The sequence below is a fragment of the Cytobacillus sp. genome (assembly GCF_032154635.1).
Classification (GTDB): Bacteria; Bacillota; Bacilli; order Bacillales; family Cytobacillaceae; genus Cytobacillus.
This window is the reverse complement of the sequence record NZ_JALDXW010000005.1, coordinates 115343-165267: the sequence shown is the minus strand read 5'-3', so window position 1 is coordinate 165267 and position 49925 is coordinate 115343. Positions and strand designations below refer to the sequence as shown.

Genomic DNA, 49925 nt, shown 5'->3' with positions numbered 1-49925 from the left:
ATTTTTGCTACAATAAAATTCGTTTTTCCCCATTAATTGCCTGAATCGGGTCAATATTTTGCGTAAATTCGAGTGTACCTACATATTCACCGTTTTCATCGCGGACAGCAAAATAGCGAATGTATACATATTTATCGCGGAATCTAATATAGAAATCCTCATCGTCCTTTCTGCCGGATTTAAAGTCTGCTAATAGATCCTCTACTACATGAACGCTTCGTGGCGGATGACAATTTTGGACAGTGCGCCCAATGACAGCTTTAGTACGGGCAAAGATTCTTTCTTTACCATGTGAGAAGTAGCGAACCACATCATCATGGTCAATAAATGTAATATCAACAGGAAGATGATTTAGAAGCAGCTCCAGCTGTTTTAAGGATAATTGGCCTGTTTCCATTTTTATAAATCCATCAAAGATTGCTTTTTCGCTCATTTCATTTCTTTCCGGCTTCCACTCTCCAGCAGGGCATGTTAAACAAAAGCCAATCTCATCACTTTCACGGGCAATTTTTACCCATTCATCCTCTGTTAAGTTCTGCAGGGCCATTGGGAACAGGATATTCTCTTCCCGATAAATCATATTTACGACTTCTTGAATAATAAAATTAATGACTCCTGCAACACCCTGCTTATCCCCATCATAATTTGTTAATTTTTGCTTTGCTTCTTTAATGGAATCTCGGATGAAATCATCAATTCTCCACATATTGTTCGTAGGACCATAAATGCCGTACTTTTCTAAATAGGGAAATATTAAATTTTCCTTTCGACTATAGTGCTTATCAATATCTAGTAAAAGATTGCAATCTTCTAGTAATTGGTAGACATTTTCTTCAGAATCATCTTGAATAAAGAGTTCAAAATGGGGTTGAATTTTCTCTTTTATCAGTTTATCAATTTCTTTATTCTCCAAAATAAATGTATGAATTGGATGACCTGGTTCATTCTCTGGGTGTTTGGATCGTGGAGTCTCTTCTATTGAATCCCTAAAAATTTCTGTATGTAAGGAATATAACCGCTGAATTTCCTCAGCAGGTAAATCATTGTCAAGCATTTCTTCATGTTTAAGCTGAGCGATTTCCTCGACAGCTACTTTGCCGATAAAGGCATCAAAGTGAGCTTTTACTTCCTTTATATTTTTTCCGTTGTAAAGATCTTTAAATAGTTGCCTTAAAATAGTTAGACGATCTGTATGATTAGTGGAATGTTGTTCACGGTTATTAATGAATTCACTCATTCAAATTCTCCTTCGTTTCATGGCATAATAAATAATAGTGATAATGTTTCTCGTGAATAAAATACCATTAAACTAAATGAAGGATTGTGATTCATATCATGGTGAATCTCTTTTTTTGACCTTTTATAAGCAGTGCATTTCCTTTTCTGCTTCATCCCACGGGACTGAATAGCCCTGTCCCTTCGAACAAAAGATGGAGGAAGAAGTGTATGCTGGATCTGCATTCTTATCGTAACTACTCTTTTTTATTACCTCTTTTTCATTATGACAATGTTCATAGCCTGCAAAAACAAGACTTATCGTCCCTTTTCCGTGTGTGAAAGCGGCTAGCTTCGAGCTGTAGGTCATGAAGGTTGCTACTGGTACAGTTCCTGTTAAGATTGCCTTCTTCCCTTCCGTTATCGGTGAATTAACTTTCCCAAATGCGGTTTGAATATCTGCTAACACACGGCCCATCTGATCGATGTCTACTTTGATTTTAAACTGATAAATCGGTTCCAGCAAAATGTTTGATGCCTTTTCAAGGCCTTGTCGTAATGCCCGATAAGTTGCCTCCCGAAAATCACCGCCTGATGTATGCTTATTATGGGCTTGACCGGTTAGTAATGTCACTTTCACATCAGTTAGCGGTGCGCCCGTTAAAAGACCATTGTGCTCCCTTTCAAAAAGATGGTGTTCAATTAAATGTTGATTCCCAACAGTCAAATCATCCGCATGACAAGCATTACAAAAGGTTAATTCACTATTTCGTTCACCAGGCTCCAATTTTAGGTGAACTTCAGCATAATGCCCCAAAGGTTCAAAATGTCCGTATCCGATAACAGCAGTTTCGATTGTTTCTTTGTAAAGAATCTCCGGCTCTTCAAATGAAACTTTTAACTTAAATCGTTCCAAAACTATCTGCTCCAATACTTCAAGCTGAATTCTCCCCATGACATGGATATGTATTTGCTGCAAACTTTCTTCCCAAATGACATGTAAAGAAGGGTCTTCTGCGTCCAATATTTTGAAAAAGCGCAATGCCTCTTTTATATTTACAGTTGATTCGAAAATAACTTTCGATTTTAAGGTTGGAGCCATTTCAAAATTAGCTGCCTCTGCCTTTTCACCAAAGCAAGTCCCTACAGTTGACATTGATAACCCAGTGACAGCGAAAAGTTCGCCTGCCTTCACATGATCAACTGTTTTATATTTATGTCCGCCATATACACGTATTTGTGTGATTTTTTCTGAAACCTCATTCTGACCATTCCAGTATGTTACCTCATCGCGTATTTTTATCCTGCCACTCAATGCCTTAATGAAAGAAATTCTTGTTCCATTCTCATCATGGCGAATTTTATAGACACGGCCTGAAAAAGCTTCCTCAGATTCATAGGCAGTCACTGTCAATTGATCAAATGCTTCGAGGAAAAAATCAATTCCAATATCCTGAAGTGCTGATCCGCTTGAACAGAGAAAAACTTGATTTTGATTAATCATTTCTTGAAGAGTTTTTAGCCATATATCCTTTTGATAGCCGGTTTTCATGTACTGCTCTAAAAGATCCTCATTACGCTCAGCCACAAATTCAATGAGCTCCTCATCCATCAAACCATCATTAAAGGTACTCGTCATATCAAATATATCCTTTGTTAAGTTAAGTCTAATCTCTTCAAGGACTGCTTCAACGTCTGCTCCTAAACGATCTGTCTTGTTAATAAAGAAAAATGTTGGCACTTCGTATTTTCTTAGAAGCTCCCAAATCGTCTCTGTGTGCCCTTCAATTCCTTCTACCGCACTGATAATAACGATAGCATAATCCATTACTTGAATGGCTCGCTCCATTTCAGGGGAAAAATCGACGTGACCAGGTGTATCAATTAGATAATAGTCGGAATCCCGATATCTGAACATGGCTTGGTCTGCAAAAACGGTGATACCCCGCTGTCTTTCGATTTCATGGCTATCAAGGAAGGCATCCTTATGATCGACTCTTCCTCTATGTTTAATACTATTTGTATGATAAAGAAGCTGTTCAGAAAAAGTTGTTTTTCCAGCATCCACGTGTGCTAATATTCCAATCGTTTTGTTCATTTTGTACCCTTTCTGCTTAGAAGTCTTTCAATTATATTTTAACATATACGATCTGTATTACTCTTTTCTCAAAAAAAGTAAACTGTTTATCGAAATATTGAACATGACTTTATGTGTGCCAATTTGCATACAATAATATTTTATAAAATTTAAAATTCTTATGAATAAGAAGGATTTCAAATGTAAAAGAAGAATAAGGAATTGTATTCAATTTAAGGAGGAATAGCCAATGTATCATACAATTGAAGAATTTATAAATGAATGGAGCCATGAGGCAAATTTAACGAAAAAGCTATTGGATCATCTAACAGATAAATCTTTATCATTGAAAGCGACCCCTGAATACCGCTCATTAGGCAGTCTTGCATGGCATCTTGTTACATCCATTCATGAGATGCTTTCCCGAACAGGACTAGATTTTATTGCTGCTGAGCATGATGCAGCAGTACCAGCAACTGCTAATGAAATTGCTGACAGCTACCTGACGGCAAGCGAAAATATGATTGCAGCGATGAAAAAACAATGGACAGATCAGTCTTTAAATGAATTGGATGATATGTATGGAGATAAATGGCCGAAAAGTCTTACCTTATCTGTTCTGAACTCACACCAAATTCATCACAGAGGCCAATTGACCGTTTTAATGCGACTAGCTGGGCTCAGAGTACCTGGAATGTATGGTCCTTCCCGGGAAGAATGGGCAGAGACAGGTATGGAACCTTCAAATTAATATCTAATCAATCAGATCTGTCTCTATAATAAGGGGCAGATTTTTTATTTATATTGCACCAAAAATGATACAATAACAATGAAAGGATGTGTAAGGATGGCGATTACATTACCGCATATTGAAGATGCAAACCGGACTGCATATCTTCCGCCAAAGGGAGAATATGAAAAATTTATAGATGAGTCACACTATGCTGAAAAGGTTCGTGAATGGGGATTATCAACTACAAAGGAAGTGAAGAAGGAATTTTGGTATAAGGAAAGAGATCATCAGCGCATTGTTACCATTAAAGGATATGAGACGTACGGGCAAAGTGGAGAATTTAATACGATCATCGTTGAATTCCAGGATGGGAATCTGAGCTGTATACATCCAGCTTATCTAAAGGAAATGCAGGCATCAAGCTTTGGGAAGGTAACATTCTCTGACGTTAATGAACCATCCCCAGCACCTGTGAAAAAAAACGAGCAGCCTAGTACTGCGAAACATAAGAAAGATAAAAAAGAGACGGAACCGAAAAAAGAAAAACAAACTAAAATTGAATTGCCAGAGGAAAAGGTGCATTTTACAGCGACGGTTAAACAGTTTTCATTAAGCTGGAATCATTTCAATGAAGAAAATGATGAAGTCGTCGTTCTTGAAAATGTTGTGATTGAACAGGGAAATCCAATTGAAATTGGACTTGCCTGGTGTGCTCACTCAAAAACCTTAAAAAAATTTGAACTGGCACCAGGTGAAAAACTTGAGTTTGATGGGAAAATCGTGAAGAAGAAATTACCTAATGGCAAAGATGTTGAAGAAAAATTTATTGTAGGAGATCCTGTTTTATACAAAGTAAATAACCCTTCCAAGTTAAAAAAAAGCTAAGAGAACGCTAGTTACGTTCTTTTAGCTTTTTTGCTTATAATTACCACCTCTCTCCCCTTCCCTTTTTTGTTACACTTTTAGGGTAAAATGACTACGTAGAAGGAGTAATTGATGAAAAAATTATATCTGCTGCTTGCGTTCATCTTATTTTTTTTAGGTGGATTTGTCACTGGGACTCTTTTTTCTACAAAAAATAATATGTTAAACTCAATAACTATCGGTCAAAACCCTCAGTCATCAAAGGAATTAGAACAAAAGACACCGCCAATGCCAGAGCCATCAACCACAAAAATGTTAATAGGCTATATTCAGGATTTTCGAGATCCATCTGTGGCGAATTACCATCAATTAACCCATGTGATCTTTTCATTTGCCCATCCGACGAAAGATGGAAATGTATTACTAAATGGTGACACTGCTTTGGACCATTTACGAACAATGGTCTCAAAAGCCCATCAAAATAGCACAAAAGCAATACTTGCAATTGGTGGATGGTTTCATATTAATGGCGGAGAGTCATATGCTTATTTTAAAGCTGCAATTGCTAGCCCCGCCGCCAGAACTAAGCTCGTTAATGAACTTATGAAATTAACTGAAACAGAGAATTTAGATGGAATTGATATTGATTTTGAGCATCCCCGTTCACAGGAAGATGCAGTAAACCTCCATGCATTTATCCAAGAATTAAGCGCAAAGCTTCACCCGCAAGGAAAAGAACTCTCCGTTGCAGTTCATTCGAAGATTCACAGTGTAACGGGGACTGAACTTGGATTTATTATGTATGAACCTACAATGTTTCAGTATGTTGATCACGTAAACATTATGGCGTATGACGGCCAATGGGATGGCGGATATCATGCGGCAAATTTATCCCCTTATCCGTTTACCGAGAAGATCGTAAATTATTGGACTACTCTTTTTGATACACACAATCTATCGAAAGAAAAGCTTGTTCTGGGTGTTCCTTTCTATGCACAGCCTGAGGATCCAAAGAGTAAACAAGTTTCCTATGATGCTCTTATAAAAAACAATCCAGACAACGCAGGGAAAGATTCTGTAAATTTGAATGGGACAACCTATTATTATAATGGAGAAGAAACGATTCAAAGGAAAACAAAGCTTGCACTTGATAATGGCTTTGGCGGCATAATGATGTGGGAAGTAGGGTTAGATGCTAAGGGTGAGCATAGTTTAACAGCAGCGATCTCAGCGGAAATGAAAAAAATTAAGTGACGAACACGAATAATAACTTCTTGTGTTTCCATTAGGGTGGTACTAAAAAAGCTGTGTAATTACTTGGAGAGAAGTTCTGATAGGAAAGTCTAAGAGTTTGCTAAACTAGTCAAAAGTCAAAAAAAGGAACGAAATTAATTACAGTTTCGTCCCTTTTCTCTTTTGCAATTAGCTGCCATATGTTCCCAAACCCATTCTACAACTCAAATTCCCATTCGTCCTTTAAAAGCATGTACAGGATAAGTAAAGTATCTTCAACTTCACGCCCGCTTTTCCCCTCTAATTGAAGACCAGCTTTTTTGAAGAGGATTTCAGCTACTTGGATAGTAAGTTCATTTCTTTCTTCTAAAGGCAATTGTGTGAACCGGCTGCAATACGTTTTAATCAAGTTCCATTCTTTTGCGCCTAATGACTTTAAGGTCCAATCTTCTATATGCAGCCGTTCTTTTATAAGTCCTCTATTTTCAATTTCCCGCTCAATCCCAGTAAGTTTCCTTTTCTTTTTAGCTTTGCGCTCATGAACAACGATCGTCCCTGCGACAAGATCGCCAATCCGCTTATGTTTTGAATGGAAAAAGATCATCATCAGCCCAAGAAAATAATTGGCTGGCAAAGAGTCAATGATTCGGAGCAGATTTCGGATAAAGCTAGAAAGGAGTGTTACACTGTGACCGTTATCCTGTATAACACGAATACCAATCATTTTTTTTCCAATTGTTTTGCCACCCGAAAAAAACTCAAAGGCAAAAAAATAACCCCAATTAATAAGAAACATGAGAATAATTGTAATGGCTAATGGAAGTGAATTCATTTCCCAAAGCATAATATCTGCTGTTCCGTACATAAACAAGAAAAAAGCAACGATGATTAAAATATCTACAATTATTAAGAGCAATTGGTCGATGATAAATGCAGCCGTTCGACTGCCCAAACCTGCAAGCTGGAATTGAAGGGAAACGAATTCAGGCGTTTTAATCCCTACATTCTCTTGATTCATTTGGTTTACCCCTCTTCTGTCGTTGAATTTCGCTAAAGCGGTTTCTATTTTTCTACAAAATTACTATAATAAGGAGAACAGAAACAAATTCTCCTTATTTTAAAGTCAAACCTAAGAAGGTGTTAACATGAATGTGAAACAATTTGTTAAGCAGCATCGGGAAGAATGGAAGCAGCTTGAACAACTCGTAACTACTCTCCATAAAAAGAGAAATCGGATTGCCGGTGCAGACATCGATCTGTTCCATCGCCTTTATCAAAAGGCAGCACAGAATCTATCATACAGCCAGACATACTTTCCAACCGAAGAAGTGACACCATACTTAAATGGTTTAGTTTCGAAAGCACATAATCTATTATATAAAGACCAAGTATCAAGCTTAAAGCAGATTCGTTATTTTTTTAGTACCAAATTTGTTGGTTTATTAGTAGAGCAATGGAAGTTTGTCATTGCTGCTATGATTTTATTTACACTTGGTGCTGCTGGAAGCTTTATATCCGTTGTTAATGATCCACTGCACATGTATGCCATCCTGCCGTCAGAGATTGCTCAAGGTGTAGATCCTAATGCATTAGGATCAAGTGATGGTGAAGTAGATTCATCATTCATGTCTGCAAGCATTATGACAAACAATATTCAAGTGGCGATATTAGCATTTGCAGGTGGTATAACTTTTGGGCTCTTGACAGTATATTTATTAATTTATAACGGCATTATAGTAGGTGCACTTGCTGCTCTATTTTGGCATCATGGGAAATCATATGATTTCTGGGCATACATCGTACCTCATGGAATGATTGAGCTAACAGCCATTTTTATTGCAGGCGGTGCTGGTCTATTAATGGGCTATAAGCTCTTTGTCCCTGGCAAGTTTTCAAGAGGGTATCAATTAAAGCAGCAAGCGAAACGATCTGTCCAGCTTTTGCTCGGTACCCTTCCGCTCTTTGTCATTGCTGGAATTATAGAAGGTTTTATTACCCCAGCAGCAATTTCACTGGAAGCTAAATATATCGTTGCTTTTATAACTGTTATCGGTCTATTCCTCTATGTGATGGTTGGCAAGCTATTACTCATGAAAATAAGACCTACAACAAATTTCGATTCATAACCTCAATATAGGAAGATACTGCTGCTATTGCTAATTTTTCTTCCCGGGCCTCTATCATTTGGAGGCCTTGTTTTTCCCACTTGACCTTTTCTTTTTTCTTAATAAGCATTTGCTGCTGGGCAATGCTTTTGATCATGGCCATTTGTGTATTTTCTGGCTGCAGCTGTATTCTCTTCTGGAGTGTCGTATCTTCAATCCCTATCATGAGGAATAAATGTCTTTGTCTAATCCTTTTTAAATAGGTTAACGCACTTTCTTCATGCAGGAATGTACGGACATCACTAAATAATAGGATGAAACTGCGCTTCTTTTGCATCGTTTCTAAATAATGCAATACAGCCGCGTAATTCGATTCTGCTGCATCCACTTCTATGTTATATACTGCTTGGAGAATGGTTTGCAAGTGCGCCATTCCTTTTGCAGCTGGAACGAACACCTTAACTTCCTTTGAAAAAGCTAGTACAGACACATAATCCCCTTTTTGAAGAGCTGCAGCTGCAACGGTGATGGCAGCCTCTAATGATTTTTCTAAACGGTTCCCTTTTTTCAGTTCAGCTCCCATCATTCTGCCGCAATCAATTAAAATGGTCACATACTTTCCATGCTCTGGTTCATATTCATTAGTCATCACTTCTCGGAGTTTTGCCGTTTGCCTCCAGTTTATATTACGGGGATCATCGCCTACGACATACGATCGAATTTTAGCAAACTCACCGACACCGCTTTGCTGCTTTCGTATTTTCACTCCTTCATAAAGTAAAAATTTTTGCGCATTTTCCAAGTACTGCTTCGTTTCTGTTAAATCTGGAATGACTTTCAAAGTGTCAGACTTTTCGATCGTTAGCTGTTTTTCCCATAAACCTATAAGACTTGTATAGCGAAAATAGATTTTATCAATCTCGTATTCTCCCCTTATTGGTGCAACCACTTCATACGAAACCAGAGCGTTCGTTCGCGCGACAACATTGCCTTTTAACGGGAATTGCTGAATAAATGATTGGGGTATGCCATCTATTAACTGAAACGCTAAAGAATATGGCGAGTGATTTTTTATTTCAATTTGGACTAGATAAGAAATGCCTCTTTCCATTTCGACAGGAGCAATCCTTTTAAAAGATAGCTCCCTTTTTTTCGGTGAAAACATCAAATCGAATAGACTTGCAATCAATACGAGTATATTTACCGTAAGTAAGAACATCCAAGATATGTCCCAGATGGATACGACGATTAATGCAATAGACAGGAGGGTAAAAAGCCATAATAAACGTTTTGATGGTAAAACCCCTCTACCTTGGAACAGGAATCGAGCCCACAAGCTCTTCAATGATTTGGTCAACAGTCAATCCCTCCAATTCCACATGTGGGGAAAGTTGAATCCGATGTCTTAATGCCGGTTTGGCAACCATTTTAACATCGTCTGGTGTCACATATTCACGACCAGAAAGGAATGCCCATGCTTGAGCAGCTTTACCTATGGAAATGCCTGCTCTCGTACTCGCGCCGAAACGAATCGATTCAGTCTCCCTTGTCTTTCTGACCAACTGCATAATATAATTGATCACTTGATCTTCCATTGTTACTTTTTCAATTTTTTTCTTGATTGCTGCAAAAGTTTCCATATCAAGAAGAGATTCAAGAGCTTGTTGAGCCAATTTATTTTCAATTACTTGTTTTAAAACATTTTTTTCCTCTTCAAAAGATGGAAAATCAATGTGAAGCTTGAACAGAAAACGATCCTGCTGAGCTTCAGGCAATGGGTAGGTTCCTTCAAACTCGATCGGGTTCTGTGTGGCAACAACGAAAAAAACCTCAGGTAATGGATAGGTTTCTCCTTGTATCGTTACTTGCTTTTCCTCCATCGCTTCAAGTAGTGCTGCTTGCGTCTTAGCTGGAGTACGGTTGATTTCATCAGCTAAAAGAATATTCGTAAAGACTGGCCCCTTTATTGTTTGAAACGTGTTATCCTTCATATTATAAATCGTGCTTCCTGTAATATCACTTGGAAGCAGGTCAGGCGTGAATTGTATTCTGCTAAAGTCCCCTCCAAGGAGGCTAGCGAGTGTTCTGACCATTTGTGTTTTCCCTGTACCTGGCACGCCTTCTAAAAGGACATGCCCCCCTGCTAAAATAGCAGATAGCAGGAGTCTAAGATTTGTATGTTGACCTAAAATTCGTTCCTCATATTTTTCTAATAAAGCTGTTATTTCTGTCTTCAAGATTCCTCCACCTCTTTCCTTAAACGATCAAGCTTTTTCGACCATAGCAAGTATTCTTGCTTGTTTACATTTTCTTTTTGCAAGATGGTTATAAGCTCATTTAAAAATGTATTAATCTCGTGAGCGGATATATTTGTCCACTTTCGTTCTAATGGAGCAGAAAGATCCTTCCATTCTTTACTGACCGGAATTCCCCATCGCTCCTGGAGCAAAAGCTTTACATAATCAGCCTGAAATAATAACGATTCACGGTAACGTCTTCCTCTTATGTACCATGCTGACAGGGCTCGAATGCCTTCATCACTAAATCGAACGCTTTCTTCCCGTGGGATAAAGATCGGTCCAAATCGCTTTCCGCGTGCGATTAACCATAGAATGGCAATTAGCACACCTTGCAGCAGCAAAAGTAAAAACCATTTTGGATACAACGTCAAAATGGTGGAGCTGTTTTGCACTCCATGTACAAATTCATCATATAAGATACTAGTATGTTCTTCTTCATTTATTAAAGATAAAATGAGAGGCAGATGATCAGCGCTTAAAATGCTGCCATTTGTTAACCATTCAGGTGAATTAGATACAATTAATTGCCCTTTTCCAATAGACCTTTGGAAAGCGAGTGTGCCCGCTTCATCTTCTAGTAGAATTTTATCTTGTACGTTTGTTTGAAGACGGATAGACGAACGCAGATCAGCACGATAACTAGTGCCACGAGTGTCACTTACACGTAAATCCTTGCCTATATAAGTTTCAGCTCCTATATGTTCGATTTCGAGATCAAACATCCCTTTCGGATTATTATGAAATAATAGAATGGTATTCCCATTTTTCATAAACTCGAAATAGGCTTCCATTTCTTCCTTTTCAGGGATAAAAAAAGGTTCTACCATTAGGAGCAAATACTTATCTTCTTTTTTGGGCAGGTTCTCAGGTGAAAGCGGCCATCTTTTCACTTCTTTCTTATCCTTTACATATGTATAAAATGCTTTAACTCCAGTTGGTGAAGGAGAATCAGACACATAATTTGGATAGTGTTTTGGCTGCTTGGAAAAAGCAAAGTAACTTATGAATATAAACAGAATGAGAAGAATAATCAGCCAAATCCATGCTCGTCTTTTTTCTACTGTCTTATGCAAATTAGCATCTACCTCCTTTTTTCTCCTATTTCACGAGTCCCTTCTGAGTTTGCGAGCCATTTCATTACAGAAGTTTGAAACTGTGAATATTCCTCTTTATGAATAATGTGCTTCCCATATGTCACTTCATCGAATAATCGTGCAAGGTGATAAAATTGATCAGCCCACCCCTGATTTACTTTACGGAGTTCATCATAGTACTCCCAATTGGTCTTCCATATACGTGCCACAAGCCATTCGTTTTCATGAAAGTAAAGGAGCAAAGCTAAAAATAAATGGCGGGATGCACGTGTATATTCACCACTAGCTTCAAGCTTTTGCGATTCTGACAGATGTCTTTGAAAAGACCAATTTATTTCGTTTACTGACTGCAGTGGCTTATTTTCCCGCAGCATCCGGTTTCTTCTATTATTCCGAAAGATAAAAAAAGCAATAAAACCGAGTAACAGGATTATGATCACTATGATTCCAATAAGAATGGGACCTGCAGCAGAACTGGTAGGAGCAAAGGAAGGAAATAAATCTGCTAACAAATCAGCGAACCATTCCTTCACTTTTTCCCACCATCTGGCAAGCAAACCTTTTGAATGATCGTAATAAGCCTGATATTCGCGTTCCTTAAGAATTTCTTCAAGCTCATCTCTTGCCTGGCTATCCTTTAACATGAATCGTCACCTTTTAATAAGACTTGTAATCTTCAATCATATCTTTAATATCTTCCGCATCATGCCTTGTTTTCAAATCAAGATACATGACGGCATATCCAACAGTGAATAGCATTGTTGTCAAAATGGTTGCTAGATTAACAATAATTGATAAAAGGACACTATTTCCTAAGAAGATCCCAAAGGTGAACTCAATCGCGCTGCTAATCATTGTTATTATGATATAAAAAATAATATATAGCCCCATGAGCAGCCATGTACGCTTTTTAGTAAGCATCCAGCTTCGGGTGAAGCCTGGAGATTCCCGGTCAAGAACAACTGAACCAAAATAAAAGCTCCAGCGCGTCAAAAGGTATCCAATGCCTACGGCAAAACCTAAAAATAATAAAATAGCAAAAATGATTCCGATGGCCGGGTGTATGATTGCTCCGAAGACCCCTGTCATACTAATCATGAAAATGGGTACAAGGATTAAGCCGAACGTAATCAGGCCAAATAAAATCGTACTTCCTAAAATTGGCCAAAAACGGGAAAAGGCTTCTTTAATGACAGAACCAACTGTATATTGCTCATTTCTCCGAATATGATTGATCGCGAAAAGAACTGCTGCTTCTGCAACCGGGAACAATATGATACCAAATAAACCGGTCAATATTAATCCAATATCAGCACCAATCGAACCGTCAAGCGGAATGGCTGTTTCGTCAAAACTCGAAAGAATTTGCTCAAACCACATTTCTCCACTCCCTAGTTCTCTAAAAAAGCTAACCCCTGATACAAGCTGAATGATTGCTTGCAGCAAATAAATGGGTCCCATTAATATAAGCAAGATCATAAAAAAGTCTTTAAAACGATTTTTACTTAAACTGAATGTATGATCTAAGATTTCGCCAAAAGTTTTTGGCTTTTTAAATTTTGTATCCAATAGCTGAAATCCTCCTAATAAGTTTTGTAATCATATCGCCTATTTTAACATTTTTTTGGCATTTGTTGTGTAAAAACTTGTAATATGGCAGGATTCGCAGGCAATGGGAGATAATATATTGTTCTATTTATGTGTAAGATATTTGTTTTGATAATGAGCTAGTGCAAGTAAAGGGAAAATATAACGGTAGCTATGATAATGGATATAAAAATCTCCTGCCATCCCCTGCCCCTTAGGGTAATCTGTTGTCCAGTCCTGATAATCGAGATGGTCCAATAAGTAATTTATTCCAGCAATAATTGCCCCCGTAGGTTTATTAGAGACTGCGATTAGAGCATCAACAGCCCATGCTGTGTGAGTGAGTGTGCTTGCTTCTAATGGAACATAAGCTTGATTACTATCGCTTTTGCACGATTCTCCCCAGCCTCCATCTTGATTTTGAATTGATACTAGCCAATCGCTTGCTGCTTGAATAGAAGGGTGTGTTTCTCTTACAGCTGCTGAACGAAGTCCAGTTATCGCTGCCCATGTTCCATATATATAACAGATGCCCCACCGTCCATACCAGGAGCCATCCTTTTCTTGCCTATGGAGGAGCCAATTAATTCCGTTTTTAATTGCTTTATAATTTTTTGATAGATTTGTAAATGAGCATAGATATTCCAGCGTTCTCCCAGTTACATCTGCTGAGGAAGGATCTGTCAGCAGAAAGTCTGCTTTTTCAATTGGCAGTATTTTTATTAGCTTGCTATTCGTATTCCTTTCAAATGCAGGCCAGCCTCCATCATCATTCTGCATGGATAACGCCCACTGAACACCTCTATCCCATGATTGACGGTAATTTGGAGCATTTTGCACATTTCTTGCAATCGCTCGTAAGGATGCTGTTGTATCATCCACATCAGGCTGAAGCGTATTATTGTCTGCAAAACCCCAGCCCCCTGGCAAACTGGAAGGTGTATGAATGATCCAATCTCCGTATTTGTAATGCTGCTGACTAAGCAAATAGTTGTTTGCTCTTTCTACCATTTGTTCCTTTGGCGAGAGTCCAGCCTCCTGTAAGGCATAGCTTATTAATGAAGTATTCCATACCGCAGCTGTCGTATACTGCAAATGAATCCTGCCGTTAATTTCACATTTCATCGATTTTAGACCCTTTACTGCCTTCATGATGATTGGATCCTTTTTGGAATAGCCTAATGATAGTAACGCAAAAATCATTAAAAAAGTAGAACTAAAGTAGCCAAGAAATGTTCCATTCCCTTCAATTCGTGCAAGCATATATTGTTTTGCTTGCTCTGTTGCTAGTTTATGAATATAGCTTGGCAGTCCGATTAGGCTTTTGATCCCTTTCTCTAGTGCTGCATATAATGAGCGCCATTCTTCAGTGCTATTAAAATGTACAGCATCGTTATCATAGGAATCCTGCTTGCGAGTGAATAAATCAGACAAATCAGGGCTGTCTTTCGTGCGGAGATGATATTTTCGATCAGCTAGAATCATGATTGGAGCCATGTTTGCCCTTCCATATACTGAAAAACTATAAAAATTTATTGGGAACGATAGCGGCAGTAATATCCATTCAATAGGCAACGGGAATCGAGATGGCCATTTCAGCTGGCCAGTCATTGCAAGCATGAGTTGTGTAAACAAATGAACATTATCTAATCCGCCGTTTTTTAATATAAATTGCCTTGCCTTTTGTAACTGCAAATCCTTTTTCCTGTAATATCCTGAAAAAAGGAGTGCATAGTACGCCTCTGCGGTAGCTGTAATATTCCCAGCTCCTTCATCATAAAAAAGCTTCCACGCTCCGTTTTTCTCCTGTTTACTTACGATTCGATCTGTCAGCTGTTTAATTAAGATTTCATCATGAATTTCTAATGTTCTTAATAAAATGATCATATAACAATCAGTCGATATCCCTGTTTCGAAAGGATACTCCCAAGAGCCATTCGGCGATTGATCCTCTTGCAGCTTTTCTATTAGCTGGTCTATTCCGGCAGTGATGCGGCTTTTCATCATTTTTATATCTCTCCCTGCTTATTGATATATACAAATACATATTCAGCATTCGTAAGAACCATTCATATGGGGGTGATCGACATCTTTTGCAAGTTTAAGAAACATGAAAAACCTCAGCTGTCAGAACGGCTATTCAAAATAAAAAAGGAGCTGAAGAAAAGATCAAAAAGGACGAGACTAAAAGAGAATCTATCGCAATCGGATAAAGCTTTTATTCAAAAGATCAAAAGGGAGACCAACCGTTTAAACGAAAATAATGTAACACGAACAAAAGCATATCTCGACTTTTATAATCGGCATCCAGAAATCCATTGGGCTTTTCTAGGCCATATGGTGTCACGGAACGGTGGGTGGAATATGACGGATTTGAAAGGCGGGATTCATTCCAAGCTATTAACGAACAAAGAAGCAACGTCTTTTTTTTCATTTTTAGAGCGCGGCAATTGGCTGGTTTTTCAAGATGCTTTTCCTCAATTTCTCCTTTATGAAGCAAGCTTAAATAGCAGGAAGAATCTTTCTTACTTGCTGCCCTATTTAAATGTTTCGATTTTTATGGAGGTCATTTGGGATCATTTCTGGAAGGACCGGGATGTTTATCTTTTGACAATGGCTTTAATTGTGAATGAACAAAGCTATTTAGAAGCAAGAGTTTTGCAAAACTCTTCATTTAAAAAAAAGGTGTTTAAAACACTAGAATTCAAGCTGCAAGAGTTCCTATCTATGAATCATATTCTTTTTCCCTATGTATGGAATGGAGAGCTAAAGCTTGCTGGACAAACATTACGTCATTTTGAAAGTTTGCATGAGCGAATTATGCTGGGGAAGCGATTATACAATGTACTCTTCAGCAATAATGAACGATTTATAATGACTATGCAATGGGCTAATGAGCATCCACATTCTGGTTCACGAAAGGATTACTGGCCACATTTCTTCCATGACGTGGATGAAGGTGTACCAGGCAGGATTTTGAAACCTCGGATAAAAGCATGTCAAATCACCTCAGGGTCATCTCGAATTTATAGTCCGCGCTTAGAGTTTGCATGGAAAAATAAAACCCACTCTTCTGCAGAAATCGGTGATTGGTATAAAAATGAGGATGTCATTCATTATTTAAATCAAGAGGAACAATTAATAGATGGAGAGATCGAAAATGACTATTGCAAAACACTTGAATGGCTCGAACTTGCGGTTATCACGAAAAAAACAATATCTTTCCGCGATTAAAAACTTGATGAATTTCCTTCCAGCTATTCTGCTTTCTTCAATATATGGAACATACACTGACCTATATTTTATTGGCAGGGGATTATATTCTTTTCCAGGAAGGCCATGGCCCGAAATTTTCTCTGTAAATCTTGCGTTTACTCTTATTGGCCTTCCATTACTTACTGTTTTATTTTTAATTGTATGCGGGAGGTTAAATAGGTGGAAAACTGCGATATTTATTTTGACATTAAGCCTGATCATAGCTGTATTCGAAAAACAGGCCGAAGCATTAGGTTTATTTATGCATCATCATTCTTGGAAGCATCTATATTCGTTTATTGGCTACGGTATCTATTTCACGATGATCCTCGCTTTTAATCAATTCATTATGTATATTAGAAAGTAAGCAGTCAATTTAACCGCTTACTTTTTTTCTTTATATTCCTTCCATGCCGTTATTCCGCCTTCAAGCAATGTAACATTGTAGTCTTTTTTAGTTAGAATTTCTGCACATTTCCTTGCTGAGTTTCCAGTCGTGCAAGTGAGAATGATTTCTTTATCCTTTGGCAGGCCAGGAATTTTTTCCAAATTATTTTCATCAATAATATATTTTTTATTGATATTTACACTATGTATATGTTTTCCATCAATATGGGAATGATTGTATTTTTCTTCTGCTCTTACATCTAGAATAAATAGTTCTTCATTCTTTTTCTGTCTACTACTTAATTCTGCTGCAGTAATTATTTTCATTTGTAAATCTGCTCCTCTACACGAGTATTTCTTTTGCAATTAATGTATTTAACTAAGTAATGAGTCATTTACCTGGAAACGAGGGAATGTCAGCGTAATGGAAGTGCCATTATCAATTTCACTTGTTACCGTTACATTGCCCCTCATGCTTTCTACAATCCGATAAACGACCATCATCCCTAAGCCTGTCCCTTTTTGTCCCTTTAGTGAGAAATAAGGCTCTCCAAGCCTTGCGATATGTTCAGGCTTCATCCCATGGCCAGTATCTGTTATTTTAATTTGAATCATATTATGATGTTCAAACGTTTGGATTGTTAATATTCCACCATCTGGCATAGCTTCGATACCATTTTTAAAAATATTCAGCAATACTTGATGAAACTTGTGGGGGTCTCCTTTTATAGTACCTGTATGTTGAAAAAAAGTATCGATTTCTATATTATGCTTTAATGTAAGCGGCCGCAATATATCCTGACATTTTTTTATTTCATTGTTAAGGTTCATCAGGCACTCCTCATTTAAATGCGGCTTCGCAAAGGTTAAATAATCATTAATGATGTCTGAAGCTCGATTGGCCTCATCAATGGCATACATAGCATATGTTTTACTTTTTTCATTTGTGCGCTCATTTTCCCCTATTAATTGTAGAAACCCGATGACCGCAGTTAGCGGATTTCGCACCTCATGACTAATGCTTGCTGCTAAATGACTGACTACTTCCATCTTTTCAAATTTCATCGCTTCAAGCTGTAATACGAATGCTGTTCGGAGGATCTCTGAAAGATAAGTAACAAAAAAAGTAGAAATAACTAAAATGATTCCGTAAATGACAAATGAAATAAAATCATGAAACTCATAAAACAAGCCCGGGATTAAATAAGCAATCACTGCATAAACAATAGAAAAAATAGAAACGATGCTTAGCTTTGTCCAGAGTGGTTTCTTCGAATAAATCGGTGATATGAAGCAGATACCAATTGTTGAAATAATAATTAGAACGAGGGATAACCAAAAACCATCTCCCCCGAGAATAAATCGAATGGATAGGAGAAAAAATCCTAAACCAATCGTTACTCGCATCCCCCCATATAAACCACCTAGAAGAAACGGGACAAACCGTAAGTCATAAATAAATCCATGTCCCACTGGAACAGATAATAACAGGGAGATGACAATTTGTATACATGCGATAAAAACAAAATAATAATCCCCTACGGAAGATTGTATAAATTTATTATTATGCAAAAACAGCATGTTTGTCAGTAAAACGAAAATAAGAATAAATAGAAGATTGATTAGCAAGCCGTTCATCATTTCCATTGGGCACACTCCCTATTTCATCCAACTTCCTTCTTATTTTACGTTCAAAATCTATATTTTGGCAACATTACGATTTATCTGAATTCTCATCAATTTAGCTGTTTCCACGATTATTCTGTTACAATCACTCCTGGTTTCCTTGTTGGGTTAATTTCTGTTTGACGAATCCACTTAGTTGCCACCCATTTCTCCCCTTTTAAAACGGGGATACTGCTATGTAAAGACATACGATCGACTTGACTATGGCTATTTCCATAATGGAAATAAACAGCTGTTCCCTTTTTTGGAACAATTGATAAACCGATTTTTGGAAAAATCGTTTCACCCCCTGCCTCTACATTATTTAAATAGATTAGAAATGTTGCGATCCGTTGGCCACCTTTATCTTTATCAATTTGATTAGCTGGAAAGTAATCAAAGTGAGCCTTATATTCCTCACCAATGTTATAGTTCAAAACTTGAAGGCCTTCTCCGTGTTCAAGCGGATGACTTGTTATTTCTGCTATTCTTCTTTCGATTGTAGAAATTAAACTTGTTTCGTTTAAATAATAGTAGGCACCTTTGCTTGTTCTTCCAGGTACAGCCTTTTTTTCTCCTGTTATTGGATCGATGATTTCGGATGGCTGAAGCCGATTCGTTGATAAATCAATTAGCTGGTCGCATTCTTCTGTGCTGAGTACATTATCTAGAAATGTAATAAATGGCTTATCCATTTTTAAAAGCACCTTTATTTCACGGTCAGTTGTTGTTATAATATTTCCTTTTTTAGCTACATCAATTGATTCATACATATATGGGGTTTGATTGCTATCAACAGTTTTAAGAGATTGGTTATTTAGAATGCGCAACATTGTTGAATAGGCAAAAGCCTGATCAAATCCTTTTTTGACCATGGCAGCAACAATTGATTCAGGATTTACACCGCTTTTTAATGTTTGTTGAATCCAATCCTTCAGTTCATTAGACATGCGGGTAATCTTTTCCATAATAGATTCTCCTTATTGTTGAAATTATTTTTATATTTAAATCATTATCTATTATTATAGAACTTTTCCATTCATTCTGAAACTACTTACATGTATAGGTAAAAGGAGACAGCTACAAAAAAACATTCATAAGCATCTGCTCGCAACCAAGTATGTAAATGTTAGTCTGCTTATTTTCCCTGCGCTGGTTATTACTTCGTACATAAAGGCTTGCTCAATTAATCAGACCGACCATTTATTTTTTTACACTGAAAAAGATCAACTAGTAAACTAGTTGACCTGTCGAATCTACTATTCTATTGTGTTTATATTTTGGATTTTAGGAAATGCTGTCTGACGGAGCACTGCTATGAAAGACTAACTATGTATGTTTCAATTATTTAATCCCATCCTTATAAGCGAGTATTAGCTATGAATCTGATTATCCCATATCTTCCGGTAGGAGCTTGCTGCATTGTATGGGCTAGATGCCTTCATAATGCCAGAAACGATCGCTACTCCGGCGATATTCATTTTACGAATTGCAGGCAAATGATCATGTTTTATTCCGCCAATAGCGACAGCAGGGATGGAGACAGCATTTGTAATCGCTGACAGCATGCCTTTCGGTAAAACCTCGGCATCATTTTTGGAATGAGTTGGATATACTGCACCTACTCCAATGTAATCCGCCCCATTCTTTTCAGCTTCTTTTGCTTCCTCAATTGTTGAAACAGAGATTCCAACGATCATGGAAGAAGGAATTATATTTCTAACTGCTTCTAATGGAAGATCGCTTTGCCCAACATGAACCCCATCTGCACTCACTGCTAAAGCGACATCCACACGATCATTGATGAATAGTGGAACATTATAGGAAGATAGCAAAGCCTTTATTCTTTTAGCTTTTTCAAAAAAGCTTTTTCCCGAAGCTTTTTTCTCTCGAAGCTGGACAATGGTCACTCCCCCTTTTACAGCTTCTTCAACAGTAAGCAAAAGTTGTTCCAATGGAATAGATTCTTCAGTAACTAAATATAACGTGTAATCCGGCTTCATGATAAACGCACTCCTTCAGCCCAGAGCTGTTCATCCATAAGAAAGATTTCATCCATTAGTCTCATTCTGTATGTTCCGATCCCCTCTTTATTTTGGAGTGTTTTTTTGGCTCTTTCCCCTGCCAAGCTCATGACTGACATCCCTGCAATCGCTGCCGAAAACGAATCTTCAGTAACCCCAGCAAAGCATGCAATTAAGGATGCGGTCATACAGCCTGTACCTGTAATTTTAGTCAGCCAGATATCCCCATTATCAATTTGAACTAAATCGTTTCCGTTTGAAATGGTATCCCGTTCCCCGCTAATTACTGTAATTGCCTGCAGCTCTGTTGCAGCCTTATGCGCTAAATCTATTTCGGAAATAGACAAGATGCCTGAGTCAACTCCCCTAGTGCTTGCTTCCCCGCCAACTAAGGCAAATACCTCCGATGCATTTCCTCTAACAATTGACACGTTCACACGCTCTAAAAAGTCCCTTGCGCGATCCGTTCGAAAGGGGGTTGCCCCTACACCAACAGGATCGAATATTACAGGTATCTCTTTGTTATTTGCAGCTTGCCCTGCTCGAACCATTGCGGCATAAGTTGCATCATCAATGGTGCCAAAGTTTATGACGAGGGCATCAGCTAGCTTCACCATATCCTCGACCTCTTCAACACTTGTAGCCATGACAGGCGAGCCGCCGATCGCAAGCGTGGCATTGGCACAATCATTAATTGTAACGTTGTTTGTAATATGGTGTACTAATGGATTCTGTTCTTTTACTTTTTCAAATAATTTTTTTATTTCTTGTTTTTTCATCAGTTATATCCTCCTAAAACCTTACTTTGTCACTAGATGCGCTTTCTTATAAAGCTCATAAAAATGATTTGTCGGACCGTGGCCATTGCCTAGATTCAGACTATGTTCAATGGCTAATGTGATGTATCTTTTTGCTTCTTGTACGGAGTCTATTATCGAAGCACCGTTTGCTAAATTTGCAGCAATGGCAGATGACAATGTGCATCCCGTTCCATGTGTGTTTTTTGTATGAATACGTGTGCCATTTATCCAAATAAAATTTTCCCCATCAAAAAATAAATCATTTGGTTCCCCTTTCAAATGTCCGCCCTTAAGCAAGACTGCTTTAGCCCCAAGCGCTTTGATGGCAAGGCAGGCTTCCTTCATATCTTCTGCTGAGTGTATAGGATCCTTGATTAACACCTCAGCTTCAGGTATGTTTGGCGTAATGATCGTTGCCATAGGAATGATTATTTCTTTCAATGCCGAAATGGCATCGAGCTGGAGTAAATGATGTCCGCCTTTAGAGACCATGACAGGATCAAGTACAATAAATTCAGGATGATAGCTTCGTAATGATTGTGCAACTGTCTTAATCGTTTCGGCAGATGATAACATGCCAATTTTTACAGCATCCACATGAATATCATCAAAAACTGCCTCTATTTGATCTTTTATAATTGATAGATTTATATCCTGAACAGAGCGGACTTCCTTGGTGTTTTGCGCTGTAACGGCAGTAAGAACAGACATTCCATAAACCCCATGTGCAGAGAAGGTCTTCAAATCTGCTTGAATACCTGCGCCTCCTCCAGAATCAGAGCCCGCGATTGTAAGTGCTGTTTTCATTGAGCATTCCTCCTATTGCTTTATTTCGAATTAATATTTTCAGCAAGCCATATCCCATGAGAGCACCCGTAAAGGAACTAATCATAAATGCAGGAATAAAGCCAAACAATGTTGCCTCTTGTCCTAATAGCAGGATTGAAATTGGATAGGTGGCCATTGCTCCGAGTATCCCTGTTCCAATGACTTCTCCCAATGCAGCAAAGGTAAGCCTCTTTGTTTTCGAATAAAGAATGGCTGCTAGAAATGCCCCGATCATACTTCCGGGATAAGCGAAGATACTCCCTGTTCCAAGCATATTTCGTAGTGTAGATGATAGAACTGCTTGAATAAGTGCATACCAAGGTCCAAGCAGCACCGCTGATAGGACGTTTGCAAAATGCTGAATGGGGAAAATCTTTGCAAAACCAACAGGGATATAAATGAGACTGCTTGACACAGTTGTCATGGCAGCGATAACCGCAGTTAACGTAAGCTTCTTAGTTTTATCCATGAACACCCAACCTTTACAGTAGAATTTATTTGGAAACGATATTAACGAATGCGTCCTTTGCATCCACTTTCTCTTTTATTACCTTGGATTCATAAAGCCATTTAGCTACTTCGTTCCAAGAGTCCTCTTCCTGATACCCAAACGGCACATCTGCTTTCTCCATCAATGGTAAAAGAACGCGCAAACTTTCAGTCTCTACTTCTTTGTCTAAAGGAAAGCTATCATTCTCATGTTCTAGCAGTACGTTCAGACCTGCCTCCGGATCCTTTTTAACGTCTTCCTGAGCTTTTGTAACGGCTTGCCAGAATTTTTCGAAAGCTGCTTTTTTCTTCTTCCATGTTTTTTCTCCAGTAACAACAACAAGTTCATAGTTATCAGGAACACCATAGTCAGTTAGTTTAAGAATATCCATGTCATAGCCTTCTTTTTTTAACAGGACAAGTTCGTGGTTTATATAAGCACCGGTTAGCGCATCTACATTATCGGTGGCAAGGGAGGACATTAAATCCCAGCCAACATCGGTCATTTTCACTTTATTCATGTCTCCACCATCATTTTTTACCATCGTTGACACAACAGCCTCATTTACGGATGCTGACGGGTAACCAATGTTTTTCCCTTCTAAATCCTTAGGTGATTGAATTCCACTTTCCTTCTTAAACATGATCGCATCAAGCGAATGTCTGACAAAAGCAGCAACTGATACTACCGGAATCCCTTCTGCTCTTGAAACGAGTAGCTGTGTTTGGTAGCTGATTGCTAAATCGACCTTGCCTGTAGCCGCTAGCTTTAGAGGATCATTCGTATCTGCAGGCATTTCAATGTTGACATTTAGTCCCATATCTGCAAAATAGCCCTTTTCTTTTGCGACAAAAATGGCTGTATGTACCGCATTTGGATACCAATCCAGCATAATGCTTATATCTTCTAGTTTTTCTTTCCCATTGCTTGTTGTTCTATTCGTTGAACATGCTGTAAGCAGCATAGCCATTATTAAAATAAGAAACCAAGTTTTTTTCATCCAATATTCAACTCCAGTTGTTATTATTCTGTATTTTTCCAGTGTAACGCTTTCCTCTCAATTGCTGACATGATGGCAAATAGAAGAATACCGACTATCGTCAATATGGTGATTGCCGCAAAAACCCCTTCGGCATTTAAGTTACCTGACATTCGACGGCTGTAATAACCTAACCCTTCACTCGCTCCAAGCCATTCGCCAATCGTTGCTCCAACCAGCGCATAGACTGTTGCAAGCTTCAACCCAGAGAAAAAAGATGGTAAAGCCATTGGAATGTTAAGCTTTATAAATGTGTGCCAGCGAGTGGCTCCCATTGAACGAAGCAGCTCAATATATTCTTTATCACCAGATTTAAGTCCATCATATGTACCAACGACAATGGGGAAAAATGAGATTAATATTGTTACGGCAACTTTACTCCATATCGTATAGCCGAACCAAAGAACAAAAATGGGTGACAGGGCGATAATTGGCATCATTTGTGAAATTAGTACAGCTGGATATATCATTTTTTCAACAGTTTTAGAAAAAAACATCCAAGCAGCAAGTAATACACCACCGATAATGGATATGAGAAATCCAATGAAAAATTCAAGCATGGTTGCACTCAAATGCTCCAATACTAATGGTCTCCAATTTTCGAGGATCATCATTATGACGCTGGTTGGAGCAGGTATTATAAATGAAGGAATCATCTCGCTTCTGACTAGCCATTCAACAATTATTAATAGGAAACTTGCAAAAATGATAAATAGACTATAAGTCTGAATAAAACTTTTTATTTGTTTCATTTGCTATCTTTTTCTCCAGTTCGTGGCGCAATCCAGCCAATTCTGTTGAATGAAGCATGTCAGAAAAGCGAGGACGCGGCAGATTTACATTTATTTCTTCTATCTTTTTGTTTGGGTGCAGAAGAATAATTCGATCACTTAGAAAACAAGCTTCCTCCAGGTCATGGGTAATAAACAAAATTGTTTTGTTTAGCTCCTGCCAAATAGATAATAGCCATGATTGCATTTCTTTTTTTGTAAGTGCGTCTAGTGCGCCGAACGGTTCATCTAGCAATAGCAAATCCTTGCCTGTCAGCAGAGCCCGAAGAAATGCAGCACGCTGCCGCATTCCTCCAGACAATTGTTTTGGAAGCGCATTTTCATATTTAATTAACCCGACGCGATCAAGCCAATTTCTCGCATCTTCTCTAGTAATCTTCAGTTCTTTTTGAAACTCTGCCGCAATCATGATATTGTCAATGATTGATCGCCATGGGAGCAGCAGATCCCGCTGTGGCATATAGCCAACATCCCCTAGTGTAAGGCTTTTCCCATTTAAAGATATTTCACCTTCATCTTGTTTAAGCAGACCAGTTACTAATTTTAGTATGGTGCTTTTCCCTGTTCCGCTTTTGCCAATAAGGGAAACAAATTCCCCTTGATTAACTTGCATATTTAATGATGCAATCACTTTGTTGTGTTGTTTTCCTTTATTTTTGAATGTATAGGAAACGTTTTTTAGTACGAGTGTCATTTCTTTCCCCACTTACTCTCTTCATATTGGCCAATCTTGTTTGTAATAGTTCATTTCCCAAAATAAATATTCGTATTTAGAAGTCATTTGGAAATGCTCCTCAAGGATTGCAAGCTCTCTTTCTGGTTTTCCTTCCGCTAATTCATCCATCAGCTGAATAAGCCACCTTGCGCCTTCGGCAAATGTTTCTGAATCGTATGTTTCAATCCATTTTCCATACCGATTTGACTCGATTTGATCACCATATTGTTTTCTAAGCAATTTTCCAATCTCCCAGTAATCCCATGCACATGGAAGGAGGCAGGCAACAACTTCAGCTAAACTTCCATTTTGAGCAACGTTTAACATATAGCGTGTATAGGCAAGATTAACTGGTGTAGGCTTTGTCGCCTCCAGCTCCTCACGAGAAATGCCGAATTCAGCAGCCAACTGGCGATGAAGATCCATTTCAAAATTTAATGTTTCATGAAGAATTTGAGCAAACTTCCCCATCGTATGTGGATCTTGTGCTTTTAATACACCTACGGAAAATAGCTTAGCGTAATCAATTAAATACACATAGTCCTGTTTCATATAATAAATAAACTTCTCTTTGTCCAGCAAACCCTTCCCAAGCTCTTGTACAAAGGGATGATTGTGATTCTTCTCCCAAATCGGCTGAACATTTTCAAATAGTCTATCAGTAAATTTTTTTGTTTTTATAGTCTCCATCTTATTTCCTCCTTGGATTATCATTTGAGACAAAAATAAAACCGCTTCCCCATTGTAGAAAGCGGTTAAATGATTACAACACAAATGGTTGTAATCATCTTACCTACTTCCCTACGCTAGTATGATCTAGATCAGGTTCAAAGGGTTACTTCTCAGCCAAAAGGCGCCCCCAGCAGAAAAAATATTTAACTGTCAATTGAAAATAAAAAAACCCCACTCTTTCAGACATAGAGTGGGGGTTGATGCTTACATACATGTTCAACCATTTACCACTTCCCTACGCCAGTGTGAACTAGATCAGGTTCAAAGGGTTTAGAACGGCCGTTCAATCTCAGTCTTTCACAAGACACCCCTAGTGTTTCTTATTTGAATTCAATTCATAGCATACCATGTATTTCAAATATTGCAAGCAAAACGATTAAATTTTCAAAGCTTCTTTTAATACTTCTACACGCCAGCCAAATGGGTCTTCACGTGTTCCATATTGAATACCTGTTAGCGTATCATATAGTTTCTTCGCAAGATCTCCTGTTTCACCTTTATTTATTTCTAGTTGTTCATTTTGCCAGAAGAATTCCCCAATTGGTGAGATGACAGCTGCTGTTCCTGTTCCAAATGCCTCTTCTAATATCCCATCTTTATGTGCTTGATAGATTTCCTCCATTGAAATTTTCCGTTCAGAAAAGGGAATATTCCAATATTTGATGAGCTGGATAATTGAATCACGAGTGACCCCGTCTAAAATGCTTCCATTCAAAATAGGTGTAACTACTTCTCCATTTATTTTAAAGAAAACGTTCATGCTGCCGACTTCTTCAATATATTTCTTTTCTTTCCCATCAAGCCATAGGACTTGGGAGTACCCAGCATTGTCCGCTACTTCCTGTGCCTTTAAACTGCCAGCATAGTTGCCAGCTGTTTTGGCATTTCCAGTGCCTCCTTGGACTGCACGAACAAATTCTTGCTCAACAGAAATTTTTACAGGATTAATGCCTTCTTTATAATAAGCCCCAACTGGGGATAAAATGATCATAAATCGATAGCTGTTAGATGGTGCTACACCTAAGAATGGCTCTGTTGAGATAATAAATGGGCGTATATAAAGTGAGGTACCCTCATATGAAGGGATCCAGTCTTTTTCAATCGTAAGCAATTGTTTTAATGCATATAATGCAAACTCCTCATCAATTGGGGGCATGCAAAGTCTAGCATTGGAACGGTTCAATCTTTCCATATTTTTCTGCGGTCTAAATAACAAAACTTCCCCTTCTTTTGAGCGATATGCCTTCAACCCTTCAAACACAGTTTGCCCATAATGAAAAATCATTGCCGATGGTTCTAAAGTGACAGGTTGATAAGGAATAATTCGCGGATCGTACCAGCCCTTTTCTGTAGAATAATCCATCACAAACATATGATCTGTAAAATGTCTGCCAAATTGAAGCTGGTCAAATGCTGGTTTTTGTTTTCTTGCTGTGGTTAAGTTGATTTCCATTTGATAGTCTCTCATCCTACTTCTTCTCCCTGTCTTTTTTTATGTAATACATATTCTTTTTGCTTAAAAGCGCCATTATCTATAGCTCTTTTAAGCGGTACTCAGTAAAAGTGAGTGATTTATTTTTACAATTATCCTCCAATTCATATGCTTTGTCGAGTGATTTTTTTAAAAAAATTAGAAAAAATAAATAATTATGTACTGCTGCCAATTTTGCTATAAAATGTTTTCAAAAATAGGACAGGAACATGTCTAATCCATTATTTTCTATAAAAAAAGAATGGTTTACTTAAACCATCCTTTTTCCTTTGATTGTGTGATTGCTTCTATTCGATTTTTGACTTCAAGCTTATCAAGTATTTGCGAAATATAATTTCTGACTGTTCCTGTTTTAATTTTAAGCTCATCGGCAATTTCTTTTGTATTTTTTCCATCTGCAACAAGCTCAAGGACTGCTTTCTCACGTTCGGTAAGCGGATTTTCTTCACTGTACACATCATCCATTAGCTCGGGAGCATAGAGCCGTCTTCCAGCCATGACCATTCGAATAGAGCTAGCCAATTCCTCGCTTGGGCTATCTTTTAGTAAATATCCCATCACACCTGCTTGTAGAGCCCTTTGAAAATAGCCAGACCGTGCAAAGGTTGTCAAAATAATCACTTTACACCCGAATCCCTTTAACTCTTCTGCTGCCTCAAGTCCGCTTTTCTCAGGCATTTCAATATCCATTATACAAATATCAGGTCGATGCTGCTTAACAAGAGTGACAGCTTCCTTTCCATTATTTGCTTTTCCGACAACTTCCATATCTTCTTCCAGGTTGAGCAAGGACCCTAATGCACCTAGCATCATTCGCTGATCTTCAGCAATTACTATTCTAATCATACTCGCTCCTCCTCTTTACATTTGTTTTACAACACTTGGAACTTTCATTGTAATCGTTGTTCCATCATTTGTTTTTACATCTAAGCTGCCGTTAACAAATTCTAGTCTTTCTTTAATCCCTAGCAGTCCACTGCCTTTAGAAAAGTAATATTGATCGGGAATGCCAATCCCATTATCCTTAATGATAATACATATTTCTTTTTCTGTTTGCTCAAATTCAATTTGGCAAATCGAAGCCTTGCTATGTTTTACAACATTTGTTACTGCTTCTTTCATACACATACTAAGAAGATTTTCAAGGAAGATTGATATATTTAGACGATTTAAATCATGATCAACGACAAGTGAGATTTCTGCTGCCTGAAGGATTTGTTTTACACGGATAAGTTCTTCTTCTAAGCGGATCCCTCGCATTTGCGACACCATTGTTCGAACTTCGTTTAAAGCAGTTCTAGCTGTTTGCTGCACATCCTTCATTTCACTTCGCGATGCTTCAGGATCTTTATATACAAGTCTCCTAGCGAGGTCACTTTTTAGGCCAATTAATGAAAGCTTTTGTCCTAGTGTATCGTGAAGATCTCTAGCAATTCGCTGACGTTCCTCCTGTTTTACAAGCTCTGCAATTCGCTGATTCGCAACCTCAAGCTGTTCCTCCAGTTTTTCTTGCTTCTTTTTATTATAAAGATTAAATGGGAGGAGAATAACACTTATCCCAATAATAATTACAAACGGCAACTGTTTTAAAAACAATGGTTTTCCTAGAACTAAATTATAATTAATAGAGGCGATTGTAAATACAAGATGGATAATATAGAGCGTTAAGAAAGCAATTCTGTTTTTGATACTCCCATTATAATAAGCAATATAAAAGGCAAAATATACAAATTGAAAAATAATCGTCATTGCGGTGGAGATGGCGATGAGGATACCTGTCCATAAGTAAACAGGCCATTTTTTCGATAGAAATGCCATTCGATAAGAAATAAAAAAGATAATTGTCAGTAAAATACCAACAATGACTTCAATGGTGGACGAGGATTGAAAAATAAAATAAAACGGCAAAATGGCAAATACGCTCCAAACATATGCAGAAATACCTGAACTTTTTAAAGTTGTAAAATATTTTTTTATCATACAATCCCCTCTTTAAATTCAAAAAAATAGGTGGAATCCACTTTAGAGTAGCCCCACCTATATTGTACTACTTAAATCTAGCAGCTATCTCGCTTTTTTTCGAATTTTTGAGATAAGCAGTGATTTCTTTATACGTAACAAATTTTTTACCTTTTTCATCCCATAGATGGAACTTAAGTGATTGCAAGCTTGTACTTAGCGTGATGGTTGGAACATTTTGTAATGGTTTTGTATTATTATGTGCTGCTTCAAGTTTGTAATTTGGCACTCTAGGGCTTAAATGATGAACATGGTGATAGCCAATATTTCCTGTAATCCATTGCAATGGTTTTGGGAGTTTATAGAATGAGCTTCCTTCCACAGCTGCTTTTACATATTCCCATTCTGCGTCTTCCTCGAAATAGGAATCTTCAAAAGTATGCTGTACATAAAAAAGCCATATTCCTGCTGCACCTGAAATTAAGAAGATCGGTAATTGAACGAGAAGAAAGGCTTCCCAACCTATTCCCCAGCATAGCATGCCGTATAAGGCGACAATTGATATATTTGTCAAATACGTATTCATCCGCTCTTTTGTTCGTGCGCCTTTTCTGTTAAATCGATTTTTAATTAGGAAAACATAAATAGGTCCAAGACCAAACATAATGATTGGATTGCGATACAAACGGTAGGCAATTTTTTGCCATGAAGATGCTGCCATGTATTCATCCACTGTAAGCATCCAAATATCGCCAACTCCACGCTTATCTAAATTGCTGCTTGTTGCATGGTGGACCGAATGATCATGCTGCCATTGACTGTACGGGAAAATGGTGATAATCCCAGTAATTGTCCCGATAATTTTGTTGGCCATTCGGTTTTTAAAGAAAGAATGGTGACAGCAATCATGGAAAATTATAAATATCCTTACTAAAAATCCCGCAGCTACAACAGCAATAATAAGTGTCAAAATATAGGAAACGGTTAAGCTTTTATATGCCATAAACCAGAGAGCAATAAAAGGTAGAATGGTGTTTATCAGCTGCCAAACACTTTCCCTAGTATTCGATTTTTCATATGGAGCCATTTGCTTTTTTAAATGCATTTGTTTTTGTTTGGTCATATTCATTGTATCCTTCCGTCATTTTAATGATAATACTATAGATGACCGGACTGAATTTGAAGACACACGTGTCATGCCTAATCCATGATAAATGTCATGTTATGAGAAGGAATATTACGAAAAAGTGAGGAGTAATCAAATGAAAAACCTAGTGGATAATATGATTCATAAAGCCAAGGTGACATACAATCAAGCGAATGCCAAAATGAAAGAAAGATTCTATGATATGACGGGTACAACATCTGCTTCAGTAAAGGAAATTGCTGATTTTATTAAGAATCACCCCGATAGCAAACTAAACAAAAAGAATTATTTAGGTTTACAGTTTTCTTTTTACAAAATGGAATTGCGCGGGATCCATTATTATCTAGAATTGAAAGATTCATCGATATTACAGGTGGATGTACATGATCAAAATGAGCAGATTGTTGCTTATCGTTCTTATCGGGATAAGTATTCCTTGCATACGCCTATAAAATTTCCAGCGTTAGAAAAATAAAAAAGCAGGGGATGCCCTGCTTTAAGAAAAAAGACTTTTAATTCCTTCGATTAAATTTTTAAAGAAATCCCCAATCGCCTGCAGGAAGCCTTTATCGCCAACCGCTTCCTCAATCCGGCTTTGAATGTCTTTAGATAGGCTTTCTAGCTGCGATTTTACATTGTCGAAGTTGATATTCAGACTGCGCATTTTTTCAAATAGATCGATGAGAAGCTGACGATCCTCAGGACTTAATTTGATTTCAAGTGTCTTTAATTGCTCATTAATAATCTTTTCAATATCCTCTTTTGTAGCAGGATTTTGGGCAGCGATTTCTTTCTTAATTTCCGTTAAGAGCTCGGAAATTTTGTCTTTATCGAGCCCTTCCTGCTGTGCCAATTTCGATGCAAGGCTAAGCTCTTCATTGGCTACTTCTGTATGTTCTGTATTTAGTTCAGTTCCTTCTCCCTCGTCATATGCTTTATAGATTCCGACAAGAGCGGAATGACCGCTTACCTTAACTGGTGACGCTACATCAACGACTGCATCCTGAATTCCCGCTGTTAAAAGCGCATTTGCATACATTTCATCGGAAACCGCTGTGATATTTTCTGGTGTCACTTGATTAATATAGAGGCCAGATCCTGAATCCTTCAGTGTAATTTTTGCTGACGAATACATATTAGAATGCTTGTTTCCCTTAATATATCGTTCTAAATCTTCCCCGCTTACCGTTAATTCTTTCACCATTTTTGGATCTTTAACCCCTAATAATGTGCGGACTTCTTCCTTCTGTGAAGGGGTTAAGGCAGAACCATATACAACAACTGGCAAGCCAAACTTTTCATTAATACTATCTTCATTATTTTCACCATTCGAGGCAATTGCACTTGTTGAAATTGTTATACATAGAAGGAAAAATAAAGCAAAGACAATCCATTTTCTAGTATGTTTGAACATGTTATACAACTCCCTTTATTTATTTTCTTCAACCGTTTCCGCCAATTTGAAAAGGAATCGGTATACAAGAACAAGGACTTCACCGAAAGTTAAGTCTTCGTTGAATCCATTTATATTATTTAATGCGAAGTTCAAATCCCATAATCCATCAGTCTGGTTAAATAGTAAACTTACTTTTATTTCTCCTCTTAATTCTTGCTCTAAGTATGCTTTGATTATTTTTTCATATTTTTTTTGAAGCTTTAAACCAAGCATGACTTCATATGTACGAAAGATATCATCTACTTCTAAACAAATCGATTCCGTATGAATCATTGGAAAACAGTCTGATTGAATATAGATAAATTCATTCAAATGTTTTGTTAAATAATGAATAGGCCGCTTTAAGAAGTTTGCTGATTCTTCTCCGAGAAACTCCTCTGTTTCTTTATCGCTCCGTTCTATGTATGCATCATCAAAACGGGAGACAGGATCCATTTCTTTTATTGTCTTTGTTTCATCGATCATTTGATGTTTCCTTGCATATTCGATTTCTTCTTTAAAGGCTGATGTTTTTTCATCAGAAAAATAATTTTTAATTTTTGTATGAAGCATGTTTCCACCTCTTTATCGTGCTCTTTTATTTTTGCTTCGACTTGGTCTTCCATTTCCTTTTGATGTTTTATTCCGACCGTTGAAGCTAGTAGCCGTTTTCTGTTTACTATTTGTTCTTCGTTCCTCTTTTTGTTTGGCATTTTTTTTCAGTGGTTTGAGAACTTTGTTAGACGGATTTGCTTTTGTTCGACTGTTCGTCTTTGCCTGATGTTTACCGTCGTTTTTGTTTTCTTTCCCTATTTTCTCTATTTTGCCAGTTTGCTTTTGAATCGAAATACGAAGCTCTTTTTCAATTAGATCAAGTGCTGGTCGATCGGCAGATGAATAAAATGTGATAGCAAGTCCCTTCATCCCAGCTCTTCCTGTTCTCCCAATCCTATGTACATAGCTCTCTGCATCCTGTGGGATATCATAATTAAACACATGTGTGACCCCATCAATATCAAGCCCTCTTGCAGCAACATCTGTTGCAATAAGCAATTGGAATTCTGCCTCACGAAATCGTTTCATTACTTGTTCTCTCTTTGCCTGTGAGAGATCGCCATGTAATTCATCACAAGCAAACCCTTTCGATTTTAGCACCTCATAGAGCTTGGATACTCTCCGTTTAGTTCGGCAAAAAATAACAGCAAGATATGGACGGTGAGTTTCAATGAAATGAATAAGAGTATTTTGCTTAGCCCGGTCAATTGTATGAACGGCAACCTGTTTCACATTGACTGCTGGACCCTGTGTTTTTTCAATTTGAAGATATTCGGGCTCCTTCATATGCCTCCTTGCTAATCTTTTGATTTCATCTGGAATGGTAGCTGAAAATAACAGCGTTTGTCTAGAATTCGGCATTTGATTGATAATTTCTTCCACTTCATCTAAAAAACCAATATGAAGCATTTGATCAGCTTCATCTAATATTAGAAAGGAAGCTTGATTCAGTTGGATCGTTTCTCTTCTAATATGGTCCAATAGGCGGCCAGGAGTACCAACCACAATCTGAATATTTTTCTTTAATTTTTTTAACTGCTTGTCTACATCTTGCCCGCCATATACCGCTAAGACATTTATTCCATTCATATGTGTAACAAGCTTTTCAATTTCGTCAGTGATTTGTATGGCGAGTTCTCTGGTAGGCGTAACGATTAAAGCTTGTATGAACTCCGTATCTCGATTTACTTTTTCTAAAATAGGTAAAACAAAGGCAAGTGTTTTACCAGTTCCTGTTTGGGATTGGGCTATGAGATCACTCCCATTTAAAATAGACGGTATCGCCTTTTCTTGTATGGGAGTTGGTTTAACAATTTTTCCTTTCTGTAATGCCTTTGAAACACTCGCTGATATTCCTAATGTTAAAAAATCAGGCAAAAAGACCCCTACTTTCCATAATTCCTATTTTATTATTTTGCTTGTTTTCCTTTAAAATAGCAAATTTTATTTCATAAATAGAAGCTAGAAAACAAAGGCGACCCCATGGTTTGGGATCGCCTGAACGTTTAGTGAGCGGGATTGGGATTTTGCATCTGTCCATTCATTGGAGCAGGTGCAAAGGAATTGACTAATTGCTCCATATCCTGCTCTGCAAGCTGAGGTACTTGATAATAATGATGTTTATTTTGATATACAGCTAATTCATAAGCCATTTCAATGCAATTTGGAATCGAATCGGCAATCACTCTTCGGACAACAGGATTCGTTATCTCTAATGCCGCCATTGCCTTTGAACCTGCACCTGCTTTAAGCGAACCGAGCATATAGCTGGAAATGCATTCATCCGTAAGCTCTGCAGCAGATTGTAAAGGTTTTTTCGGCTGGGACGGCTTTAATCCGTATATGAAATCATTTCCTTGCGTCATATTGTAAGGCTGCATTCGATTAGCGGGGTCTTGTCCGGTTGTAAAACAGTCCACTGTTGTATTGTACTCAGTTTTCATATATTGCGTTTGTCTATCGAGTATATTTAGCAGCTCTGGATCCTTTACATGTGGGCGCAGCAATGTATACAAATCTAACGTTCCGATAGTACCGGATAATACTTCATGAACATCAAATACTTCATGCCCGCCATGATTTAATTGCTGATTAACCATACCTGTATGCATATTTTGATGCATTTGGCCTTGGCTTTGCTGGTTTTGGAATTGCATAGGTCTCCTCCTCATAATAAAAAATCATTGTTATTTTGCGATTGAATGAAATTATTATTCATTAAATGGATCGATATTTTAAAGAGTAAGCAGAGATGACAGGAGAATACTATATGGAAGATAGTTATATTATTTGACTGGAGTGTTTGTAAATGAAAGCTGTAACCTACCATGGTCCGAAAAATATTTTAATTGACAACGTAGAGGAACCGGCAATTGAAAAGAATGATGATATTATCGTTAAAATTACTTCAACTGCTATTTGCGGATCAGATTTACATTTATATCAAGGAAATATGCCATTGCCTCCAGGTTATGTCATCGGTCATGAACCAATGGGGATCGTGGATGAAGTTGGATCAGAAGTAACAAAGGTGAAAAAAGGGGATCGAGTGGTTATCCCCTTTAACGTGGCTTGTGGTCATTGTGTTTACTGTAAACAGGATTTAACTAGCCAGTGTGACAATTCAAATCCATATTATGATTCAGGGGGATATTTTGGCTATTCAGAAAAATACGGAAACTATCCTGGAGGGCAAGCGGAGTACTTAAGAGTCCCTTTTGGAAATTACACTCCATTTGTAATTCCAGAATCGTGCGAATTAGAAGATGAATCATTGCTTTTTTTATCTGACGTACTTCCGACAGCATATTGGAGTGTCATCCACGGCGGGGTCAAGAAAGGAGATACTGTTATTATCCTTGGCTGTGGTCCTGTTGGGTTGATGGCACAAAAATTCGCCTGGATGCAAGGGGCCGAACGTGTAATTGCAGTGGATTATTTAGATTATCGTATGCATCATGCCAAAAGAACGAATCATGTAGAGGTCTTTGAATTTACAAAATATCCTGATATGGGTGAGCATTTAAAAGAAATTACCCATGGCGGTGCAGATGTTGTCATTGATTGTGTTGGAATGGATGGAAAAAAATCCCCCCTCGAATTTCTTGAACAAAAATTTAAGCTTCAAGGAGGGACCCTTGGGCCCATTCAACTTGCGACAAAGGCAGTAAAAAAAGCAGGCACAGTTCAAATGACGGGTGTTTACGGGGGGAACTATAACTTATTTCCTTTAGGGGCATTCTTCGCAAGAAATATCACCTTGAAAATGGGACAAGCACCAGTAATCCCATTTATGCCTATTCTTTATGAGATGATTAAAAATAAAGTATTTGATCCAACAGATATAATCACACACAAACTCCCTCTCGATAAAGCAAGTCATGGGTATCACATCTTTAATAGCCATGAGGATGACTGTATAAAAGTAGTATTAAAGCCGTAAATGAAATGGCGGACTTGGATATCCAACAGGGCTAGATTAAGGACCTTTTAATTTAATGTTATCACAACAGTAGTCAATGGCATTCGATTGGCTACTGTTGGTGATTTCCTAAAGGATCATTATGTTAATCCCAGGATCTTCTCCTTGATTGGTTCAAATGGCATTCATCACATATTTGGAATACATGCTCCCAAGGGAGTTTCTTCCCGCATCGACGGCATTTCTTCGCGATCTTTTTCACATCTGTCTTTAATCTTTCGTGTACATGATCGCTAATTTCTTCCCTTAGCCGTTCCCAGTACAATGCTTCGATTCGTTGATCTAAACGATATAAAAACAAGAGATGCAGTCCAATCGCTTTATAGGAAAGCTCTAATTCCTCCAGATTTCGTCTTTTAATCCTTGGCTCAGGAAGTTCAGAATTATTTAGGATTGCATACATCGTTTGCTCCCATTGCCAAATCAAATCAGGCTCTTTTTTAGAAAAAGGAAGATGCAAAAATCCATAAAGATCCGTTATGGACAATCTAGCTTCGATTTCCGTTCCTCGAATTCGATGATAAAGCTCCCTTTCTTCAGATAAAGAAGCTTTCTTCGTTCCATTCGGACTATCAAACTGTTCCCAAAGCTCAAAAAAAGTTCCTAGATCATGGTAATATTTCTGAAATCGTTCAAAAATAGCATTTGTCGGAGCGACTGAAAAGGTTTGAACCGGTTTATCCTCGGAATCAAGCAATCGTTTCATTGTCCGAATATCTGAAACAAAAGCTACTTTTCCAACATTGTATATGCCCTTTCGCCCAGCTCTTCCGGCAATTTGCTTTACCTCTTGTGATGTGAGCAGCCGTCTTCTTATCCCATCAAACTTTTCATTTTCAAGGAACACAATCCGGCGAATGGGTAGGTTTAATCCCATCCCGATAGCATCAGTAGAAACAATTACGGATGTTTCCCCTTGTATAAATCGCTGTACTTGTTTTTTCCTTGTTTCAGGAGGCATGCTTCCATAAATCATGCTTACAGAATGCTTAGCATTTTCGAGTCGGGAGGCTGTTTCAAGCACGCGTTTTCTGGAAAAACAAATAAGTGCGTCCCCTTTTTTTACATGATTAATTTTGAATTCCCTTTTTTCTACTTCAAGCGGAATATCACGGTGGTATTCGTATATTTGTATGTCCGCATCTCCAAGCAGCTGAAGTATCATCTCTTTCGCGCTCCAGCTCCCAATAATATGTACTTCCTTTGCATTTGCTTTCGTTATGGCCTTATACCAGGAGAATCCACGATCTTTGTCATTAAGCATTTGGGCTTCATCAATGACAATACAATCAAAACTTTCTTTTTCATGGAACATTTCAACCGTACACGAAATATGATTTGCTTCAGGAACCAGCTTTTCCTCCTCTCCTGTTTTTAATGAACAAAGGGTTCCTTCTCCATTCAGCTTTTCGTATACCTCTAGTGCCAATAGTCGAAGAGGTGCTAAATACATGCCGCTATCGGCAGCTTTCATTTTTTCTAATGCATGGTGCGTCTTCCCTGTATTTGTTTCCCCAATATGCAAGGTGTATCGAATATTTCGTTCGATAGCTGGGCGGTATTCTTGACCAAATATATCATCTAGTATCCGTTTTTCTTCTTCCTTTTTACGCTCAATTTCTTCTTGCTCTTCTCTCCGCTTCCGTCCCCTATCGTGTAGGGCAACTTTATATAACTTTTGATGTTCAATTAAATCAAAAGGAATAGTTGAAAGTATGAGCAAGTCAGATATATATTCATCCTGCATGATTTCAATCAATTCATTTGCTAATGGGCCATACGCATATTCGAGTACACTTTCGATCAAGGATGATGTAATTGTTTCAGAAAAAGTATTTCTGTATTCATTAGCTATCGAATCAGGTAGCTGTTCTACCACCAATTTCGGGAGAAGTTCTGCTAAATACTCCGAATACAGTCTTTCGTACCGATCATAGTACGTTTCGTATTCAAAATAAGTTCGTCCATGATGTACTATTTTATGAATATCGCCAGTAAGCTCGTGAAAAAAATTTGATACAGTAGAAAATGCTGTTTCTTCAAATTCTCCAATATCAACTAATTTTTCTTCTAAAGCTAAAGTATCAACAGGAGCGTATCTTCGTCTATTTTTAAAATCTGAAGCCAACTGTTCAGCTGTTAAAACCCTGATATACAAATATATAGTCTCTTCATTTGCATCAATTATCTTTTCTATTGATTGTTCCATGCTATCCTGAAGTCTCATCATTTCTATGCGTAGCCTGTCCTCCTCCTCTTTTTGGAGAAAATCAGCACGAGCCTTTTTATATTGCTTAGACCATTGATCCGTTTGATTATTGAACTTTTCATGTACCCATTTGTATGTATCAAAAGGTTTATATGTCCGTATTTCTGTCCGAAAAAGATGATTGATAATCTTTCGGCTTACATTGTCTGTTTCAAATTCCTTTTCCTTCAAAAATGTTATTTTTTCTTGCTTCGGTACATTGTTTGTTGCTTTATTCAGCCAAATATTCGTCCAAATTTGATCCAGATACTGGACTCTCTCAGCCAGATAGTCTTCAAATGTCGGCATAACCTCTTTTTTACCTAAATAATTATTCATATCCTCTGTTATTTTGTTTTTTGTCTGTTCAATGGCATTGCGATAAGTCATCTCCAGATGCGTCATTCTTTGAATCTCCTTCGATCGCTAGTTATTCCTCCTTATTGTATCACTAGCCTATCAGAAACATGAACGTTATATATTTTTTGAAAAAAATAAAAAAATGTTGTTGACAAAGGGCTTATTCCTTTCATATAATTTATCTAGAATTAAATTATCTCGAATTCAAATTAAATGAATTCGAATTATATGGAGGTTAAAATAACAATGACAAACACAAAATGGGCTATTGATCCAGTACACAGCAGCGTAGATTTTTCAATCAAGCATATGATGATCGCAAACGTGAAAGGAACATTCAATAAGTTTGATGCAGTGATTGAAGCGAATCCTGCAGATTTAACTACAGCAAACATTGAATTTACGGTTGATCTTGCAAGCATTGATACACGTAATGAGGATCGTGACAATCACCTTCGTTCAGGAGATTTCTTTGATGTGGAGAATCACCCATCCATGACTTTCAAGGCAACGAAAATTGTCAGCAATGGTGATAATGAGTATGACTTAACTGGAGATTTGACACTTCATGGTGTAACAAAATCAGAAACGTTTACAGTTACTTATGAAGGATCAGGAAAAGATCCATGGGGAAATGAAAAAGCAGGCTTTACGGTTGAAGGTTCTGTTAAGCGCAGTGACTATGGCTTAACATGGAACTCTGCTCTTGAAACAGGCGGCGTTTTAGTTGGAGATAAAGTAAAAATTAGTTTAGATGTTCAAGCTGCAAAGGCATAATAATTGAATTAAAAAGAGCGGCTCATACTGTATGTGCCGCTTTTTTTGTAGATCTTTGAATCTTAATAATTATAGTTCAGCCAAAATATTAGCTATTTTATCCTCAATCAGTTTCCCTTTTGCATCGTTCAATAAATTGTTTAGCACGATTGAAAATATGAGCCTTTCCCCGCTGTTTGTATCCACATAACCGGATAGTGAACTAACCGAAGCAATTGATCCGGTTTTTGCTCTTACCTGCCATTGTGCGGGGGAGTTTAACATTCTGTCTCTTAGTGTTCCCCCGATCATCCTTTCGGGAGCTCCGCTAACCGGGAGTGAGTAAAAAAACTGATTAAACCATCTTTCTTTTTGGACAGCGAAAAGAAGGCTTGTTATTTCATGTGGAGGAATTAGATTTATGTGTGAAATGCCAGAACCATCTCTTATTTCGATTGTTTCAGTATGAACCCCTAATTTAGCTATCTCCGATTCAACCACTTCCAGCCCTTTTTCCCAGCTTCCCTCTCCTTTAATTACTCTCCCCATTTCTTTAATCAGTGTTTCTCCGTGGCCATTATTGCTTAGTTTCATAAAAGGAAGCAACAACTCAGATAAAGGTTGAGATTGATAGCTTTTCAACATTTGTGCATTTATTGGTGCTGAATCAGTCCTTATTCTGCCATCTACATGAATCCCGTATTCTTCTAATGATTGCTTGAATAAGTCTATTGCATAGTAAGTTGGCTCCCAAACAGCCACCCATTCTCTCGCGCTTTTCGTATCCTTCGGAATCATCCCTTTTACAATAATTGTATTTGTCCCATGCGTACGCTCGATCGTAATATTCTTCTCTTCATCTGATTCTCCTGTAATAGCATGATTTATGATTTCAACATAATCAGTTTTAGGCTGCAGAATAATGGAAGGTTTCTTTCCAATATCATTTCCGGGCTTTACTTCAACAATCACTGTTCCAGCATCATAATCCTCATCAGGTGAAGCAGTTAATGCTGAAATTTGCGCTCCATAATAATACGTTTCGTCACTCCAATTCATATCTCTTGAATAGCGTACATCATCATACCAAGTATCATCTCCAATGAGATCGCCTTGAATTTTTTTGATCCCTAAAGCTTTAATATCCCTCGCTATTTCATCAAAATTCGACTTTAATAATGTAGGGTCGCCTTTGCCCCTTAGATACAGATTCCCATTAAGTATGTTTTTTTTCACCTGACCATCAGTTAGTATTTCAGTTGAAAAAGTATAATTCGGCCCTAATACAGAAAGAGCCGCAGCTGCTGTAAATAGCTTCAGATTGGATGCTGGCTTTAATCGGACATCTCCCATTCGCGAATAGAGAATTTCACCAGTTGCCGCATTCCGGACGCTAATACCAGCTAATGCACCTTTAAAATCAGGTTCACTATTTATGAGTTGATTAAGTTGCTGTTCCAGCCCAATGCTGGCATCAGTTGCTCTTGCTGGAGATCGCTCTGAATTGATAATTGAACAAATTGAAATGATGAACATGATACTAATAGAAAGAATAAACGTTTTTCTCAATTGAATCAGCCCTTTAAAAATAAACTTAGTAGCTAATCAGTATAGCCATTAAGATTGAAAACATTACATTGGAAATACGCGTAACTTCTCAAATAGTATATTGTAAGCGTTCAAACAAAATAACCTGAAACATACTTATTAAAATAGTAAATTTCAGGCTATAAAATGAGTTTTTATTTATTTTGTTCAGGAGAAAACAGAAATCTTGACAGGTCAATTCTTCCATTATTGGAAAACTCCACTCCCTCACTTTTAAGAGAGAGCTTTTGAATAGAAAAATATTCGTCATCCTTTAATCCGATTTCTCCTTTTATATTGACAACACGATGCCAAGGCAATTGATGTTTTTTGCTCATAGAATGCAAAATCCTAACCACCTGTCTAGCCCCTCTTGGGCTGCCTGCTAGCTTGGCAATTTGACCATATGTCATGACCTTGCCTGGAGGAATATTTTTAATAATGGCTACTGCCTTTTCAGTAAAGTTCTCCAATCTTTTGGCTCCTCATCCCTTTTGTTTAATTCTCTATATTATTTAATTCACGTAACAGCTGGGGAATTTCTCCATATATAGCTAGAACATCATTCAATTTCATCCGTACCAACCCGCTCGAAGATGGGGCAACAAAATCAATGACACCTGGAATGATTGTTTCCTCCTGCTTTCCCCATGGCAATGATTTTTTTTGGCTGAATTCCTGATAGACCCCTTTTCCCACATAGCATACGATTTTCGGTTTAAATAGACTGATTTTCTTTTTTAATTCTTCTCTACCCTCTTGATATTCTGCCTTTGTTATTTCATCTGCTGCCTTTGTAGGTCTAGAAACAATATTTGTTAATCCATAGCCAAGATCTAATAATTTATAGTCTTCTGATGCATCATATTTCCTCGGTGTAAGTCCTGATTCATGGAGAATCTTCCAAAATCGATTATTTGGATTGGCAAAATGATGACCTGTTTCTGCCGACCGAATACTTGGATTAAAGCCAACAAATAAAAGATCAAGATTTTCCTTTAAATGATCCTTAATGGGGTTCAAAAAAGACACCCTTTCTTTTCCTATTCTTATTATGGAGAATACAAAAAAAGCATGATCATGTCTAGTCATTTAATGAAAAAGAGCCTTTAAAAATAGGCTCAATAAAACATCTGCAGTTATATCCCGTGTTGAAAACAATAATGATTGACAAGCTCTTCTATCAAATTATGTTCAGGAAATTCACCTGAAAACTCAAAATGTACCTCTTCAATAAACTCACCATTTTTTGTAACATGAATGGCCCCATTCTTACTTACAACACTGAACTCTGGCTCAAAACGATATCCCTTTCTTTCAATTGCTCCCATTTGACAGCCCCCTTTTTTCTTAGTATGGAACCTTTTCATTGAAAAACTCTTAAAAAGAGAAAAAGAGCCAAAAAATTGGCTCCTTCCTTTATAATTATGCTTCTGTAACCTCGACTTTTTCCATTACGTCTCCGTTAGTCATAGCTTTAACAGTATCCATTCCAGAAGTAACTTTTCCAAACACTGTATGAACACCATTCAAATGTGGCTGTGGCTCATGTACGATAAAAAATTGGCTTCCGCCTGTATTTCTTCCAGCATGTGCCATTGATAATGAACCTACCTCGTGCTTATGCGGATTGCCTTCTGTTTCACAATTAATTGTGTAGCCAGGGCCGCCTGTACCCGTTCCATTTGGGCAGCCTCCTTGGCTAACAAATCCAGGAATTACGCGGTGAAAAGTAAGACCATTATAGAAGCCTTCATTTGCTAGCTTTTCAAAATTAGCTACTGTTCCTGGTGCTGCATCTGGGTAAAGTTCAAATTCGATTTTTTCTCCGCCTTGCATTAATATGTATCCTTTTTTTGCCATGAGTAATCATCTCCTACTGATTAAGAATCAGCCTTAATAATAACATTATTTATCCTTCAATTAAAAGTAATTGCATCAGAAATTTTGTTAAGTAAAAAGCTCCATAAAAAAAATGATAATAAATACAATTAAACTATAAAATGATACATGCAAAAAAATGGTGGTAAGCCCGAATTTAAGATTATCAAAATTCTTAGTTTCTCTACTTGTTCTAGTCCGCAATATATCACCATCCTTATTATTTAAAATCGTATCGAATTCTAATTATTTTGACAATGAGATAAAGAAAAATAGGAAGAGGAAATTTGAATTTAGAATTTTTTATTTATGCTCTGCTGTTTTTTCATTACTTCATAAGATTTCTCAATAATATCAGTTAGTACATCACCTTTATAAATTCTGCCTAGTTTCATATTTTGCTGATAATATTCTACAATTTCATCAAGTTTTTTTGACGTTTCATTTGCTATTCGGACATTTAATTGAATACGTTTATCATTATTCAACGTACTTTCCCCCTTCTAAAAGAATCTTTTATTACGCTATCATTATGCTAGCAGATCAATAGCAATAAAATAGGAAGAGCTATCAAAATACTATCATACTCTTTGTTATCATTCCACTTTACAAAAAAGGAAACAAGGTTGTCATCAAATAAGGACAACCTTGTTTCCTTTTAATTAATTATTAAAGGTATTTTTCCATTTATCTTTAAGAAAATCACCAAACTGGTCGAGCTCCTCAACCACATCCATTAGCTTTTCCTTCCATTTTGGCAGTTCTTCCTTAATTTTTTCGGCAGAATCTTTAATCGTTTGTTGGACTTCCTTTTGTTCTTCCTTTTGAGCAAGTTTCTCATTTACAGATTTTGTTGAGAATTCTTCTTTTTCAATAAAAGGTTGGGATTGCTCAATGATTTCTCTAAATAAAGGGACGACTGTTTTCGATGTGCTGCTCGATAAATAATGTTCACGATCTGTTTGATCGTAACCAAGCCATACCGCTCCGACGATATTCGGGGTGTATCCGACAAACCATTGATCTTTTGTACCTTTTATATCGTTGTATGGGAGCTGTGTTGTCCCTGTCTTTCCTGCAATTTGAACACCATTTATTTTTGTTGCTTCACCCGTTCCTGACTCTACAACATTTAATAGCATGGAGGTCATTTGCTTAGACACAGTTTTTGATGTAACTTTAACTGTTTTTTTCTTTCTTTCAGCAATGATATTGCCAGTTGGTCCGACTATTTTTGTAATAAGGTGGGCATCGTGCCGCTTGCCTTCATTTGGGAAAGTTGAATACGCCTCCGCGAGTTTCATAGGGGAGATCCCTTTATGCATTCCTCCTAAGGCAATTCCTAAATATTCATCTTCCTCTTCAAGTGGAATGCCAAAACGCTTTAACGCATCAAGTCCTTTATCCAGACCGATTTGATCAAGTAGCCATACAGCTGGGATGTTTAAAGAATCTTCAACGGCTTTATACATTGGAACATCTCCGCCATATTTTTTCGATGAATTTTCAGGTCTGTAGTCGCCAAAGTTCATTGGCTCATCCTTCAAGATTGAGGTAGCTTGATAGCCTTCCTCTAATGCTGGTGTGTATACAGCAAGAGGCTTCATCGTTGAACCTGGCTGTGCCTTAATATGAGTAGCTCGATTAAAACCTCGGAATACATAATCCCCTCTTCCACCAACAAGCCCTCTTACCCCGCCTGATTGAGGATCTAATAATACGGCACCGCTTTGAACAAGGACACCGCCTTTTCCCCTCGGAAATAGTGAATCTCTTTCATATATTTTTTCTAGATTGGATTGAAGATCCTGATCCATTTCTGTATATATACGATATCCTCTTGTGAATATTTCTTCTTGTGTTAATCCGTATTGATTAATGGCCTCGTCAAGGACGGCATCAACATAATAAGGATACTTTCTTTCAATAAAGCTGCCCTGTCCTTGCTCTAACTCTATTTTTTCAGAAATTGCCTTATCATATTCACTATCAGATATCATTTGGTGTTCCTTCATTTTTCCTAGAACAACATCTCTACGCTCAATCGCACGATCATAATGCTTATAGGGGTCCCTTCCAGAAGGTGATTGCAATAAACCTGCAAGCAAAGCAGATTCACTTATTGTTAAATCTTTAGCACTTTTGTTGAAATATTTATTTGAAGCTTGATCAATGCCCCAAGCTCCACTCCCAAAATATACTTGATTCATGTACATTTGTAATATCTCATCTTTTTTATACTTCTTTTCTATTTCAACTGCTAAAAACAACTCCTCTATTTTACGTTTATATGTTTTTTCAGATGAGAGCAAGGCATTCTTTGTTAGCTGCTGAGTAATTGTACTTCCGCCTCCAGTAATTCTCCCTGCAAATAGATTTTTGAAAAAGGCACGTGCGATCCCTTTGACATCGAAGCCATTATGCTCATAAAAACGTTCATCTTCAATGGCGACAATCGCATTTTTAACATAATCAGGCAACTCCTCAATCGAAACACCCTCTGATCGGTTCGTAGCTAAATGGCTTGCTACCTCTTCATTTTTATCATAAATAACAGTTGATTGTTTTAATCCTTCTTTTAACGTTTCCACATTTGCAGTAGCTGCTATAAATGCAAAAAAGAGAATAGTTAGTAATAGTAGTGTAAGTAAAATGAGCAGCAATATTTTAGTTATATGCTTATTACGCCAAAACCGTCTGATTGCTTCCCAAATTGGCTGAATTCTATTCATCATATCTCCCTACTTATATCTTATTCTAAGTTTTATCTTTATAATAAACGAAATTGAGCCTAAAAGGTTTCATAAAGTATTATTTTTACCCTATCTTAAAAGATGCTACGTGCTTCATTGCTATTATTTATTATATATGTTATAGTAAAGATGCGATGAGCTAATTGCATAAGTCGATGGACAGTCCTTCAAAGGAAATGCACGAATGTGGCGTGCAGTTCATCGCCGCGATACGTAAAAAGACGCCTTATTGGCGTCTTTTTTTATACCCTGATGTTCTTAAGATAAATTAGAAAGAAGGAATGACAATGAAACGTACGAATAAATTTGAAACGGATGAAGTTGTTATTTTAATTTCAACAGGAGAAAAAGTCACAATAAATAAGTCTAGCTATATTCCAAATATGAAAAGATATTCTTATACTATTAAAGAAAATCCGAGTATGTTTTATTTTGAAGATGAATTAGCAACAATTGATTAAAAAAGCTACTCGATTAGAAAGTTTTGATTCATATATGCCCAGTTTTGTGGGAATGAAAGGCTTAATTGCCAATAAGTTGTTCCTAATAGGCCGTATTGATCAATAAGCTTGTATTTTTCTTGAAAACTTCGAATATCATCAAACCAGACGAAATGTTCCACTTCTCCAACCCAATAAGTAAATGATGGTGCTGCAGCAGGGAGATTATAATAGATGGCTGCTCCAGTTGAAATCGCTAAATTTTGCGCTCCCAATAGGGAATGGGCACTCGTTTTGTTATCGGAAACCCTCCAATCGTAGCCATACAAGGGAAGGGCGATTTGCAGCTTTTGGGGATTAATTAAACTCGTTGCGTAACGGATAACCTGTTCCATCCACCATAAAGGTGAAACAGGATTGGGTGGTCCAGTTGGATAACCATAATCGATCGTCATCACTGCAACAATATCTGATGCATTCCCAATAGCTTCATAGTCATATGCTCCAACAATCCGATTCGTGGGAATGTCTTCTGTTTTTGCATGAACATTTACGTGTAGAATGAGAGAGCCTAATGCTTTTTTCATTTCGATTAAGAACAGATTAAAATCCTGTCTTCTTGACGGAGGGATAAATTCAAAGTCAATGCTTACTCCCCCATACCCTTTCTCCAAAATAAAATTCATTACACTATTAATTAAATTTTGCCGATAACTTGGGTTTTCAAGTACTCGACCAATAAGCCCCGGACTAAATTCGTCATTAACAAAATTTCTAATCATTAAAAGTGGGACGACATTTAATCTTTTGCTTTCAGTAATAAGTTCTGTATCATTCAAGAGAATATATGCATACCCTTCATTTGTTAATGAATAGGAAACAATTGATAAATAAGTAAGATTATTAGCTATTTGATTATAAAAAGGAAGGAAGGTTTTTGGAGAATATGGAACAATAAAACCGAGTGTTTCCATGATTAATTTAAGTGGCGATGGGATATTTATTTTTTGGCCAATTCTGAGCTGATATGGATTAATTCCTGGATTTGCCGTAAGAATCAATTGAATCGATGTTTGGAACTTGTTCGCCAATCGACTAATGGTGTCTCCTGGTGAGATAATCTGGGACCTTACAGGTAAACTGTTATTAGGGATATAAAGTGCTAAACCAGGTATAATTGTTCCATTTTGATTCAACTGATTGGTTTCTATAATTGATGAGATGGGTACCTGATAGCTCTGTGCGATTGACCATATGGATTCACCACTTTTCACGACATGAACTGTCATGCTCTCACACCTCTTTTTTACACTCTTTTTAAAAGTTTATGGCATACCTCCCCGCATATAGTACAATAAACAATGAATAAAGCCCTTTCAAAAAATATTTGAAAAGGCTTTACGCTCGCATAATTACACTTGCAGTCCATAATTTCGGCAAAGGGATGCAAGACCACCTGAAAACCCACTGCCAATAGCATTGAATTTCCAATCACTCCCATGCCGGTATAATTCACAGACAACAACCGCTGTTTCGATTGAGAAATCTTCTCCTAAATCAAAACGCAATAATTCTTGATTATTCGAATCATCTACTAACCGTACGAAAGCATTTGATACTTGACCAAAGTTTTGCATCCGCTGTTCTGCGTCATGAATCGTAACTGTAATCCCAATACGATGAATATTTGCAGGGATTTTTGTGAAATCAACGATAAGCTGTTCGTCATCGCCATCCCCTTCTCCTGTACGATTATCACCTGTATGAATAACAGATCCGCTTGGATGCTGTAAATTATTATAAAAAACAAAATCGAGATCATTTTGACATTTATTATTTGCATCGACTAAAAAAGCAGAAGCGTCTAAGTCAAAATCATGACCTCCCTGATACTTATTTGTATCCCAGCCAAGTCCGATAATTGCTTTTGTTAAACCAGGATTTGTTTTTGTTAGGTCAATTCGCTGTCCTTTAGATAATTGAATTCCCATCATAAACCCTCCCTAAAAATCTAGTTTAAAGAATGAGCCAGATAGAGTCATGTCTACCTGGCTTTTTCAATTTGTATAATAACATTAGTTAGGAAATTACCCCACCTGTAAACCAAAGTCTGTTGCAATGCGAGCTAAGCCGCCTTGGTAGCCTGATCCAACTGCTGAGAATTTCCATTCGCCAGAGTGTCGATATAATTCTCCGACAATTACTGCTGTTTCAATAGAGAAATCTTCACCAAGGTCATAGCGAATAACTTCCCCGTTTGTTTCTTCATTTACAATTCGGACAAATGCATTTGATACTTGTCCAAAGTTTTGTCCACGGCTTTCCGCATCATGAATAGTAATGACGAATGAAATTTTTTCAATATTAGCTGGAACAGCACTTAAGTTCACTTTCACTTGCTCATCATCGCCGTCCCCTTCGCCAGTACGGTTATCACCAGTATGTATAACAGAACCATTGCCGCCTTCAAGCTGATTATAGAAAATAAAATCTTTATCAGAAGCGCATTTGCCGTTAGAATCCAGCAGGAATACACTTGCATCTAAGTCAAAATCTTGGCCTCCATCATATTTATTTGTATCCCAGCCAAGACCTACAATCACTTTTGAAAGTCCAGGATTTGTTTTTGTTAAATCAACTTTTTGTCCCTTTGATAATGAAATAGCCATAATCGCGTTCATCCTCCCAATAATTAATTTACAAAAAACAGAAATGAAAAGAAATCTTTGCATCTACTAGTGTAACCGTTTTAATCTAATTACGTAAAACATTTACACCTATTTTCCCTTCTTTACAAATCTATTCTACTAAAGTTAGACTTTACTGGCTACAATAATATATCAAAATTTTACCATAGTCGTAAAATAAATGGGTTTCTCCCACCATGCATTTTAGTAAGCTGCCCAATTTTGCAACCATTTCTTGTCTCTAGACATAACATAAAAAAAGTACTGCTTTATTTGGGATGAGAAGGAAGGAGTGAATGAAAGGAAATGTTTTCTAATCGTGATATTGAACCAAAGCTATTTCAGAGGAAAGAAATAAATAAAACATCCAATCAAGAAACATTTCGCTATAATTATCTACAAACTATTCTTGAGCAGCAACAGAAAGTGAATCGTCGATTATCAGAAGCTTACGGAAATTTGGATAGCCGGATCGAACATTCGATTAAAGATGTTCATCATCAAATCGTAATCTCCACTGCTAACCAAAACGAATATTTCAATATACTTATTAATAAATTAAAAAATCAGGATGGGCTTATTAACCAATTATTAATGTCTATTGATCAGAAGGAGGACGAAAATAGGCTGTTACTTAAGCGCCTCGACCAACTTGAAAACAGAAACGAACACATCGTTGAATTAATTGAACGAGAAAATCTAATCAATCAAGCAATCTTGGATCAAGCATCATTGCAGAATTATTCAACAGAATTACTTACAAGTAAAATAGCTAATTATGAATCCTTATCTACGAAGATGTCGGAACAATTAGAGAAACAAGAGGAACGAAATGAAGAGATTACAAAGAAGCTCGAAGTTCAGGAAGTCTATCATTCAACAGTGATGGAACGATTAGAAGTGCAAGAGGCATTATCTCAGAAAATCATTCGGCAGCTTGAAAATCTCCGTACAGTTGTTTATGAACGCGCTTCCTTTATCAGTCAAAAGTTTGAAGATAATTTCAAGAAAATCGTGAAACCAGCTCACAGTTTTTTTGTTCATCACAATGACAAAGAAGATAGACATTCAAAAGAATAATAAACCAAAAGGAAGGAACTCTCCTTCTTTTTGGTTTATTTAGATTAGGTCGTCTTGGCGGGTAATTTAATTGTAAATGTTGTGCCTTTATTGAGCTCACTTTCAACATCAACCTTACCGTTATGACTTT

At 37.3% G+C, this 49925-nt stretch carries 51 protein-coding genes and 2 riboswitches (1 of these 53 cut by a window edge); of the genes, 11 read left to right on the top strand and 40 right to left on the bottom strand.

Annotated elements, in window-relative coordinates; genetic code table 11:
* Positions 1-7: 7 nt before the first annotated feature.
* Together RUH74_RS06120 and RUH74_RS06115 are read right to left on the bottom strand one after the other, a co-directional pair.
* Positions 8-1237, bottom strand: coding sequence for a DUF438 domain-containing protein (locus RUH74_RS06120; protein ID WP_313799378.1), 1230 nt, complete (start codon positions 1235-1237; stop codon positions 8-10).
* Between the two features lie 123 nt (positions 1238-1360).
* A complete protein-coding gene (locus RUH74_RS06115) occupies positions 1361-3313 on the bottom strand; it encodes a GTP-binding protein (protein WP_313799377.1) in 1953 nt (650 codons plus the stop codon).
* 229 nt (positions 3314-3542) lie between these two features.
* Between RUH74_RS06115 and RUH74_RS06110 the strand changes: the two genes are divergently transcribed.
* From RUH74_RS06110 to RUH74_RS06100, 3 genes are all read left to right on the top strand, one after another.
* Positions 3543-4043, top strand: a complete 501-nt coding sequence (locus RUH74_RS06110) for a DinB family protein (protein WP_313799376.1) — start codon at positions 3543-3545, stop codon at positions 4041-4043.
* A gap of 96 nt (positions 4044-4139) precedes the next feature.
* Positions 4140-4910 (top strand): hypothetical protein, encoded by a 771-nt coding sequence (locus RUH74_RS06105; RefSeq protein ID WP_313799375.1) that lies wholly within the window; start codon positions 4140-4142, stop codon positions 4908-4910.
* Between the two features lie 111 nt (positions 4911-5021).
* Positions 5022-6143 (top strand): glycosyl hydrolase family 18 protein, encoded by a 1122-nt coding sequence (locus RUH74_RS06100; protein ID WP_313799374.1) that lies wholly within the window; start codon positions 5022-5024, stop codon positions 6141-6143.
* A gap of 196 nt (positions 6144-6339) precedes the next feature.
* Here the strand turns inward: RUH74_RS06100 and RUH74_RS06095 are convergent, their stop codons facing one another.
* Positions 6340-7140, bottom strand: a complete 801-nt coding sequence (locus RUH74_RS06095) for an RDD family protein (RefSeq protein ID WP_313799373.1) — start codon at positions 7138-7140, stop codon at positions 6340-6342.
* A gap of 127 nt (positions 7141-7267) precedes the next feature.
* Here RUH74_RS06095 and RUH74_RS06090 point away from each other — a divergent pair, with 127 nt between their 5' ends.
* Positions 7268-8248, top strand: a complete 981-nt coding sequence (locus RUH74_RS06090; protein ID WP_313799372.1) for a stage II sporulation protein M — start codon at positions 7268-7270, stop codon at positions 8246-8248.
* On the opposite strand, the gene RUH74_RS06085 is transcribed toward RUH74_RS06090, so the two are convergent.
* From RUH74_RS06085 to shc, 6 genes are all read right to left on the bottom strand, one after another.
* Positions 8226-9584: a DUF58 domain-containing protein gene (locus RUH74_RS06085; RefSeq protein WP_313799371.1), complete on the bottom strand. Its 1359-nt coding sequence runs from the start codon at positions 9582-9584 to the stop codon at positions 8226-8228. The genes RUH74_RS06090 and RUH74_RS06085 overlap by 23 nt on opposite strands.
* Positions 9535-10464 (bottom strand): AAA family ATPase, encoded by a 930-nt coding sequence (locus tag RUH74_RS06080; RefSeq protein WP_313799370.1) that lies wholly within the window; start codon positions 10462-10464, stop codon positions 9535-9537. The genes RUH74_RS06085 and RUH74_RS06080 overlap by 50 nt, the downstream gene beginning before the upstream one ends.
* Complete coding sequence (locus RUH74_RS06075) at positions 10461-11600, bottom strand: DUF4350 domain-containing protein (protein ID WP_313799369.1); 1140 nt, start codon at positions 11598-11600, stop codon at positions 10461-10463. Before RUH74_RS06075 ends, RUH74_RS06080 begins: the two co-directional genes overlap by 4 nt.
* 8 nt (positions 11601-11608) lie before the next feature.
* The gene (locus tag RUH74_RS06070; RefSeq protein WP_313799368.1) at positions 11609-12265 is read right to left on the bottom strand and encodes a DUF4129 domain-containing protein; all 657 of its coding nucleotides are present in this window, start codon (positions 12263-12265) and stop codon (positions 11609-11611) included.
* Between the two features lie 13 nt (positions 12266-12278).
* On the bottom strand, positions 12279-13190 hold the full coding sequence (locus tag RUH74_RS06065; RefSeq protein ID WP_313799367.1) for a hypothetical protein: 912 nt from the start codon (positions 13188-13190) through the stop codon (positions 12279-12281).
* Between the two features lie 123 nt (positions 13191-13313).
* Positions 13314-15215, bottom strand: a complete 1902-nt coding sequence (gene shc / locus RUH74_RS06060; protein ID WP_396229902.1) for a squalene--hopene cyclase — start codon at positions 15213-15215, stop codon at positions 13314-13316.
* Positions 15216-15281: 66 nt separating this feature from the next.
* On the opposite strand from shc, the gene RUH74_RS06055 reads away from it, so the two are divergent.
* Positions 15282-16442, top strand: coding sequence for a DUF2515 family protein (locus tag RUH74_RS06055; RefSeq protein ID WP_313799366.1), 1161 nt, complete (start codon positions 15282-15284; stop codon positions 16440-16442).
* Positions 16369-16830 carry a CBO0543 family protein gene (locus RUH74_RS06050; protein WP_313799365.1) on the top strand — a complete coding sequence of 154 codons (462 nt, stop codon included), beginning with the start codon at positions 16369-16371 and terminating at the stop codon, positions 16828-16830. Before RUH74_RS06055 ends, RUH74_RS06050 begins: the two co-directional genes overlap by 74 nt.
* 17 nt (positions 16831-16847) lie before the next feature.
* On the opposite strand, the gene RUH74_RS06045 is transcribed toward RUH74_RS06050, so the two are convergent.
* From RUH74_RS06045 to desA, 15 genes are all read right to left on the bottom strand, one after another.
* Positions 16848-17177 carry a rhodanese-like domain-containing protein gene (locus RUH74_RS06045; protein WP_313799364.1) on the bottom strand — a complete coding sequence of 110 codons (330 nt, stop codon included), beginning with the start codon at positions 17175-17177 and terminating at the stop codon, positions 16848-16850.
* A 48-nt stretch (positions 17178-17225) separates the two neighbouring features.
* Entirely contained in the window at positions 17226-18497 is a 1272-nt protein-coding gene (locus RUH74_RS06040) for an ATP-binding protein (protein ID WP_313799363.1), read from the bottom strand.
* A gap of 110 nt (positions 18498-18607) precedes the next feature.
* Entirely contained in the window at positions 18608-19483 is an 876-nt protein-coding gene (locus tag RUH74_RS06035; RefSeq protein ID WP_396229901.1) for a 2OG-Fe(II) oxygenase, read from the bottom strand.
* Between the two features lie 405 nt (positions 19484-19888).
* Positions 19889-20518: a thiamine phosphate synthase gene (gene thiE / locus RUH74_RS06030; protein ID WP_313799362.1), complete on the bottom strand. Its 630-nt coding sequence runs from the start codon at positions 20516-20518 to the stop codon at positions 19889-19891.
* Entirely contained in the window at positions 20515-21318 is an 804-nt protein-coding gene (gene thiM / locus RUH74_RS06025; RefSeq protein ID WP_313799361.1) for a hydroxyethylthiazole kinase, read from the bottom strand. Before thiM ends, thiE begins: the two co-directional genes overlap by 4 nt.
* Positions 21319-21339: 21 nt before the next feature.
* A complete protein-coding gene (gene thiD / locus RUH74_RS06020; RefSeq protein ID WP_313799360.1) occupies positions 21340-22146 on the bottom strand; it encodes a bifunctional hydroxymethylpyrimidine kinase/phosphomethylpyrimidine kinase in 807 nt (268 codons plus the stop codon).
* Entirely contained in the window at positions 22115-22636 is a 522-nt protein-coding gene (gene thiW / locus RUH74_RS06015) for an energy coupling factor transporter S component ThiW (protein WP_313799359.1), read from the bottom strand. The genes thiD and thiW overlap by 32 nt, the downstream gene beginning before the upstream one ends.
* Positions 22637-22661: 25 nt before the next feature.
* Entirely contained in the window at positions 22662-23657 is a 996-nt protein-coding gene (locus tag RUH74_RS06010; RefSeq protein ID WP_313799358.1) for an ABC transporter substrate-binding protein, read from the bottom strand.
* A 23-nt stretch (positions 23658-23680) separates the two neighbouring features.
* Entirely contained in the window at positions 23681-24448 is a 768-nt protein-coding gene (locus tag RUH74_RS06005; RefSeq protein WP_313799357.1) for an ABC transporter permease, read from the bottom strand.
* Positions 24414-25181: an ABC transporter ATP-binding protein gene (locus RUH74_RS06000; RefSeq protein ID WP_313799356.1), complete on the bottom strand. Its 768-nt coding sequence runs from the start codon at positions 25179-25181 to the stop codon at positions 24414-24416. The genes RUH74_RS06005 and RUH74_RS06000 overlap by 35 nt, the downstream gene beginning before the upstream one ends.
* A 21-nt stretch (positions 25182-25202) precedes the next feature.
* Positions 25203-25892, bottom strand: a complete 690-nt coding sequence (gene tenA, locus RUH74_RS05995; protein WP_396229899.1) for a thiaminase II — start codon at positions 25890-25892, stop codon at positions 25203-25205.
* Between the two features lie 91 nt (positions 25893-25983).
* A riboswitch (TPP riboswitch) is annotated at positions 25984-26073 on the bottom strand.
* A 76-nt stretch (positions 26074-26149) separates the two neighbouring features.
* Positions 26150-26256, bottom strand: a riboswitch (TPP riboswitch).
* A 54-nt stretch (positions 26257-26310) separates the two neighbouring features.
* Positions 26311-27402: a branched-chain amino acid aminotransferase gene (locus tag RUH74_RS05990; protein WP_313799355.1), complete on the bottom strand. Its 1092-nt coding sequence runs from the start codon at positions 27400-27402 to the stop codon at positions 26311-26313.
* Positions 27403-27672: 270 nt separating this feature from the next.
* Positions 27673-28272 carry a response regulator gene (locus RUH74_RS05985; protein WP_313799354.1) on the bottom strand — a complete coding sequence of 200 codons (600 nt, stop codon included), beginning with the start codon at positions 28270-28272 and terminating at the stop codon, positions 27673-27675.
* Positions 28273-28287: 15 nt separating this feature from the next.
* Positions 28288-29406, bottom strand: coding sequence for a sensor histidine kinase (locus RUH74_RS05980; RefSeq protein ID WP_313799353.1), 1119 nt, complete (start codon positions 29404-29406; stop codon positions 28288-28290).
* Positions 29407-29473: 67 nt separating this feature from the next.
* Positions 29474-30508, bottom strand: a complete 1035-nt coding sequence (gene desA, locus RUH74_RS05975) for a Delta(5) desaturase DesA (protein ID WP_313799352.1) — start codon at positions 30506-30508, stop codon at positions 29474-29476.
* A 139-nt stretch (positions 30509-30647) separates the two neighbouring features.
* On the opposite strand from desA, the gene RUH74_RS05970 reads away from it, so the two are divergent.
* Positions 30648-31007, top strand: a complete 360-nt coding sequence (locus RUH74_RS05970; RefSeq protein ID WP_313799351.1) for a hypothetical protein — start codon at positions 30648-30650, stop codon at positions 31005-31007.
* Positions 31008-31028: 21 nt separating this feature from the next.
* Here RUH74_RS05970 and RUH74_RS05965 read toward each other — a convergent pair whose 3' ends face one another.
* From RUH74_RS05965 to RUH74_RS05950, 4 genes are all read right to left on the bottom strand, one after another.
* Positions 31029-31946 (bottom strand): DUF1002 domain-containing protein, encoded by a 918-nt coding sequence (locus tag RUH74_RS05965; protein ID WP_313799350.1) that lies wholly within the window; start codon positions 31944-31946, stop codon positions 31029-31031.
* Positions 31947-31961: 15 nt separating this feature from the next.
* Positions 31962-32540, bottom strand: coding sequence for a branched-chain amino acid aminotransferase (locus RUH74_RS05960; RefSeq protein ID WP_313799349.1), 579 nt, complete (start codon positions 32538-32540; stop codon positions 31962-31964).
* Positions 32541-32552: 12 nt separating this feature from the next.
* Positions 32553-33899, bottom strand: coding sequence for a DEAD/DEAH box helicase (locus RUH74_RS05955; protein WP_313799348.1), 1347 nt, complete (start codon positions 33897-33899; stop codon positions 32553-32555).
* Between the two features lie 128 nt (positions 33900-34027).
* Positions 34028-34678, bottom strand: a complete 651-nt coding sequence (locus RUH74_RS05950; RefSeq protein WP_313799347.1) for a spore coat protein — start codon at positions 34676-34678, stop codon at positions 34028-34030.
* A 152-nt stretch (positions 34679-34830) separates the two neighbouring features.
* On the opposite strand from RUH74_RS05950, the gene RUH74_RS05945 reads away from it, so the two are divergent.
* A complete protein-coding gene (locus RUH74_RS05945) occupies positions 34831-35964 on the top strand; it encodes a zinc-dependent alcohol dehydrogenase (protein ID WP_313799346.1) in 1134 nt (377 codons plus the stop codon).
* 124 nt (positions 35965-36088) lie between these two features.
* Here the strand turns inward: RUH74_RS05945 and RUH74_RS05940 are convergent, their stop codons facing one another.
* A complete protein-coding gene (locus RUH74_RS05940) occupies positions 36089-38656 on the bottom strand; it encodes a helicase-related protein (RefSeq protein WP_313799345.1) in 2568 nt (855 codons plus the stop codon).
* Positions 38657-38857: 201 nt separating this feature from the next.
* Here RUH74_RS05940 and RUH74_RS05935 point away from each other — a divergent pair, with 201 nt between their 5' ends.
* The gene (locus RUH74_RS05935; protein ID WP_313799344.1) at positions 38858-39388 is read left to right on the top strand and encodes a YceI family protein; all 531 of its coding nucleotides are present in this window, start codon (positions 38858-38860) and stop codon (positions 39386-39388) included.
* A gap of 69 nt (positions 39389-39457) precedes the next feature.
* Here RUH74_RS05935 and dacB read toward each other — a convergent pair whose 3' ends face one another.
* The 7 genes from dacB to RUH74_RS05900 all read right to left on the bottom strand — a co-directional run bounded on the left by dacB (position 39458) and on the right by RUH74_RS05900 (position 45567).
* Positions 39458-40936 carry a D-alanyl-D-alanine carboxypeptidase/D-alanyl-D-alanine endopeptidase gene (gene dacB / locus RUH74_RS05930; RefSeq protein ID WP_313799343.1) on the bottom strand — a complete coding sequence of 493 codons (1479 nt, stop codon included), beginning with the start codon at positions 40934-40936 and terminating at the stop codon, positions 39458-39460.
* Between the two features lie 173 nt (positions 40937-41109).
* Positions 41110-41427, bottom strand: coding sequence for an MGMT family protein (locus RUH74_RS05925; RefSeq protein ID WP_313799342.1), 318 nt, complete (start codon positions 41425-41427; stop codon positions 41110-41112).
* 25 nt (positions 41428-41452) lie between these two features.
* Entirely contained in the window at positions 41453-41977 is a 525-nt protein-coding gene (locus tag RUH74_RS05920; RefSeq protein ID WP_313799341.1) for a mismatch-specific DNA-glycosylase, read from the bottom strand.
* A gap of 116 nt (positions 41978-42093) precedes the next feature.
* A complete protein-coding gene (locus tag RUH74_RS05915; RefSeq protein ID WP_313799340.1) occupies positions 42094-42285 on the bottom strand; it encodes a YbxH family protein in 192 nt (63 codons plus the stop codon).
* Between the two features lie 94 nt (positions 42286-42379).
* The gene (locus RUH74_RS05910; protein ID WP_313799339.1) at positions 42380-42817 is read right to left on the bottom strand and encodes a peptidylprolyl isomerase; all 438 of its coding nucleotides are present in this window, start codon (positions 42815-42817) and stop codon (positions 42380-42382) included.
* 311 nt (positions 42818-43128) lie between these two features.
* Positions 43129-43323 (bottom strand): hypothetical protein, encoded by a 195-nt coding sequence (locus tag RUH74_RS05905; RefSeq protein WP_313799338.1) that lies wholly within the window; start codon positions 43321-43323, stop codon positions 43129-43131.
* A 174-nt stretch (positions 43324-43497) separates the two neighbouring features.
* A complete protein-coding gene (locus RUH74_RS05900; RefSeq protein ID WP_313799385.1) occupies positions 43498-45567 on the bottom strand; it encodes a transglycosylase domain-containing protein in 2070 nt (689 codons plus the stop codon).
* Between the two features lie 308 nt (positions 45568-45875).
* Between RUH74_RS05900 and RUH74_RS05895 the strand changes: the two genes are divergently transcribed.
* The gene (locus RUH74_RS05895) at positions 45876-46049 is read left to right on the top strand and encodes a hypothetical protein (RefSeq protein WP_313799337.1); all 174 of its coding nucleotides are present in this window, start codon (positions 45876-45878) and stop codon (positions 46047-46049) included.
* Positions 46050-46054: 5 nt separating this feature from the next.
* On the opposite strand, the gene RUH74_RS05890 is transcribed toward RUH74_RS05895, so the two are convergent.
* From RUH74_RS05890 to RUH74_RS05880, 3 genes are all read right to left on the bottom strand, one after another.
* Entirely contained in the window at positions 46055-47317 is a 1263-nt protein-coding gene (locus RUH74_RS05890) for a glycosyl hydrolase family 18 protein (RefSeq protein ID WP_313799336.1), read from the bottom strand.
* Positions 47318-47440: 123 nt separating this feature from the next.
* Complete coding sequence (locus tag RUH74_RS05885; protein ID WP_313799384.1) at positions 47441-48019, bottom strand: TerD family protein; 579 nt, start codon at positions 48017-48019, stop codon at positions 47441-47443.
* Positions 48020-48115: 96 nt separating this feature from the next.
* Positions 48116-48697, bottom strand: a complete 582-nt coding sequence (locus tag RUH74_RS05880) for a TerD family protein (protein WP_313799383.1) — start codon at positions 48695-48697, stop codon at positions 48116-48118.
* Positions 48698-49021: 324 nt separating this feature from the next.
* On the opposite strand from RUH74_RS05880, the gene RUH74_RS05875 reads away from it, so the two are divergent.
* Positions 49022-49795, top strand: a complete 774-nt coding sequence (locus RUH74_RS05875) for a hypothetical protein (protein ID WP_313799335.1) — start codon at positions 49022-49024, stop codon at positions 49793-49795.
* Positions 49796-49839: 44 nt separating this feature from the next.
* On the opposite strand, the gene RUH74_RS05870 is transcribed toward RUH74_RS05875, so the two are convergent.
* A protein-coding gene (locus tag RUH74_RS05870; RefSeq protein WP_313799334.1) for a PAS domain S-box protein crosses the window boundary here: on the bottom strand, positions 49840-49925 show its 3' portion. 2074 nt of this gene lie beyond the right edge of the window; the window shows 86 of its 2160 coding nt (coding positions 2075-2160); its start codon lies beyond the right edge, outside the window; its stop codon occupies positions 49840-49842.

Bases quoted from the DNA above. Each gene is read 5' to 3' on its own strand.
- RUH74_RS06120 (WP_313799378.1), bottom strand. From the start codon at position 1,237: ATGAGTGAATTCATTAATAACCGTGAACAACATTCCACTAATCATACA.
- RUH74_RS06115 (WP_313799377.1), bottom strand. From the start codon at position 3,313: ATGAACAAAACGATTGGAATATTAGCACACGTGGATGCTGGAAAAACA.
- RUH74_RS06110 (WP_313799376.1), top strand. From the start codon at position 3,543: ATGTATCATACAATTGAAGAATTTATAAATGAATGGAGCCATGAGGCA.
- RUH74_RS06105 (WP_313799375.1), top strand. From the start codon at position 4,140: ATGGCGATTACATTACCGCATATTGAAGATGCAAACCGGACTGCATAT.
- RUH74_RS06100 (WP_313799374.1), top strand. From the start codon at position 5,022: ATGAAAAAATTATATCTGCTGCTTGCGTTCATCTTATTTTTTTTAGGT.
- RUH74_RS06095 (WP_313799373.1), bottom strand. From the start codon at position 7,140: ATGAATCAAGAGAATGTAGGGATTAAAACGCCTGAATTCGTTTCCCTT.
- RUH74_RS06090 (WP_313799372.1), top strand. From the start codon at position 7,268: ATGAATGTGAAACAATTTGTTAAGCAGCATCGGGAAGAATGGAAGCAG.
- RUH74_RS06070 (WP_313799368.1), bottom strand. From the start codon at position 12,265: ATGTTAAAGGATAGCCAGGCAAGAGATGAGCTTGAAGAAATTCTTAAG.
- shc (WP_396229902.1), bottom strand. From the start codon at position 15,215: ATGATGAAAAGCCGCATCACTGCCGGAATAGACCAGCTAATAGAAAAG.
- RUH74_RS06055 (WP_313799366.1), top strand. From the start codon at position 15,282: ATGGGGGTGATCGACATCTTTTGCAAGTTTAAGAAACATGAAAAACCT.
- RUH74_RS06050 (WP_313799365.1), top strand. From the start codon at position 16,369: ATGACTATTGCAAAACACTTGAATGGCTCGAACTTGCGGTTATCACGA.
- RUH74_RS06045 (WP_313799364.1), bottom strand. From the start codon at position 17,177: ATGAAAATAATTACTGCAGCAGAATTAAGTAGTAGACAGAAAAAGAAT.
- RUH74_RS06040 (WP_313799363.1), bottom strand. From the start codon at position 18,497: ATGGAAATGATGAACGGCTTGCTAATCAATCTTCTATTTATTCTTATT.
- RUH74_RS06035 (WP_396229901.1), bottom strand. From the start codon at position 19,483: ATGGAAAAGATTACCCGCATGTCTAATGAACTGAAGGATTGGATTCAA.
- thiE (WP_313799362.1), bottom strand. From the start codon at position 20,518: ATGAAGCCGGATTACACGTTATATTTAGTTACTGAAGAATCTATTCCA.
- thiM (WP_313799361.1), bottom strand. From the start codon at position 21,318: ATGAAAAAACAAGAAATAAAAAAATTATTTGAAAAAGTAAAAGAACAG.
- thiD (WP_313799360.1), bottom strand. From the start codon at position 22,146: ATGAAAACAGCACTTACAATCGCGGGCTCTGATTCTGGAGGAGGCGCA.
- thiW (WP_313799359.1), bottom strand. From the start codon at position 22,636: ATGGATAAAACTAAGAAGCTTACGTTAACTGCGGTTATCGCTGCCATG.
- RUH74_RS06010 (WP_313799358.1), bottom strand. From the start codon at position 23,657: ATGAAAAAAACTTGGTTTCTTATTTTAATAATGGCTATGCTGCTTACA.
- RUH74_RS06005 (WP_313799357.1), bottom strand. From the start codon at position 24,448: ATGAAACAAATAAAAAGTTTTATTCAGACTTATAGTCTATTTATCATT.
- RUH74_RS06000 (WP_313799356.1), bottom strand. From the start codon at position 25,181: ATGACACTCGTACTAAAAAACGTTTCCTATACATTCAAAAATAAAGGA.
- tenA (WP_396229899.1), bottom strand. From the start codon at position 25,892: ATGGAGACTATAAAAACAAAAAAATTTACTGATAGACTATTTGAAAAT.
- RUH74_RS05990 (WP_313799355.1), bottom strand. From the start codon at position 27,402: ATGAGAGACTATCAAATGGAAATCAACTTAACCACAGCAAGAAAACAA.
- RUH74_RS05985 (WP_313799354.1), bottom strand. From the start codon at position 28,272: ATGATTAGAATAGTAATTGCTGAAGATCAGCGAATGATGCTAGGTGCA.
- RUH74_RS05980 (WP_313799353.1), bottom strand. From the start codon at position 29,406: ATGATAAAAAAATATTTTACAACTTTAAAAAGTTCAGGTATTTCTGCA.
- desA (WP_313799352.1), bottom strand. From the start codon at position 30,508: ATGACCAAACAAAAACAAATGCATTTAAAAAAGCAAATGGCTCCATAT.
- RUH74_RS05970 (WP_313799351.1), top strand. From the start codon at position 30,648: ATGAAAAACCTAGTGGATAATATGATTCATAAAGCCAAGGTGACATAC.
- RUH74_RS05965 (WP_313799350.1), bottom strand. From the start codon at position 31,946: ATGTTCAAACATACTAGAAAATGGATTGTCTTTGCTTTATTTTTCCTT.
- RUH74_RS05960 (WP_313799349.1), bottom strand. From the start codon at position 32,540: ATGCTTCATACAAAAATTAAAAATTATTTTTCTGATGAAAAAACATCA.
- RUH74_RS05950 (WP_313799347.1), bottom strand. From the start codon at position 34,678: ATGCAATTCCAAAACCAGCAAAGCCAAGGCCAAATGCATCAAAATATG.
- RUH74_RS05945 (WP_313799346.1), top strand. From the start codon at position 34,831: ATGAAAGCTGTAACCTACCATGGTCCGAAAAATATTTTAATTGACAAC.
- RUH74_RS05940 (WP_313799345.1), bottom strand. From the start codon at position 38,656: ATGACGCATCTGGAGATGACTTATCGCAATGCCATTGAACAGACAAAA.
- RUH74_RS05935 (WP_313799344.1), top strand. From the start codon at position 38,858: ATGACAAACACAAAATGGGCTATTGATCCAGTACACAGCAGCGTAGAT.
- RUH74_RS05915 (WP_313799340.1), bottom strand. From the start codon at position 42,285: ATGGGAGCAATTGAAAGAAAGGGATATCGTTTTGAGCCAGAGTTCAGT.
- RUH74_RS05910 (WP_313799339.1), bottom strand. From the start codon at position 42,817: ATGGCAAAAAAAGGATACATATTAATGCAAGGCGGAGAAAAAATCGAA.
- RUH74_RS05900 (WP_313799385.1), bottom strand. From the start codon at position 45,567: ATGAATAGAATTCAGCCAATTTGGGAAGCAATCAGACGGTTTTGGCGT.
- RUH74_RS05895 (WP_313799337.1), top strand. From the start codon at position 45,876: ATGAAACGTACGAATAAATTTGAAACGGATGAAGTTGTTATTTTAATT.
- RUH74_RS05890 (WP_313799336.1), bottom strand. From the start codon at position 47,317: ATGACAGTTCATGTCGTGAAAAGTGGTGAATCCATATGGTCAATCGCA.
- RUH74_RS05885 (WP_313799384.1), bottom strand. From the start codon at position 48,019: ATGGGAATTCAATTATCTAAAGGACAGCGAATTGACCTAACAAAAACA.
- RUH74_RS05880 (WP_313799383.1), bottom strand. From the start codon at position 48,697: ATGGCTATTTCATTATCAAAGGGACAAAAAGTTGATTTAACAAAAACA.
- RUH74_RS05875 (WP_313799335.1), top strand. From the start codon at position 49,022: ATGTTTTCTAATCGTGATATTGAACCAAAGCTATTTCAGAGGAAAGAA.